Origin of the sequence: Clostridium sp. HMP27, assembly GCF_000765165.1 — a bacterium.
Lineage (GTDB): Bacteria > Bacillota > Clostridia > Clostridiales > Clostridiaceae > Clostridium_AK.
In genome coordinates this window covers 1-57,671 of sequence record NZ_JMFY01000003.1, presented here as the reverse complement: position 1 = coordinate 57,671, position 57,671 = coordinate 1, and the positions used below count along the sequence as shown (strand labels likewise).

The 57,671-nt window shown below is 32.3% G+C and carries 51 protein-coding genes and 2 riboswitches (1 of these 53 running past the window's edge); of the genes, 9 read left to right on the top strand and 42 right to left on the bottom strand.

All coding sequences use genetic code 11. From position 1 onward, the window contains the following. Both DP68_RS02840 and nudC read left to right on the top strand, forming a co-directional pair. Window positions 1–1,433, top strand: the 3' portion of a protein-coding gene (locus DP68_RS02840; RefSeq protein ID WP_035305796.1) for a DUF4163 domain-containing protein. The gene continues 1 nt to the left of window position 1, outside the view; 1,433 of the gene's 1,434 nt are visible here — the last part of the coding sequence; its start codon straddles the left edge of the window (only 2 of its three bases are visible, at window positions 1–2); it ends in the stop codon at window positions 1,431–1,433. Window positions 1,434–1,667: 234 nt separating this feature from the next. Beyond that, window positions 1,668–2,456, top strand: coding sequence for an NAD(+) diphosphatase (gene nudC / locus DP68_RS02835; RefSeq protein WP_035305793.1), 789 nt, complete (start codon window positions 1,668–1,670; stop codon window positions 2,454–2,456). A gap of 105 nt (window positions 2,457–2,561) precedes the next feature. On the opposite strand, the gene DP68_RS02830 is transcribed toward nudC, so the two are convergent. From DP68_RS02830 to DP68_RS02800, 7 genes are all read right to left on the bottom strand, one after another. Beyond that, window positions 2,562–3,221, bottom strand: a complete 660-nt coding sequence (locus tag DP68_RS02830) for a DUF2812 domain-containing protein (RefSeq protein WP_291546969.1) — start codon at window positions 3,219–3,221, stop codon at window positions 2,562–2,564. Then, on the bottom strand, window positions 3,205–3,552 hold the full coding sequence (locus DP68_RS02825; protein WP_035305791.1) for a PadR family transcriptional regulator: 348 nt from the start codon (window positions 3,550–3,552) through the stop codon (window positions 3,205–3,207). Before DP68_RS02825 ends, DP68_RS02830 begins: the two co-directional genes overlap by 17 nt. A 213-nt stretch (window positions 3,553–3,765) precedes the next feature. Continuing rightward, window positions 3,766–4,107, bottom strand: coding sequence for a hypothetical protein (locus tag DP68_RS02820; RefSeq protein ID WP_035305789.1), 342 nt, complete (start codon window positions 4,105–4,107; stop codon window positions 3,766–3,768). A 162-nt stretch (window positions 4,108–4,269) separates the two neighbouring features. Beyond that, the gene (locus tag DP68_RS02815) at window positions 4,270–5,457 is read right to left on the bottom strand and encodes a MalY/PatB family protein (protein WP_035305787.1); all 1,188 of its coding nucleotides are present in this window, start codon (window positions 5,455–5,457) and stop codon (window positions 4,270–4,272) included. 285 nt (window positions 5,458–5,742) lie between these two features. Continuing rightward, window positions 5,743–6,210 (bottom strand): hypothetical protein, encoded by a 468-nt coding sequence (locus tag DP68_RS02810; protein WP_035305785.1) that lies wholly within the window; start codon window positions 6,208–6,210, stop codon window positions 5,743–5,745. Between the two features lie 229 nt (window positions 6,211–6,439). Beyond that, window positions 6,440–7,780 (bottom strand): APC family permease, encoded by a 1,341-nt coding sequence (locus tag DP68_RS02805; RefSeq protein WP_035305782.1) that lies wholly within the window; start codon window positions 7,778–7,780, stop codon window positions 6,440–6,442. A 74-nt stretch (window positions 7,781–7,854) separates the two neighbouring features. Beyond that, the gene (locus DP68_RS02800) at window positions 7,855–9,042 is read right to left on the bottom strand and encodes a MalY/PatB family protein (RefSeq protein WP_035305779.1); all 1,188 of its coding nucleotides are present in this window, start codon (window positions 9,040–9,042) and stop codon (window positions 7,855–7,857) included. A 274-nt stretch (window positions 9,043–9,316) separates the two neighbouring features. Here DP68_RS02800 and DP68_RS02795 point away from each other — a divergent pair, with 274 nt between their 5' ends. Continuing rightward, window positions 9,317–9,859, top strand: coding sequence for a helix-turn-helix domain-containing protein (locus tag DP68_RS02795; RefSeq protein WP_052085609.1), 543 nt, complete (start codon window positions 9,317–9,319; stop codon window positions 9,857–9,859). Between the two features lie 83 nt (window positions 9,860–9,942). Here DP68_RS02795 and DP68_RS02790 read toward each other — a convergent pair whose 3' ends face one another. Together DP68_RS02790 and DP68_RS02785 are read right to left on the bottom strand one after the other, a co-directional pair. Continuing rightward, on the bottom strand, window positions 9,943–10,482 hold the full coding sequence (locus tag DP68_RS02790) for a peroxiredoxin-like family protein (RefSeq protein ID WP_081957067.1): 540 nt from the start codon (window positions 10,480–10,482) through the stop codon (window positions 9,943–9,945). A gap of 101 nt (window positions 10,483–10,583) precedes the next feature. Continuing rightward, window positions 10,584–11,789 carry a DUF401 family protein gene (locus DP68_RS02785; protein ID WP_291546964.1) on the bottom strand — a complete coding sequence of 402 codons (1,206 nt, stop codon included), beginning with the start codon at window positions 11,787–11,789 and terminating at the stop codon, window positions 10,584–10,586. Between the two features lie 362 nt (window positions 11,790–12,151). Between DP68_RS02785 and DP68_RS02780 the strand changes: the two genes are divergently transcribed. Continuing rightward, entirely contained in the window at window positions 12,152–13,504 is a 1,353-nt protein-coding gene (locus DP68_RS02780) for a M14 family metallopeptidase (RefSeq protein WP_035305773.1), read from the top strand. An 82-nt stretch (window positions 13,505–13,586) separates the two neighbouring features. Here DP68_RS02780 and DP68_RS02775 read toward each other — a convergent pair whose 3' ends face one another. Next, window positions 13,587–14,381 carry a site-2 protease family protein gene (locus tag DP68_RS02775; protein WP_035305770.1) on the bottom strand — a complete coding sequence of 265 codons (795 nt, stop codon included), beginning with the start codon at window positions 14,379–14,381 and terminating at the stop codon, window positions 13,587–13,589. Window positions 14,382–14,578: 197 nt separating this feature from the next. On the opposite strand from DP68_RS02775, the gene DP68_RS02770 reads away from it, so the two are divergent. The 3 genes from DP68_RS02770 to DP68_RS02760 all read left to right on the top strand — a co-directional run bounded on the left by DP68_RS02770 (window position 14,579) and on the right by DP68_RS02760 (window position 17,964). After that, on the top strand, window positions 14,579–15,031 hold the full coding sequence (locus DP68_RS02770) for a staygreen family protein (protein WP_035305767.1): 453 nt from the start codon (window positions 14,579–14,581) through the stop codon (window positions 15,029–15,031). A gap of 506 nt (window positions 15,032–15,537) precedes the next feature. Further along, entirely contained in the window at window positions 15,538–16,725 is a 1,188-nt protein-coding gene (locus DP68_RS02765) for a membrane protein (RefSeq protein WP_035305763.1), read from the top strand. 81 nt (window positions 16,726–16,806) lie between these two features. Further along, window positions 16,807–17,964 (top strand): M20 family metallopeptidase, encoded by a 1,158-nt coding sequence (locus DP68_RS02760; RefSeq protein ID WP_035305760.1) that lies wholly within the window; start codon window positions 16,807–16,809, stop codon window positions 17,962–17,964. A 140-nt stretch (window positions 17,965–18,104) separates the two neighbouring features. On the opposite strand, the gene DP68_RS02755 is transcribed toward DP68_RS02760, so the two are convergent. The 11 genes from DP68_RS02755 to DP68_RS02705 all read right to left on the bottom strand — a co-directional run bounded on the left by DP68_RS02755 (window position 18,105) and on the right by DP68_RS02705 (window position 30,786). Further along, window positions 18,105–19,253: a glycoside hydrolase family 5 protein gene (locus DP68_RS02755; RefSeq protein ID WP_052085608.1), complete on the bottom strand. Its 1,149-nt coding sequence runs from the start codon at window positions 19,251–19,253 to the stop codon at window positions 18,105–18,107. After that, a complete protein-coding gene (locus DP68_RS02750; protein WP_291546963.1) occupies window positions 19,201–21,495 on the bottom strand; it encodes a glycosyltransferase family 2 protein in 2,295 nt (764 codons plus the stop codon). Before DP68_RS02750 ends, DP68_RS02755 begins: the two co-directional genes overlap by 53 nt. 110 nt (window positions 21,496–21,605) lie before the next feature. After that, a complete protein-coding gene (locus DP68_RS02745; protein WP_035305758.1) occupies window positions 21,606–22,454 on the bottom strand; it encodes an MBL fold metallo-hydrolase in 849 nt (282 codons plus the stop codon). Window positions 22,455–22,484: 30 nt separating this feature from the next. Then, window positions 22,485–23,717, bottom strand: a complete 1,233-nt coding sequence (locus DP68_RS02740) for a hypothetical protein (RefSeq protein WP_035305755.1) — start codon at window positions 23,715–23,717, stop codon at window positions 22,485–22,487. A gap of 20 nt (window positions 23,718–23,737) precedes the next feature. After that, window positions 23,738–25,180 carry an MBOAT family protein gene (locus DP68_RS02735; RefSeq protein ID WP_035305752.1) on the bottom strand — a complete coding sequence of 481 codons (1,443 nt, stop codon included), beginning with the start codon at window positions 25,178–25,180 and terminating at the stop codon, window positions 23,738–23,740. 28 nt (window positions 25,181–25,208) lie between these two features. Continuing rightward, window positions 25,209–25,436, bottom strand: a complete 228-nt coding sequence (locus DP68_RS02730) for a hypothetical protein (protein ID WP_035305751.1) — start codon at window positions 25,434–25,436, stop codon at window positions 25,209–25,211. A 51-nt stretch (window positions 25,437–25,487) separates the two neighbouring features. Next, entirely contained in the window at window positions 25,488–27,080 is a 1,593-nt protein-coding gene (locus DP68_RS02725) for a CotH kinase family protein (protein ID WP_035305749.1), read from the bottom strand. Between the two features lie 13 nt (window positions 27,081–27,093). Beyond that, window positions 27,094–27,774: a DUF4956 domain-containing protein gene (locus DP68_RS02720; protein WP_035305747.1), complete on the bottom strand. Its 681-nt coding sequence runs from the start codon at window positions 27,772–27,774 to the stop codon at window positions 27,094–27,096. 56 nt (window positions 27,775–27,830) lie between these two features. After that, on the bottom strand, window positions 27,831–28,547 hold the full coding sequence (locus tag DP68_RS02715; protein ID WP_035305745.1) for a polyphosphate polymerase domain-containing protein: 717 nt from the start codon (window positions 28,545–28,547) through the stop codon (window positions 27,831–27,833). Between the two features lie 244 nt (window positions 28,548–28,791). Then, entirely contained in the window at window positions 28,792–29,844 is a 1,053-nt protein-coding gene (locus DP68_RS02710) for an EamA family transporter (RefSeq protein ID WP_052085607.1), read from the bottom strand. A 95-nt stretch (window positions 29,845–29,939) separates the two neighbouring features. Then, window positions 29,940–30,049: riboswitch (glycine riboswitch) on the bottom strand. 112 nt (window positions 30,050–30,161) lie between these two features. Beyond that, a riboswitch (glycine riboswitch) is annotated at window positions 30,162–30,266 on the bottom strand. Between the two features lie 178 nt (window positions 30,267–30,444). Then, window positions 30,445–30,786, bottom strand: coding sequence for a zinc ribbon domain-containing protein YjdM (locus DP68_RS02705; protein ID WP_035305743.1), 342 nt, complete (start codon window positions 30,784–30,786; stop codon window positions 30,445–30,447). A gap of 267 nt (window positions 30,787–31,053) precedes the next feature. On the opposite strand from DP68_RS02705, the gene DP68_RS02700 reads away from it, so the two are divergent. Beyond that, window positions 31,054–31,515 carry a redoxin domain-containing protein gene (locus DP68_RS02700; RefSeq protein ID WP_035305740.1) on the top strand — a complete coding sequence of 154 codons (462 nt, stop codon included), beginning with the start codon at window positions 31,054–31,056 and terminating at the stop codon, window positions 31,513–31,515. 105 nt (window positions 31,516–31,620) lie between these two features. Here the strand turns inward: DP68_RS02700 and DP68_RS02695 are convergent, their stop codons facing one another. The 6 genes from DP68_RS02695 to DP68_RS02670 form a co-directional block, all read right to left on the bottom strand. Continuing rightward, window positions 31,621–32,472, bottom strand: coding sequence for a DegV family protein (locus DP68_RS02695; RefSeq protein WP_035305737.1), 852 nt, complete (start codon window positions 32,470–32,472; stop codon window positions 31,621–31,623). Window positions 32,473–32,507: 35 nt separating this feature from the next. Continuing rightward, the gene (locus DP68_RS02690; RefSeq protein ID WP_035305733.1) at window positions 32,508–33,635 is read right to left on the bottom strand and encodes a GGDEF domain-containing protein; all 1,128 of its coding nucleotides are present in this window, start codon (window positions 33,633–33,635) and stop codon (window positions 32,508–32,510) included. A gap of 262 nt (window positions 33,636–33,897) precedes the next feature. Next, a complete protein-coding gene (locus DP68_RS18810) occupies window positions 33,898–35,889 on the bottom strand; it encodes a PAS domain-containing sensor histidine kinase (protein ID WP_052085606.1) in 1,992 nt (663 codons plus the stop codon). 338 nt (window positions 35,890–36,227) lie between these two features. Beyond that, complete coding sequence (locus DP68_RS02680) at window positions 36,228–37,070, bottom strand: Gmad2 immunoglobulin-like domain-containing protein (RefSeq protein ID WP_035305728.1); 843 nt, start codon at window positions 37,068–37,070, stop codon at window positions 36,228–36,230. A gap of 356 nt (window positions 37,071–37,426) precedes the next feature. Then, the gene (locus tag DP68_RS02675) at window positions 37,427–38,536 is read right to left on the bottom strand and encodes a ribose-phosphate pyrophosphokinase (RefSeq protein WP_035305725.1); all 1,110 of its coding nucleotides are present in this window, start codon (window positions 38,534–38,536) and stop codon (window positions 37,427–37,429) included. Window positions 38,537–38,833: 297 nt separating this feature from the next. Then, entirely contained in the window at window positions 38,834–39,079 is a 246-nt protein-coding gene (locus DP68_RS02670) for a DUF3243 domain-containing protein (protein ID WP_035305722.1), read from the bottom strand. A 315-nt stretch (window positions 39,080–39,394) separates the two neighbouring features. On the opposite strand from DP68_RS02670, the gene sstT reads away from it, so the two are divergent. Further along, window positions 39,395–40,627 (top strand): serine/threonine transporter SstT, encoded by a 1,233-nt coding sequence (gene sstT / locus DP68_RS02665; protein WP_035305719.1) that lies wholly within the window; start codon window positions 39,395–39,397, stop codon window positions 40,625–40,627. 112 nt (window positions 40,628–40,739) lie between these two features. Here the strand turns inward: sstT and pfkA are convergent, their stop codons facing one another. The 15 genes from pfkA to DP68_RS02590 all read right to left on the bottom strand — a co-directional run bounded on the left by pfkA (window position 40,740) and on the right by DP68_RS02590 (window position 57,442). Continuing rightward, window positions 40,740–41,690: a 6-phosphofructokinase gene (pfkA, locus tag DP68_RS02660; protein ID WP_035305717.1), complete on the bottom strand. Its 951-nt coding sequence runs from the start codon at window positions 41,688–41,690 to the stop codon at window positions 40,740–40,742. Between the two features lie 9 nt (window positions 41,691–41,699). Further along, a complete protein-coding gene (larA, locus tag DP68_RS02655) occupies window positions 41,700–42,947 on the bottom strand; it encodes a nickel-dependent lactate racemase (protein ID WP_035305713.1) in 1,248 nt (415 codons plus the stop codon). A 68-nt stretch (window positions 42,948–43,015) separates the two neighbouring features. Continuing rightward, window positions 43,016–43,957 (bottom strand): sugar phosphate isomerase/epimerase, encoded by a 942-nt coding sequence (locus DP68_RS02650; protein ID WP_035305710.1) that lies wholly within the window; start codon window positions 43,955–43,957, stop codon window positions 43,016–43,018. A 14-nt stretch (window positions 43,958–43,971) separates the two neighbouring features. Further along, complete coding sequence (locus DP68_RS02645; RefSeq protein ID WP_035305707.1) at window positions 43,972–44,760, bottom strand: SDR family oxidoreductase; 789 nt, start codon at window positions 44,758–44,760, stop codon at window positions 43,972–43,974. 90 nt (window positions 44,761–44,850) lie between these two features. Beyond that, window positions 44,851–45,876, bottom strand: coding sequence for an inositol 2-dehydrogenase (gene iolG, locus DP68_RS02640; RefSeq protein ID WP_035305705.1), 1,026 nt, complete (start codon window positions 45,874–45,876; stop codon window positions 44,851–44,853). A gap of 17 nt (window positions 45,877–45,893) precedes the next feature. Continuing rightward, on the bottom strand, window positions 45,894–46,790 hold the full coding sequence (gene iolE / locus DP68_RS02635; RefSeq protein ID WP_035305703.1) for a myo-inosose-2 dehydratase: 897 nt from the start codon (window positions 46,788–46,790) through the stop codon (window positions 45,894–45,896). A gap of 64 nt (window positions 46,791–46,854) precedes the next feature. Then, on the bottom strand, window positions 46,855–48,795 hold the full coding sequence (gene iolD / locus DP68_RS02630) for a 3D-(3,5/4)-trihydroxycyclohexane-1,2-dione acylhydrolase (decyclizing) (RefSeq protein ID WP_035305700.1): 1,941 nt from the start codon (window positions 48,793–48,795) through the stop codon (window positions 46,855–46,857). Between the two features lie 16 nt (window positions 48,796–48,811). Next, window positions 48,812–49,606, bottom strand: coding sequence for a 5-deoxy-glucuronate isomerase (locus DP68_RS02625; protein ID WP_052085605.1), 795 nt, complete (start codon window positions 49,604–49,606; stop codon window positions 48,812–48,814). A gap of 27 nt (window positions 49,607–49,633) precedes the next feature. After that, the gene (locus DP68_RS02620) at window positions 49,634–50,605 is read right to left on the bottom strand and encodes a transketolase family protein (RefSeq protein ID WP_035305697.1); all 972 of its coding nucleotides are present in this window, start codon (window positions 50,603–50,605) and stop codon (window positions 49,634–49,636) included. After that, a complete protein-coding gene (locus DP68_RS02615; protein WP_035305694.1) occupies window positions 50,605–51,450 on the bottom strand; it encodes a transketolase in 846 nt (281 codons plus the stop codon). The genes DP68_RS02620 and DP68_RS02615 overlap by 1 nt, the downstream gene beginning before the upstream one ends. 17 nt (window positions 51,451–51,467) lie before the next feature. Further along, window positions 51,468–52,718: a phosphoglycerate kinase gene (locus DP68_RS02610; RefSeq protein WP_035305691.1), complete on the bottom strand. Its 1,251-nt coding sequence runs from the start codon at window positions 52,716–52,718 to the stop codon at window positions 51,468–51,470. Further along, window positions 52,703–53,731: a type II glyceraldehyde-3-phosphate dehydrogenase gene (locus DP68_RS02605; RefSeq protein ID WP_035305689.1), complete on the bottom strand. Its 1,029-nt coding sequence runs from the start codon at window positions 53,729–53,731 to the stop codon at window positions 52,703–52,705. Before DP68_RS02605 ends, DP68_RS02610 begins: the two co-directional genes overlap by 16 nt. Window positions 53,732–53,820: 89 nt before the next feature. Continuing rightward, window positions 53,821–54,840 carry an ABC transporter permease gene (locus DP68_RS02600; RefSeq protein ID WP_035305687.1) on the bottom strand — a complete coding sequence of 340 codons (1,020 nt, stop codon included), beginning with the start codon at window positions 54,838–54,840 and terminating at the stop codon, window positions 53,821–53,823. Between the two features lie 4 nt (window positions 54,841–54,844). Beyond that, window positions 54,845–56,338, bottom strand: coding sequence for a sugar ABC transporter ATP-binding protein (locus DP68_RS02595; RefSeq protein WP_035305685.1), 1,494 nt, complete (start codon window positions 56,336–56,338; stop codon window positions 54,845–54,847). Window positions 56,339–56,449: 111 nt separating this feature from the next. Further along, on the bottom strand, window positions 56,450–57,442 hold the full coding sequence (locus DP68_RS02590) for a sugar ABC transporter substrate-binding protein (protein WP_035305683.1): 993 nt from the start codon (window positions 57,440–57,442) through the stop codon (window positions 56,450–56,452). Window positions 57,443–57,671 lie beyond the last annotated feature (229 nt).

Here is a 57,671-nt window from a genome sequence, read left to right as displayed (position 1 = left end):
TGAAAAAAATACTATGTTTAGGGCTTATTTGTATTTTAGAACTTGGGAATGGATCCTATGCATTAGCTGAGGAAAATCCTACAGCAATTCAATTTAATGATAAGAATACACCTACAGATGTTGAAACTAATATAACTGTTAAAACTAAAGAAATTAAATATAAAAATGACGCAATAGATGTAAATATAAAAATTCCAGTAGTGGATGGAATTCAGGACAAATCTATACAAAAGAAAATAAATGATATGTTAGAAGAGGAAATAATAGCATTTAAACTGGATTTAGAAGAAACATCAAAACTTGCGTTAAAAGATTCTAAAGAATATGAATGGGCAATGCTCCCCTATGCTGCTTTTGTAGATTATAAAGTTCATACTACTCAAAATAACTTATTAAGTATTTCAGTTATTTATTATCAATATACAGGCGGTGCACATGGCTCTACATTACAAAATAATTTTAATATAGATTTAGATACTGGAAATGAAGCTACATTAAAGGATTTTTTCTATGAAGGAGAAAATTATAAGAAAATAATAAGTAGTGAAATAAAAAAGCAGATGGAATCAAAAGAAGCTGGCTATTTTGAAGATGCTCTTAGCGTAGTAAGTTCAATTTCAAATACTCAATCCTTCTACGTTAAAGATAACAATATTGTTATCTGCTATGGACATTATGAAATTGCACCCTATGCAGCAGGCATTCAAGAGTTCAAAATTCCTTTCTCTTCTTTTGAAAAAGGTGTAAAAAAAGATATTGATGTGAAATATCCTCAAGTAAAAGTTAAAGAAAAAACAATAAGAAATACTACATCTGATTTAAGAATTCCAATAGTACACGGACTCAAGGATACAAACTTGCAAAGCAAATTAAATAGCAGCTTTGAAAAAGATATAATGAAATTTAGTGACAAGATAGAGAAAATCGCTAGGGAACGCGAAAAGGAATCAAGGAAAAATGATAATGGAATATATGCCTATACACATTTCAATGCAAATTATAACGATAATGATTTACTAAGTATTTCAGTTAATTATCATGAGTATACAGGTGGCGCTCACGAAAATTATGAAAAGATAACTAAGAATATAAATATTAATACTGGAGAAGAAATAACTTTAAAGGATTTATTTAAAGATGAATCAAAATACAAAGATGTGATAAATAAAGAAATAAATAAACAAATCCAAGATGCTGCGCAGCAAATGAAAAAAGATATAGAACAAAATGGAGGTATATACAAAGAGGAATATGCTAATCATAAAAACTTTAAAAGTATTTCAGATACACAGTCATTTTATATTACCCCTGGCAATATTGTAGTATATTTCCCATTATGTGAAATCGGTACTTACGATGAGGGAATTCCTGAATTTAAAATTCCAATATCTCAAATCAAGGATGATATAAAAACAGAGTTTTTAGAGATTTAATTTTGCTATATAAACTACTTCCTCAGCAATAATAGATACACCTTCTACTTTATATCTTACTATAAAAACTACAGAAATTTATCCTAAGTAAACTTCTGTAGTTTTGTTATTAAACTTAATTTATTATATCTTTTATATCATTATTTTTTCATAAGGAATTGATAATATTTGTTGTAATATTTATACTAGTATTATAATGTTGAATAAATTTAGGATAAGAAAAGGTATTTACTTATGAATAATAAATTATATTTTGTTTTTAATAATGATCAATTACTAGCTAAGATAGAAGATGGACATGTATTAATGCCTACTGATAATGATTTGAAAACCTTAAATATAACTTTAGATAATTTATGTTTTCTAACATCAAAGGATAATAAAGATTTTCTTTTTGGAGAAGTGCATACATCCTTGAGTAATACTTGTGAATTTAAATTTTATAAATTACGTATACTTATAAGCCTAATGGATAACGCCTTTTTTAATTTAGCAGCAAAAGCCTTTCATCTTTTAAAATGGAGTAGTACATATAAGTACTGCAGCAAATGCGGAACCTTAGTAAAGGATAAAGAAGATGAAATAGCAAAAATTTGTCCTAAATGCCGCTTTATTAATTATCCTAGAATATCTCCTGCTATAATAACAGCTGTCACTAAGGATAGTAAGCTACTTCTTGCACATAATACTAATTTTCCTAAAGACATGTACAGCGTAATAGCAGGTTTTATAGAACCTGGTGAAACCTTTGAGGATTGTGTTCGGCGGGAAGTTTTTGAGGAAATAGGCATAAACGTTAAAAATATAAAGTATTTTGGCAGCCAGCCTTGGCCTTTCCCTGACTCCTTAATGGTAGCCTTCACTTGTGAATATGACAGCGGTGAGGTAAAAGTTGATGGTATTGAAATTGATGATGCTTCTTTTTATAGTGTAGACGAATTTCCTAATCTTCCTTTAGGAGGGAGTATTGCTAGAAGGCTTATAGATTGGTTTATAAATTATGTGACCAGACCCTTGGAATAAAATAGTATTAACTATGGAACAAAAACTCCAGAAACCTATTTTTTATAAATTTCTGGAGTTTTCACTTGCCACTTGCCATGTGGGTGGCACTAATCAAAGTCTTTTTTATTCATGAATATTCTCTCTTACCTTTAGTGACTTTATGGATAGAGATAATTGTATTATCCTTATGACAGAGATGATCCCTATTACCCCTGCTAAAATTGATAAAGCTGCATTATCTAGAACAGTGATATTTCTATTACTCCAGTAAGAGATATTAATCAGTGGTCTACTAATATAACTGATATACAACTCCATAAGAAGCATAAAAATAAATAGATAAATATACGGCTTCCTTCTTTCCCTTAAAGATATAATTTTATCGCGTACATTGCTATATATGCCAAAACGCTTCCCGTTATTTCTTTTTTCTAAAATGAGAAGTTCTCTATTAATCATTCCTTGAGATGTTGCCATCTTTCCACCTGGATTTGCGTATGGCCGATACTTAACTCTCCCCACCGAAAATTGTCCAAGGTTCAGCGGTTTTTGAAAATATTTAATTTCCACTTCGCCTAAAAAGTTCTCATATTCTTTACGCTCTGAAATGGTTTTATTTCCAACGTAATCCACTGCATACTGGTATTCCATTGGCTCGCTTTTTTCAAATTTATAAATAAACCAACCTGCCTTTGATAATCTAAATCCTTCTTTGGCTTTTTCATTTAGCCATTTTTCTTGTCCTTCAATTGGATTTATAAAAATCTTAAACTTGTTTATCACTATTCAACCCCTCCACACTTGTAATTTCCATTCCTATATTGTAAATTTCCTTCAACCTCTCTAATTCCATGTTTACTTGCGCTTTGCCTAAATCAGTAATAATATACTCTTTCTTTCGTTCTCCTTTTATCTCAGGGCAAGAAGTAATCCATTTTTTCTTTACTAGATTATTAATAGCACCATATAATGTACCTGGCCCAAAAACAACCCGTCCCTTCGTCTTTTCCTCTATAAATTGCATCACACCATAGCCATGATTGGGTTGGTACATAGATAATAAAACCAGTAACGCTGTCTCCGTCAATGGAGAGTCTTGTATTTTATCTTTCAATTCTTACACCTCCTAAAGTGACTTGATATTTAAGGAATTTCTTATAAAAATAACCCTATCATACATAGATTTATTGCTTCTTAATACTAATCATCTTTCTATTACGCCTTACGTAGTATAAACTCATTATATCGCCATGCGTAGTACGCGTCAAGTAGTAAATAAAAAAATCTAGCAGTATTGTAATCTGCTAGATTAGAAGTTCTATATCTATTAAATAATTTTACTTAATCTATCTTTTAAATTTACTTCCTTTTCAATGAGCCATCCTTCTTCTTCACAGGTATCTCCCCACTGAACAATGTCAGTTATTTCATCCTTAGTTAACTCAACAGATATTTTATCAATAACTCTCAAATTTTCCTCGTAATATCCATTATACATTTTTAAAGCATTGGTTTCTCCTTTTAACCCTAGAGAATATACTGGTATTCCTTTTGCATCTTTATGATGTGCTACAACATAAAGCCTTACTCCATGATTCTTTTTATCCGCTTCTAAGTTAATATGTTCTACCTCAACTAAAGTCCCCAATGGTATTTTATACTTATCCATAGATTTCACACCCTCTCACCATATAATTTCTACATAAAAGCCTTTTCTCCTTTATTTCAGAAACTTCTTTCAACTTTCAATCAAACTATACTCTAGTATAGTTTCTTATTTTAAAAATTCTTAAAAGAAAGCTCTTTATTAGAGTATATATACTATATTTGATTACCTATAGATTTTTTTTAATGCTTTTTCAAGCCTTTCAAGGGCCTTTTCAATTACATGGGTTGGGGCTGCTAAATTTATTCTTTCATATCCACTTCCCTCTTCTCCAAAGATATAGCCTTCATCTAGGAAGAATTCAGCTTCCATATGCATAAACTCTTCTAATAGCTTATTTGTCATTTTAAGTGTCTTAAAGTCAATCCATTGCAAGTAAGTTCCTTCTATCAATGGGGCTTTTATTTTGGGGAAATTACTCTCAAAAAACTTTGTAACAACCTTTTGATTTGTATCGATTAACTCAATTAGTTCTTCAAGCCAGCCTTCACATTTTGTATAACCTATTTCACAAGCTTTATAGCCTAATATGTTCACGGTCCCTCCACGAACAACAGTAATTGCTTTTTTAAACTCTTTTCTTAACTTTTCATTTGATATAATAATATTTGAAATTGCAAGACCTGCTAAATTAAATGTCTTAGATGGTGATGTGCAAGTGATAAGTCTATCATTTAGTTCTTCGCTTATTGTTGCAAATACAGTATGATTATATCCAGGCATGATTAAATCATTCCAAATTTCATCAGATACTACAATCAAATTATTCTTAATAGCTATTTCAGCTAACTTTTCTAATTCTTCCTTATTCCACACCCTTCCAACTGGATTATGCGGACTGCAAAAAATAAGTAATTTATTTTTAGAATCTTTAGCTAGCTCATCAAGTTTATTATAATTAATTGTGTAATAGCCATTGGTGTTAATAAGTGGACAATTAACAAGTTCCCTTTCATTGTCAGCAATAGCCATTGAAAATGGGTAATATACTGGCTTGAATATAATTACGCCATCACCTGGGTTAGTAAAAGCTCTAACTGCCGCATAAAATGCATCTACAACTCCAGGAGTATTTACAATCCATTCTTTCTTTATATCCCAATTATGTTTAGTCTTTTGCCAAGCTATAACCGCATTATAAAATCCATCATACGGCATTGTATACCCAAGAATGGCATTATCTAAAAATTTCTTTAGCCCATTAATTATCTCTGGTGGGCTTTTAAGCTCCATATCTGCCACTGAAAACGGAACTATATCATCTGTAATATGCGGATTCCAAGCATACATTTGTTCCCACTTTTCAGAACCAGTGCCTTTTCTTGGTACCAATGTTTTAAAATCATACTTCATCTCTTTCCCCCTTAAAGATTTTAATTTATATATTAATATATTAAATAAGATACTTTATACTAATGATATTTGTTTTAAAAACATTTTAGTTGTTAAGCACTTTACCAATGTATGTAAGTTTTCAAAATAATCACAAAATCATTTTACCATATATCATTTCCTATTTATATATATTATCCATAAATTGAAAATAATTACATATGAAGCTAGATAATTCTTAATTTAGTATTCATTAATAAATTTTCATCGACTAATGAAAGTACTATTTCAGAGAATTATCAAATTTTATTTTAGAATCTTTTCAAGTGTTATTACAAAGTCAGCTTTATTGCTAATCATATCCGATAAAATCTTATATGTTTTTGTATGTACATCACTAGTATTTTCTGTAAACCTTCCTTGGATATCAATAATTAAAGAATATGTATTTTTTTCTAAGACAAGTGAAAACTCTAAAAAATCTCTAATATTATTAATTTCTGGTTCATATATTTTTTTACTAAATTCATTTATTAAAAAGGAAATTCTATCATAAATTCTTATATCAATTTCCTCAAAACTCTCATCACCTATTTCCTTTTTTAAGGCTTCATAATACTCAATGGTGCTGTTGATTTTCTTTATTAAAATCTTTGGTATTATCTCCATTGATGGGATATTATGTTTTCCTTGCTTTATATTTTCATAAATTTCTCTTTTTCTAATTGAAATGCTTATAGCTTTATTAAGCAAATCAATAATATTATATGCCATATTATCACCTCAAAAACTATTGTTGTTGTAAAATCACGTCTATGCAAATTTAATTAAAAGATTTTTTAATGTAATTTCAAATAAAAACTTTAATAAAATTCGTAGTCTGCATTAAACTTTTTCATCATAATAAAATAATGATAATTATAACATGTAAATATATTATTTGTAAGTAAAAAAGAAGCACCAGAATAATCTAATGCTTCTTTTTTAGTCCTTACTGAAAAGCTTATTCTATTTCATAACTTTTTTCGCACTTAACTTTACCACTAGCATATCTAACTTGAGCAAATATAAATGCAAAAACTACAACTGCAATATTTCCAAGAAGTAATGGTAAAGAAAGACTTGAACCTAGTAAAACAGCTTGAAGTGCATAAATTAAAACTGCAACTGTAACTAACGCTTTAGTCACAGCTCTAGATACTTTTAGAGGTGACTTTTCCCATGCTTGTGGCATTACTTTACTAACGTTTAATAAACATAATGCTACCATTGAGTTAAGTACACTTCCTACGGTAGTTGTAATTTTAGATAAAATACTTATATCTAAGTTAAACACAATTGGTAAAAATCCTATCATAAAAAAGAATGTTAATAAAATTATTGGGGTTTTATATTTTGGATGTAATGTTGCTAACTTATTTGGGAACCAACCATCATTACACGCCTGCATAATTGGTTTTGTTGCTGATGCTAATTGTGAGTTAAGAGTTGATATTAGAGCAAACCAGGCTCCACCTATTATAAAAAATACATAAAGTGACTTAGGCAAAGTTTTACCTGCAACCATTGTTAAAGGCTTATTAGCTACTTGCTCTACTGGTAGCACTCCTGCTGCAATTGTAGCCATGAATGCATACAAAACTGCAACTCCTATTGTGGAGGCAATCATAACTCTTGGAATATCTTTTGTTGGATTTTTAGCCTCTCCAGACAAATTAGCAATAATTGATGCGCCGCCTGTTGCAAAGGTTAGAAGTGCAGATGCTCTGAGTAGTCCAAGCATTCCACCTGTCATAAAAGTTGCTTCATTTAAATAATTAGGTTCTAACTTAGTTATTCCAAATACAGAGAAAGTAGTTAATGCCAAAACTAATGTAACAACTATAACATTTTGAAATTTAGAAAACTTATCTATTCCCTTCATATTTAGCACATACAGTAATACAAGTATTCCCACCGCTAATAACTTTCTAGGTAACATTGGCAAGAACGGCATTGCATAATCTGCAAAGGATAAACAATACATAGATAGGGATACATTGGTAAGTATATATATTATTGTATAAGCTCCGGTCCATTTTTCCCCTAATAAGGATCCTATCACTGAATATGCTCCACCTCTAAATCTAGCAACAGTATTTATCAATGTTAATGGATAATACGAAATTAGCACCATTATTGCTGAAAGTACAAATGCTATAGGAACAGCTCTTCCTGTCATGCCTATGGCTACTCCTGTTAATGACATAATACCTGCCCCAATGATTTGTCCTATAGATGCACCCATTAAATCCCAAAAGCCTAAAGTACGGTTAAGATCTTTAGTCGATGTTTGTTTCGACATCTTTATTTCCCCCCAATATTTATTTTATTAATATAAATTGGTAACTTTTATACAATAGGATTTAAGTTGGTTTGTTATTTATAGACCTTTTTCAATGCTTGTCCAAGTCTCCCTAGGGCTCTTTCAATTACGTCAGTTGGTGCTGCTAAGTTTATTCTTTCATATCCATTTCCCTCTTCCCCAAATATATAGCCTTCATCTAGGAAAAATTCAGCTTCCATATGCATAAATTCTTCTAATTCTTTATTTGTCATGCCTAATGTTCTAAAGTCCATCCATTGTAGATAAGTTCCTTCTACCAATGGTGCCTTTATTTTAGGAAAATTGTCTTCAAAGAACTTTTTAACAATCTTTTGGTTTGTATCAATCAACTCTATTACTTCTTCTAACCATTCACCACATTTTGTATAAGCTAACTCACAGCATTTATATCCTAGTATATTAATTGTTCCTCCATGTACAACATCAACTGATTTTTTAAATGTTTCTCTTAATTTTTCATTTGAAATGATAATATTTGAAGTTCCCATTCCTGCAAGGTTAAAACTCTTGGATGGAGCTGTACAAGTTATAAGCCTGTCATTTAATTCTTCATTTACTGCAGCCATTACAGTGTGCTCATATCCTGGCATAATAAGGTCATTCCAAATTTCATCTGATACAACAATCAAGTCATTTTTAATTGCTATTTCAGCTACCTTTTCTAATTCTTCTCTTTTCCATACCCTTCCTACTGGGTTATGTGGACTGCAGAAAATAAGCAACTTATTTTTTGACTCCCTTGCCAATTCATCAAATTTATCGTAGTCAATTGTGTAATATCCATCTGTATTAATTAATGGACAGTTAATTAATTCTCTTTCATTTTTCTCAATTGCCATAGCAAATGGATAATATACTGGTTTGAAGATGATTACACCGTCTCCAGGGTTTGTAAAGGCTCTAACTGCTGCGAAAAACGCGCTTACAACTCCAGGTGTATTTACAATCCATTCTTTTTTGATATCCCAGTTATGCCTTGTCTTTTGCCAAGCTATAACTGCATCGTAAAATTCGTCATATGCCATTGCATAACCTAAAACAGCATGATTTAAAAATTCTCTCAAGCCCTCAATTACTTCTGGTGGATTTTTAAGTTCCATATCTGCTACTGATAATGGTACTACCCCATCTTTAGCATTAGGATTCCAGCCATACATTTGTTCCCACTTTGCAGCTCCAGTACCCTTTCTTGATACTAATGTTTTAAAATCATACCTCATTCTTTTTCCTCCCTTAAGGATTAAAATTTATACATTAATATCTTAAATTTAAGATATTATATGCTAGTGCTATTTTACTTTTAAAATATTTTAGTTATTAAGCTACTTAATTATTAAGTACTTTATATTATATATATAGTACATGTGGCAATTTTATGAAAATCAGAAAATTATTTTGCAATATATTTAAAATATTTTTTATAGTTTTGGTTGTAATTTGTGAATACTTACATATTATGGTATAATGAGTTTACATATATTTGGAGGTACTGTAATGAAAGAAGCTACTATATCTAAAGAAACTTTAAGTATAAAAGATAATCCAATAAGTACTGAAGATGTTACAGAAGTTAATGAACTTTTTGAAAATCTTAGCAAAAATGCTAATGTATTATACAATTTTGTTTTAGCTTACACGGATTATATTAATACCAAACGAGATTATGGTACTAACGAAGAACTTTCGATGATGGAGGCCCATGTGCTCACTGACATTGCCGATAATCCTGGAATTACAGTAACAGAGTTATCAAGAACTTGGGATAGAACAACTAGTGCTATATCGCAAACAGTTCGAAAATTAATAAAAAAGGATTTGGTTTATAGAGTAAATTCCAAAGAAGACGCTAAAATTTTTCTTCTTTATCCATCTGAAAAAGCAAAAGCTTTTAGTATTGCACATAAGAAGTATGATAATATAAATATAGTTAAAACTAACAAACATTTATTAAAAAAATTCACCGTCCAGGATTTGTGTATTTTTCATGATATTATGAACGAATACACGAAATTATTAAAAGAAAATAAACATAAATAGAATTAAAACGCAACTTCTAAGATTATATATTATACAAATATAGAGGCTGCGTTTTATTATAGAAAAATCTATTATTTTTAGTATTATATCAATTTAAGTAACTCATCTATATCTGGTACATCTCCAGCATCCTGCCCATAATGCACAAATTTGATTATACCTTCTTCATCTATTACAAAAGTAGCTGGAAGCTGAAGTTCATTCCCTTCATATTTACCATGAGTTAGTCCTAGTTTTTTAGCTTCTTCTACTTTTTTAAATAAATTAAAAGAGCCTAGTCCTAACATATTCTTTGCTGCTGAAGTATTATACAACTTATATAATTCTTGTGAAGGATCACAAATAATTGCAAACGGTATGTCTCCTTTACTATCTTGCTCTCTTATAGTTTCAGGCTCACTTTGTAATACCACAAATAATTGTGTATCCTTCTCTTTGAACCTTTCATAGTTTTTAATAAACTTTAAAATTTGCAGTTGACATACCGTGCAGCCATAATATCTTAAAAAAACCAATATACGTCTCTTTCCACTTGTACTATCATAAAAATTATTTTCTAAATTCCATGCCGTCATAAAGTTAAAATCCGGTGCTTTCATACCAATTGATAATTTTTCACTCATTTCCCATTTACCCTCCTGATCAAATTAATTTATATATTAATATCTATAAATAAAGATATAATATTAACTTTTATAGGCAGAAACACTTAGTCTCTCAATGTTTAAAATATACGATATACTAAGTAGCTATATAAAGAACTAATTACAACAAAAGAAAGTACTACAGGCATAGTTTTTTTTACTAAATCTATAAATGAAGTACCATAATGCTCTGTAACTATTGCCAAACATACATGAGATGGAGAAATTTGCATAGCTATATAATTCATACACATAAGACATAACATTAATGCTACTCCCCCATTTGGTATAGTTGCATATGCTAGAGGCAGTGCTAAAGCTATCATAGCTTGAGATCCTGCTACCAATGTTCCAAAGAAAACTATTAATGCGAAAATAACTACTGATGGTATTGGTAATACAGAGAAATAATCTGGTAGTCTTTCAATTACTCCCGTAAAAGTTAAAACCTCTTTAAATATCATAACTACCATAGTGTTAAAGATTAACTTAGTTTCTATTGCTGATATAAACATTGGCTTTATTTCTTTAAAGCTAAATTTATTTAAGATAATGGACAATATAATAACTGGAATCACAGCTATATGAACAGATATCTTTAGTATTAAAATAATTGCTATAGTTAGTGCTATAGTCCAAAGACTAATTACTAAATTCTTAATATCTTGAAGCTTATCATTTGATTTCATAAGTCCAGTATCTTTAGGAATTTTTCTAACATAGAAAAAATACCCTAATAAAAACAATACTGCTACCATAGGAAGCATTCCTAAAACAAATGCAGTCATGTCAACACCAGTGAGGTTTAATGCTAGTAATATAGATGAATAGGTTGGTAGGAATGATTCTGAAATGTGCCTAAAATAGCTGCTTATAAATGTCCTTTCTTCTTTAGTCACATAATTTTCACAAGCATTATCAACAATAGGAGCAGCAATTAGTACCGCACCTGCAGATGGCAATAATCCAATTACAAAAGGTGCAACCATTGCATTTACTCTTCTATTATTAAATAAATTACTTAAAGATCTTTCAGCTAACATTAAATGTCCCCTTTTTTCCAACATTCTTTGCACAAACGTAATTGAATAAAAGGCTAACACAAGATAAATTGTTTGTTTACTAAAAGCCCCCACTGCCATAAGTTTAATAGATTGTAATGGATTTATTTTATAAAGAATAATAGTAGCTGCAATACCTGCTAATATTGATGCATACAAGGGTTTATTAAATTTGATGACTCCAATAATACAGGTAAAAATCAAAATTAACTTTATTATGTCCATGATATCCATTTCCCCCTTTAATCAGTAACTTTGAGGTTAATTATTAAGGTGCTTAATTATTAATTACATTAATATATATAAATATATTTTTAATTTTATGTATATAATATAAATTTTTTCTAACTTAGAAGATTAAAATTTCTCTACTAGTAATGAAAATACCATACGGACCTCGAAACTTAAAACAAGTCTATAGACTATAATATATTTTTAATTTATATTATATCCTTATGTAAATATTTTACAGTTATGTTGAATATAATCTAAATAAAAGTTAATTCAATTAATAAAGTCCTATGCATTAGAAATGGCTCATACTATCACAAAATAATATATAACTTACAATTTTAAGGGGGATAACTATGAAAAAATTGACTTCATTATTTTTAACTGCTCTATTATTAATTGCGCCTTGCGGCCATGTATCTGCCCAAACTAATAAAGATGCAGAGACTAATTTAAAAAGCATTAATTGGAATCAAAGACATACTATGGAGTTTCACGAAAGTCTATTAAAAAACTTATCTGATCAATATCCTAAAATAGCAAAAACTTATCCAATAGGCCATACCTGGAGAGAACGAAAGATAAATGCTATCGAGCTAACCAGCAATGCAAAAAATGAGAAAGATAAAACCGGTATTGCTGTAATTGGAAATATTCATGGAAATGAGCAGGAATCTGCTGAAAGTGCATCTTACACAGCTTGGTGGCTAGCTACTAATTATGATGCTGATAAAAAAGTAAAAAATATCTTAGATAATTATATAATATATATTGTGCCTGTTATGAATCCTGATGGATATGCCCAATCACTTATATATCCAATCAGAGAAAACTTAAGACCTACAGATCGTAATGGAAATAATATAGTATTTAGCGACCCTTACAAAGATACAGATGGAGACGGCATAATAGCTGACATATACGTAGGTGCTAAAAATTCAGCTATAAAAGATAGAAAAAAAATTGGCATGGAGAGCCCTGACTGGGACAAAAATGGGGTATTTGGCGACGATCCAAAACAAAGTAATATCGACCTAAATAGGACATTTGATTATTTATGGAATTACTTAGATGTGGATGCAAACCCAGTACTAGGTGGGAATGCATATACAAGGGCAGGATCTAACCCTGCTACAGAACCTGAAGTAAAAGCTGTTCAAAATTTCTTAATGACAAAGAAAATTCATGCTTTAGCAACTCTTCACACAGGTATACAATGTGTATTGACACCATGGTGTAATACTTCTGAAAAACCAAAAGATGCTCAGTTTATGGAAAAAGTGTCCCTTGATATGAAAAACGCACTTGAAAAAACTACCGGCAGAAAATTTTATGCAAAACAATCCTATGATGATTATCCTACTTCTGCAGAAATGATAGATTGGACATACGGAAGACTTGGCATCCACTCCTACACCATCGAAGTCTATGCTGGTGGAAAATCAAATCCAAATGGTACAATTGATGAACAATGCACATGGGAAAATGAATTACCAGCAGATCAATGGATATACAAGGGTGAATGGAATGGAGTTAAGGATGTATGGTTTAGGAATACTTCAAAAGCTCAAATGGTGGGAGTTGCTCCCCCAGAACAGATTAAAATGGTAGAGGGTGCAAAAGACTCCATACTTACTATGATATACAGCGAGCCCTATGGACCAGGTTCAGAAGTTCCAGATTACCTATTATGGGGAAATGGCTGGTAAAAATTAAATAAATAAAAAGTCATATATTATTTTGTGAAAACCTCTGAATTAATGTTATTCAGAGGTTTTATTTAGGTTACTACTAATACGTTCTTCTCAAAACTTTCCTATAAATATCTGTTTGCTTAAATACTAATATAACCCCTAAAAATAAAATCCCCATTATTATATAAAGAATAAATATAACTTGATTTTTAGACGATAAAAATTTATTAATGAGCAAAGGTAGTAAAAGAAGTATCCAACATATCAAGTAGATAATATTCGCTAATAGATCTATATATTGCTTTGATGTTCCTAATTTATAGCTTAGTCTTCTAATTATACTCATTATTATCTGACCACCGTCTAAAATAGGAATTGGTAATAAATTAGAAATGACTAAAGATAAATTAATGCAAGCTAATATAAAGTATAAGTCATTAAATGACGATAGCTTAGCTATTGAACTTAAAGCGTTATTTAAATTATTATCTAATACAGCATAATCTGAAAAATTAAACATTGCAGACGAAAACGGAAGGAGAATTTTCACAAAAAACATTTTCATCATGTGAAAAATATTCTTATTATAAGCAAGTGATAAAGCAATAATAAACGTTAAAAAATTTATTAAAACTCCTGATAATATAATAATCCATTCCTTAACGATGCTTAGCTTGAATACATCATCGTCAGAATAGCTTATATATCCACCTAGTGGCAAATTCTTAAGATAAAAATTGGTTTCCTTGAGATTAAATCTCCAAAAGATAGATCCTAGTCCAACGCTAAACTCATATACTTTAATATTAAAGATTTTACTTGATATGAAGTGCCCAAGCTCATGTAAAAATACAGAAATATACATCAATACAAAAAATACAAAAATCTCCATTGTTATTACCCCTATTATGTCTAAATTTTAATACTCATTATATAATTTATACTATACCTAAGCTTGTTTTATTCCCCTTACCATAACCATAGCCAACCCTTTAGATGTTCTAAGATTTAATATCCGTAAATTACTAACATAATAACTGTAATCATCATATAATACTCTTATGATAATTATATACAGGAAGGTATTATATGAGTAGATTAAACCCTGAAAAGCTTTCAGTGGAATTTAGAGATGGAATTACTGCTACAACACCCATTATACCTAGGCGCTATACCCTTACTCACTCCGATATAACCGCAGAACTTTTTTTAACTATTGGATTAAGATATGCTTATGACAAAATTAATGCTATGAGGGATGAAGTACTTGGTGAATGGATTAAAAAAGCAGAACGCTACTTTTTTCATGTGTATTTATATGTAGATGGAGAATTTTGCCCAATGGTTACTGCTGTAAGAGATTCCGTGTTCAGACGTGAGTTACCCCTTGCCTTAGAAGCTATCAGATATGGTGATAGGGCATTCTTTGATAAGCATTCTGAATTAGACAATTCTCCAATAATAGTCCACTTTATGTCATCTAATCCTCAGTTTAGTAAAGTAGAAAACTGGGGTACTTTTTCAGAGTATAATATTGAGTAACCTATATGCTAAATATGTTTGTACATTTAAAAGCCCTCAGATGTAAGTAGCTACATCCAGGGCTTTAACTATATAAATACTTCTACTAATATTGCTTATATTTTTTATTTAAAATGAGTTTTTAATAAAAATTAACAATTTGTTCATAACTTTTTTTGCAACTTTTTATTCATTTGTTCTTTAAAATGGCAATTTCCCTTATAATACTAAATACTGAATCTGCTCTCAAAATTCAGATTTGAGTAAAGCTTATCTATAATATGCGGCACTTCTTAATTTTTTTCCTCATGTAAATGTTATCTTTTTTTTAATTATTTATATATAAGAATTATTATATTCAAAATATTAGTTTTATGAATAATTTATTTTTACACACTTAAGATATTGTGGAATTATATTGAATACCATCAATATAATGTATATTTCGCCACGTTGACACACTAATTTGGTATTGGTATAATTTAGCACAATTAACAAACACTTTTAAATTAAAGGGGGCATTTATTATGAATTTCAGCGTAATTGCTGCATTTACTATCATCTTAGTTGTTTTAACCGCTGGTGAAATTGTTTCAACAAAAACAAAGGCCTTCGTTCCTTCAGTTTTTGTATCTGCGGTATTATTTTTAATTGGCTTTTGGACTATTTTCCCAAAAGACATTATTGATAAAGGCTCATTTGCAGCACCAATAGTAAATGTATCTATGTATTTATTATTGGTGCATATGGGGACGTTAATGAACTTTAAAGAATTATTATCTCAATGGAGAACAGTTGTGATATCTCTTGGAGGCATTATAGGAATATGTTTAATGACATTGACTATTGGTAAAGTGCTATTTGGATGGCAAACAGTTGTAGCTGCTACTCCTCCCCTTACTGGTGGTGTCGTGGCTTCAATATTAATGTCTAAGGCTGCAGCTGATAAGGGGCTTCAATCTGTAGCTGTTCTTGCAACTTGCATGTATATAATGCAAGGTTTTATTGGCTATCCAATTTCAGCTTTCTGTCTTAAAAAAGAAGCTAGACGAGTATCCGAAGTTTATAAAAATGGCGGAAAGGAATCAAGGCTTGCTAAAGTAGAAACTGCATGTGAAGAAATATCTCAACCTAGGAAAAAACTTATTCCTGCTCTACCAGAAGAATTTCAAACTCCTTATATGCTTTTATTAAAACTTGGATTTGTTGGATGGATTGCTTCTAAACTTGGTCCTATTGTACACGTTAATAACTTTGTTCTTTGTTTAATATTAGGTGTTATTGCTTGTGAGATAGGCTTTTTAGAAGAGCAAGCATTAAATAAAGCTAATTCCTTTGGATTCCTTATGACAGTACTTATGGCATTTATATTTGCCAACCTTTCCCAAGCTACGCCAGCTATGCTTAAACAAATATCTGGCCCACTATTTGGAATAATTATTTTAGGGGTACTTGGTATGTATGTTATATCCTTAATACTAGGAAAAGCACTAGGTTTCTCAAAGCAAATGGCTTTTGCTTGTACACTTACTGCACTATATGGCTTCCCTGCAGATTATATTTTAACTCATGAGGCCATAAAATCTGTATGTGAAACTAAAGAAGAAAGAGAATATGTAATTGAAGAAATGCTTCCAAAAATGCTTGTCGCTGGTTTTACCACAGTTACAATAGCATCAGTAGTTTTGGCTGGTTTCTTTGTAAAATTATTATAATCTTTATTTAATGATATTTTTCAACTTTTAAAATTAAATGTGAATTTAACTTAATTTATCTGTATAGGGGGACAAAATAATATGACTATAAGAGAATTGACTAAGAAGTATGCTGAAAACATTATTTTTTTAAGAAGAAAGTTTCATGAATATCCTGAAGCTAGCTTAAATGAATTTAATACAAGTAAAATGATTAAGGAAGAATTAGATAAACTAGGCATTGAATATAAAAGTGCGGCTGGTACAGGAGTTATTGCTGAAATTAAAGGCAAAAGCTCTAATAAAATTGTAGCTCTAAGGGCTGATATAGATGGCTTATCTGTCAGCGAATTAAATAATTGTGAGTTTAAATCCAAAAATGAAGGTCTTATGCATGCCTGTGGTCATGATTGTCATGTATCTATGCTTTTAGGTGCTGCTATGGTGTTAAATGATATAAAAGAAGAGCTTAATGGCACAGTAAGACTACTATTCCAACCTGCCGAAGAAGTTGCTAAAGGTGCTAAGATGATGATTGAATCTGGAGCACTAGATGGAGCATCTGGAGTATTTGGTATGCATGTGTGGAGCGATATAGAATGCGGTTCTGTCTGTGTTCAGCCTGGTCCACTAATGGCTTCTGCAGATTTGTTTACTATTAATGTAAAGGGTAAAGGAGGACATGGTTCTGCCCCTCATCAAGGAGTAGATACAGTTGTAGCTTCCTCATCTATAGTTATGAATTTACAAACTATTGTTAGCAGAGAATTGGATCCATTGGAGCCTGCCGTCGTAAGTGTTGGTTCTGTTAGCGCTGGCTCAAGATTTAACGTTATTGCTAGCGAAGGCACTTTAATTGGAACTACAAGATGCTTTAATCCCGAAATAAGAGATAATTTCCCTGAAATTATAAAAAGAGTAGCTGAAGATACTGCTTCTACATTTAGAGCACAAGCAGAGTTAGAATATTCTCCTGGAACTTCTATAGTGATTAATGACGAAGAGTGCTCAAAGCTAGCAGAAACTTCTTTAGAAAAAATCGGTGCAAAATCCGTAGTTATTGAAAAGATTATGGGTGGAGAGGATTTTTCAGAATATCAAAGTAAAGTACCTGGCGTACTTGCATTGGTTGGTGTAAGAAATGAACGTAAAGGGGCATGCTATCCTCAACACCATCCCCATTATACTGTAGACGAAGATGCTCTTGAGATTGGCACATGCCTTTATGTACAGTATGCTCAAGACTTTTTAAATAAATAGCATTAAGTGAACCTTTATTTATATCTAGATGTTAAATTGAATAGTATACTCACCATATAATTCAATGGACCGAGCTTTAGGATTTATATTTCCAAAACTCGGTCCATTTAAGATAACAGAAAATAAATACTGCAGTCTATTCACTTAACTTGTTTAAGCACATCAATAATTTCCGGGTATTTCCATTTTAAATTATATCTATCAAACAACTCATACTTGCCTGTTTTACCTTCACTACTTCCATTATCCCACCAAATACACATAATGTTTTTTTCTGCTGCAGCATGCAAATAATAATTGGTCCACTCGATGCGATCTTCAAGATTGTTTTTATTTGCTGCACCAAACTCGCTAATAATTACTGGTATCCCTTTGCGAATAAAATTATAATAAAGATTATTCACAACTTCATCTATGTCTTTTGTATCTTTTTTATTTTTTTTATTCCATCTATTGGTGCCGTCTTCCTGCATTGCAAATTCATAGGGAACATATTGATGAATTGAAACAATTATACGGTCATCCTTTGGTAATATAAAGTCTCCTAAAGCTTCGTCATCAGCTGAATTGCAGTATGGGCCTATCATTAGGTAACGTTTTTTATTTTCATTTCCAGCTTCCCGTATAGTTTTTACGAAGGCAGCGTTTAAATTGTTTAACACTTCCCTCGATTCTTTATTCCCAGCACTCCACTCAAACTCAGTACCAATTAATCTAGGCTCATTCATAGCTTCAAATATTAAATGTTCATCATAATTTGCAAATCTTTGTGCAATTTGAGCCCATGTTGAGCATAAAATTTTTTTTGCATTATCTTGATTTTCATAAGTTGGCACAAACCATTTGTCATGATGAATATCTATGATTGCATACATATCATTTTCAATAACGTAATCAACAACCTCCTGCACTCTATTCATCCACTTTTCATCAATTACACCTTTCTCATCCATATGTTCATACCATGTAACTGGAATTCTAATTGTATTAAACCCACCAATTTTAATTTCATCAATGATAGCTTTAGTAGTAACTGGATTCCCCCAAAAAGTTTCATAGATTTCCGGATCACCATTTATGATACCCACACCATAGGTATCTAAAGAATTTCCAAGATTCCAACCAACTTTCATATTTCTAATAAATCGAATGCCTGCTGGATTATTGTAAGTATATATACTAAAACAAATTGTAGATAATATAAGAATTACACTAGCGGAAATTATGCAATGTGTTTTAGAGAAAATCCATTTCTTTGAGTTCATTTGTCTTCGATACTTTTGTATCATTTCTTGCCTCCATTTTCTCTAATTTAGTAGCCCTAGTCTCTTCAATCCATTTCTCTAATAATTTTTGTTTTTCATTATTTGTGTGAATTTCGTTGTAATTTTTTATTGCATATAGTTGGATATTTTCTCTTACTGTTCGTTCATATTGACAATCTAGTTCTAATCCATCTACTGGTATCAATAACAGTTTTTCAGGTTGATCTTTTATATTTAATGCAATATATTTATAGTTATAATTTATAACATTAACAAAGTCACCTTTTTCGGTTTTAACATCTACATTCATATTGATTCTAGGAAGTCGTCTATTCTCGTAAAAAGTTTCCTTTGTTCTTTTAGCAACATTTAATCTTAAATCATCAAAGCTGCTAAGAGACTCAGATAAATTTAAAGGTAATGTTGGAACCCTATCATATATTATTTGAAGATATTCCCTATAGGAATTACACATATCAGTTATATAAAATGCGTATTTCCAGCCATCTTTGATTTCTTCAACATGAACTATTCTTGCTTTCATCTTTGCATTGTATCTATCTGTTTTTAATTGAATACTAACATCATGTTCATCGTCAATATTTACAGGGTCATTTAATATAATTGAAATACCTGTTTCAGAAAAATCTTTTGTTTTACATGTACGTCTTATAAATCTATCCTGTATTTCACAATCTATTCTTGCATTAACTCTTTCACTCTTACGCATATACTCTCTTCCTTGTACAAAGAAAAGAGACATAACTAAACAGAATAAATTTGTAGCTAACCAGAACAAAACAACGATTGGATTTAATGATCCACTGTCAAAAATTGTACAGATGCAATTAATAATACCTATGACTGACAATACAATTAGAACTAGGAAAGGAATCATATATCCTATGTTCTTGCCTTTCTCACTTTGGACTTGACCTTTTTTAGTAACTTGAAATTTCTTTAAAGTTATACCAAAAGTCTCGAGGAGAACTGGAAATAACATATACGGAAACATAAGTGTTTCATATATACTAGTCCACTTTGTCGTTCTAATGTTTCCACTAAGCATTTTTAATGAGATATTACTAGTTATATACATGGGTAGCCAAAATATTAAAACTTCTAATAAAGTACACTTTAATACAACATAACCAAATGTAGCAAAAAGAATTGGTGACATGATATATATTAATCGTTTTATTGGTGCATACCAATACCAAATTGAAGCCATATAATTAATTTTTTGACCTACGGTCAAATTAGGAGTAAATATGATGTGCATTTTTCTACCTGTTGCTATTACACCCCTTGCCCAACGCACACGTTGTTGAATTAAACTATTAAGATCCGTTGCTGATAGTCCTGAAGCTAAAACTTCATTAACTGCATAGCAAATATATCCTTTTTTCTGCAATAGAATACCAGTTGCAAAATCTTCCGTAATAGATTGAGTATAGAATCCACCAATATCATCCAACGCAGCCCTTGATAATACTGTATTAGATCCTCCATAGATAACACTATTGCTTTTATTTCTTGAAACTTGAATATCCTTATAAAAGTAATCTTGCTCATTTGGAATTCTATTTTCCGAGAACAAGTTGAACTGAAACAAATCTGGATTATAAAAGCTTTGTGGTGTTTGTACAAATCCGATTTCAATTTTGTCTTCTTCTTTACAATTGGTGTTCTTAATCTTCGCATCAACAAAATAAGGTACAGTCTTCATTAAAAAATCATGTTTTGGAATCATATCAGCATCTAAAGTTACAATCAACGGTGATGATGTCACCAACATAGCATGATTTAAGTTTCCAGCCTTAGCTCCCTTGTTGTCTTCTCTATCTATGTAATTGATACCCATATCCTTTGCAAGTTTACGTACTTCAGGTCTTCTGCTATCGTCACATAAATATATATGAACTTTACTCTTATCAGGGTAGTCCATATACAAGCATCCATTTACAGTTTTCAATAATATATCATTGGCTTCACTGTATGTTGCTATAAATATATCCACATCAGGATACATATCCAAAGGGACACTTGGCAATGGTATGTTTTCAACCTTATGCATATTAAAATAATGCACAGCTGCTTCTAATGCACCTAGCACTTCTACAGTAATTAAAGATATGCCAGCAATTAATGATACTAAGCCATATTCAGTGGGTATAGTGTAAAAAATTCTCCAAAAAAGATAAACACACGTAAGAACACTGTTAAGCACCATCCATACTCTGTTCTTATATTTTCCTAAACTCAACTTCTCCACTCCTTAATACTTATCTTATAACAATGAAAATAAAACTGAAAATATAGTGATTATTTAGTTTTGTAAAACATGAGATATTATACTGATTTTTTCTATCTTATTCACTTGCTTAAGATATGACCAAAATTTAAAACATCTCCATTACTATAAAATACCTTGTCCCCTGATCCTGTATAAAATACTTGAGTATTAATATCTTTACAGGTTTCCTTTATTATTTCATCAGCATTTTTTGAAGTAACTACCGCATAAGCTGGGTTCAGAATTCTAATAAATCGTTCTGAATTAATACTCGCTCGACCGTGATGAGGTATTTTATAAAGGTCAATATTTTGCCAATTAATAAGCATCATTTCCTCAAGCCTTTTTTTCTCCGCATCTCCTGCAAACAGCATATTTACTTTACCATGTTTAATCAAAGTAACTAGTGAATAGTTATTATCCTTTGTATAATATTTTTCTAACGGCGGATATACAAGTACATTCATCTCTCCAATTGAAAACCTGCGAGTTAATGTTGGATATATTACAGGGATACCTTGTATTTTAATTTTTTCATTCAGCTTTTCTAGTTGTCTATTGCCCTTTGGATAATAAGATTGAATAATATTTTTCACTTTAAAATTATCTATAACATCCATTGCACCACCAATATGATCTAAGTCTGGATGTGTTAAAATTAAGTACTCAATACAAGATACATTTTTCTTTTGTAAGTAATTCACAATCTTCTGTGCATCTTGTTTCTCCCCTGTATCAATCAGCACATTGATTTCACCTTGTTGTATGAGAATACAGTCTGCATCTTCTTTGAGCTCTAAAAATGAAACTTCAACTGGTGTGCCTTGCGCAATTTTCTCTTCATTTTGCAGATGAACACTCCAGTATCCATAAAAAATAATTGATAAAAGAATAATCCAGCCAAAAATATTTATCATTTTTTTGTACATCCGTAAACCTTCCACTTCTTAGTATTATTTTTATTCTTTCTTTTCACTTTTAAAATAAGGAAAGGCTTCCTCTTTAATGTTATGCGGGTATAATTCTATAAATACATAGTCAAATTTATATTTCTCTATATACTTTTCAACATCTACCCTATTTGAAGTTGCCAATGGCCAAATCATATGTATTTGGCTACATAATGGTGCCAAGAAAGAAAGAGTTGGTGAAAAATAAGAATCTCGTATACACAATATTTTTAGACCATGTGGATTATTATTATTTGTAATTTTATCCCATGGATTAATAGCTTCAATGTATGTATCGTACTTAGAAACAGAATAAATTTCAGATGAAGATAAAAGATCTAATTGTAATATGGACTCTTCAAAACTACCTTCTTTATGCTTTTTATCCCCATCAACATCTTCAGCTTCCCAAAGTAAATTTGTTTTAAATTTAGGTGTAATAAGTGTAAAATCATCTAAGCCACTATAATTAATTCCTGAATTTCGTCCCATAGAACCAAGCATGCTTTGATTATAATAGTATTTATTATAATTATTTAAATTACGATAAAATCCCTTTGGATCAAGTTTTACATCATATCTACTTTCCATGTCAGCTACTAAGGCCCGAAACGCAAGAAAAGCTGCTTCCACCGTCCAATGGTGGTCTGTTTTATAGAAAAGTTTTTCATAAGGTAGTCCTGATTCTAATATTGTTTTGCGTAAATCTAATGTTTCCACACCATTATTATGAAGATAAAGCAAAAATTCATCTTGAATTTTATTTGTATCATTAATTGGAAAACCTTTATCAAATACTGAGATATTTGGTACATACTTTTCCGGTGGATTAATAAATAAAACTTTAGTACCTTTGCTTTCAACACTTTGCTTTAATCTTCGAATTCGTTTTGCATATTCTTTTAAATTAGGATCATCTTCTCTATAAAAGCTTGCATAATTTAAATAACCTTTCTTATCTTTTCCATAGGTAAAATTATCTATTTCACTTTTGCCCAACAACTTTTGAATATAACCGTAAGTTTCAATAAAATTGATTTTACATAACAATTCCTCATTGGCCGTTTCTTCTACTTTACTAATTAAGTTTTTTATATCCCTTTGATTAGCTACTTTGCCATACTTTTTAAAAGTTTCATTCATCTCATCAAACTGATATATAAAATTGGCAATGCCGAAGGCAAATAATATAAAAATAAGTATTCCTGCAAATATATACTTTTTCATAAAAAACTGTTTCATTTCTATGCCTCCTTTGCAACTTAAAAATTAAAGTAGATAAACGGATTATATGTACCTCTTGCTAAGTAAACAACGCATATAATAAATAGACCAATCATTACAATTGGATAAGCAATAGTATATACAGTCCCAATCACAGGCATCTTTCGTTCTGCTAGTAGCAAATTCATCTTTCTTGCAATTGGTGTAGATAACAAAACTCCTAAAGTCAGCCATAAAGCATTTTCCTTGATAAATACAAGTGCTAAATCACTATGATATCCATTATTATTAAGCCCAAACATGTTAAGATAATATCTCCCAGCCTGGTATAAATCATTTGCTTTAAAAGCTACCCAACCAAATGTTACTATAATCATTGTATATACGCTCATTAAAATTGGATGCTGATTATTTTCATGATATCGTAAAAAACGTTCTGCTAATATGAAGATAAAATTCCACATTCCCCAAAATACGAATGTCCAATTTGCTCCATGCCAAATACCTGTTAATAGCCATACAACAAATAGATTACGTACCATTTTATCTTTACTTTTAACTCTTGAACCACCCAGTGGAAAATATACATATTCTCTGAACCAAGTTGACAATGAAATATGCCATCTTCGCCAAAATTCTGTGATAGACCTTGAAATATAAGGATAATTAAAGTTTTCCTCAAACTTAAATCCAAACATTAAGCCTAATCCAATTGCCATATCGGAATATGCAGAGAAGTCAAAAAATATTTGCAATGTATAGGCAATTGCCCCCAGCCAAGCAAGCATCACCGGAACTTCATATGATTGTTGACCAATTGTTGACCAGTTAAAAATGTTATCTGCCATTGCAGCAAAATTATTGGCTAGCAACATTTTTTTTCCTAATCCTGTCACAAACCGGCATGATCCCACTGAAAACTTTCTCCAAGTAGAAGTACGATTTCTAATTTGATCGGCAATATCATTATATTGAATAATAGGCCCTGCAATTAACTGTGGGAAGAATGCTATATATAACCCAACATAAAATGGATTTTTTTCTACTTTTGTTTTTCCTGTATAAACATCAATAACATATGATAATGCTTGGAAAGTAAAAAATGAAATCCCTATAGGCAACGCTATTGTTGTAGTCGGCAGTAACTGACGCCCAGATATGTCATTAATATTTTCTATCATAAAATTCAAGTACTTGAATACAAATAATATACCGATATTTATACAACAAGCCGCAACAACTAATATTTTCGCTCTTTTCTCATTTTCCCAACTTTTTTCAATAAAAATTCCAAATAATGAGTTTAATAAAATTGAAAATAACATAATCAGCACATAAATGGGCTCACCCCATGCATAAAAGAAAATACTAGAAATAAAAAGCCAAATATTCTGTGCTAATCTTGAAATGCTTAACGAATAGTAAACCAGTATTACAACTGGTAAAAAATAAAATAAAAATATTATACTTGAAAATAACATTTACCTTCTCCTACACAACAAATACTTTTCAGTTTTTTTTATTTTCATAATAAAAAAAACTTATTATTATACTTAATAAACAAACACAAAAGCATATTCTAAAGAACCATATCCAAAAAGGTGTATCTACCACTTGCAAGAAGTATTTAACTTTCTCAAGCTTTTTGGGTATATCTGCTGCAAAAACACTGTGGGTATGAAAGGAAATAATTAATGAAAAAAAGAATACTATATTGATAATTATAAATTTATTCATAGTTATAAACCTCCTCCTTGTCCTATTTATTAATAGGTTCATACTACGATATTAGCTCCTAGATACATAAATTATTGGAACACAGAACAATGCAATAACCAATAACAACATTACATTCTTTCGACTGCTCCAATTTGTTTCCCATATTGTACTCCCTTCTAAAATTTCTAACCTTTCGAGAATTACATTCCCATGTTTTCTTAAAATTGTTTTTAGCTTATATATCTCTTGATCATAATTAGAAGTTTTACGATAAATCACGTCATTGTCTGCATCTACATAGGATTTTAATTCATAACTATTTTGCTTTTTCCTAATATCATTCCAACGAAACCACTCACGTTCCTTAGCTGGGCCAATATATGCTTGAATTTGTTCAATAGTGCTCATAATATTTTCTTCAGAAAGATATTTTCTTCTAAGTTCTGAATAGCGTTTTTCAAGTTTTAATACAAATGCTTTGTCTGTTATAAGTCTATCAAACCATGGTGATGTTTGAAAAGCCATCACTTCGATATGCATAGGTTGTTCGGTATAATTGTCTACAGCACCATCATAGTCCCATACCGGCCCAATACAAAGCTTTCCTCCTAATTCCTTGTACATATAAGTAGAATTATTACCTGCATCATAATTTCCAAAAAACTCATTGACCAGAAAATAATCAATAAAAGAGTCAACGTTGATATATTTAGGATAAGTAGAAAATTCCGAAAAACTATTTGAATATAGTATTCTCTCTATTTTGCTTATATCCTTTTCAATGTAATCTATCATTTCTGGAGTTACACTGTGTTTACTAGGATAACGTAATCCGAGATAACCTTTACTAAGCTTCTTTTCAGTAGCATATGTGTTAAGCATAATAGATTCCTCATCATATCTGTCTCTGCGAACCATATAACTATTATAATGTTCTGTAGGCTTATATTTAGAAATATTTACTCTGTCTGGACCTTGTTTAACGCTTTCTTCTAAAAGATAAACTCCCTGATAGGTATAGGTACCCTTTTCTTTTGTCACCACTTCGCAATACTTGCTATCTTGTGTGTACGGCATAAACTGTGATGCAATACGATAAGATAAATAATTACGCATCATGCTTTTATCAGTCATAGTACCATTGATAATCCACTCATTATCTTCACCCATACCTAGTAATGGTAGTTCATTATCTTGTCCTGTTTCTGTTATTAACTTTACTAAATATTGAGGCTTAGCATATTGCATTGATGTATTGCCACGTCGTTTTATTTTTATTTTACTCCCAACTGATGCCTTATCGGTTAAATGGTTCCTTTTTCCATTATCTATCACTTGTATAGTACCATTTACATAGGCCTCAATGCCTTTAATTGGTTCGAAAAGGAGTGTTTTAGGATTAAATTTTGTATTTATCGGTGGTTCTATGCCTTTAGTATCAATAATGACTATTGGTAAATGAGAAGAGAAATCTTTTTTCAATGTAAAATCCTTATTCAAAGATGCAAGTGCATTATCTTCCTGTTCAGCACTAATTAATGGTTGATTATAAGAATTAGTACTTTTTATCTCTACTTTTTTATTATTATAAATAGTCACACTAAAAACGATAATAAGACTTGCAATAATTATTATTAAACTGATAATGCGTTTATTTGTCATTTTGAACCATCCTTTATCGATTTATCTCATCATTTTGGCATACAACATTCACATTAGCAATACCTTCATCTTTATATAACTTGTCCGTAATAGATTCTTCATTTTTATTTGCAGCATTAATTATTACTTGAGACAGCTCGTATATGTATTCTACTGTTTCAGGTGAAGTGTTCTTTACTCTTAAACGTGCTTTGCCTTTATATTGAGCATTCACAATTTTTTCGATATATTCTTCGCATTTACGTTGTCCGCGAATAACAAGTAAATAGCGGTCATTAGTTTTAACCATTCCAAACGCTAACAGAAATAAAAATATTACTGATGATCCAACTCCAGCAATCATAAATTCTGAAACACCACAGCATATTCCAACAGCAATGCACCAAAATATATAGGCTGTATCTCTTGGATCCTTGATAGCTGTACGAAAACGTACAATAGATAGAGCACCAACCATGCCTAATGATAGGGCTATATTATTTCCAATTACGTTCATAACCAAAGTTGTGATTAGTGTAAGCATAACTAAAGACACATTAAAACGTGCACTATATAATGCACCGGAATGTGAAAAACGGTAAGATATGTATATAACAGCACTTAGCACAACTGCCATTAAAAAATTAAACAAAACGCCTTCTAATGTTAATGCTCCGGTATTTGTAACTAAGTAATCAAATAATTGTTCTTTCATAGTTTCCTCCATACTTAAATTCATAAATTATTATATTATTAACTTAAGAACCATTTTTACGTAAATAATCCACCGTTACATTGGCTAACACTTCTAGCTAGGCAATATTTGCTGTTTGAAGTGGATATTTTATTACATGTTGACAATAGATCTCTCACATAACTTAATAAAAATCCATTATATTTTACTTCTAATGTTACATCATCGAAATGACTAACTGGATACAAATTTATATTTGTATTAAATAGGTTAAAATTATTTTCAGTTGCTTCAATACGAGCGTCAAGGGTAATACGGATATCATTTTCCGGCACGTGAAATGCAGTTCTATTATATTGCACAATGCATTTTGGCATATATAGCTGCTGCGCCATAAGAAAATACATTTCTTCTGCAAAAGGACTTTTATAAGCTAATAAGCATTCATATCTTCCTGCTATTAACATCAATGCATCTTCCTTTGAAATTATAAGCGACCGTTTGCGCTGGCTATCTCCCATTTTCTCCTTTAATTCTAGCTTAGCACTATTTTGACTTGGGGAATAGATACGCAGCCGAACCTTTTTTCGATATTCGTATCCCTCCTCTTTTTCTATATAATCAGTATCATCTATTGTATCAAAATATAATGACCTTACCATATACCCTCCATTGGAAGAATTATGTACGTCTTCATGTAAAACCTGCGAAAGTAAGTGATACAATTTACTAGATGTTATTTGTGATATAATATATTTCTTTTCCTTTCTAAATACATCTATCATTTCCTTCATTTTCTCAACGCATCCTTCCTATATATACATTGGGAGTTATGGGATTAGCATCTTATTCTCAAAACAAATATACCGGTAGCATCCTAATATTTGACTTTTTAATATTTACTAATAGTCATCTACTATTGTTATATATCTCTTTATTCACCACACTATAATATAACACATTTTGACTATTTTGTCGATTAAAAACATTCTCCGAATTCATGTAAAAAAAGAAAAGAATGAGGAGGTGCTAGCTCTCTCATTCTCTATTAAATACTATTTGACCTTTGAATTTTTCACTTGGTCTTTTTAATTTTACCTTAGTATTACAATTATCTTTTATTTCATTATTCATATCCTCAATCAACTCATCACTTATAGTATTGCTTATACCAGAAGGCATCTTTTCTTCTTCAATATTTTGTACTTTCTCCTTTAGCTGAATTAGAATTATTGAAGACATAATCAAGACTATACCTATTAACTGAGGAACTTCGAATAATTCTCCAAATATCATAAATGCTAATATCGAGGCTATTACAGGTTCTACACTTGCTACAATACTTGCTTTACCTGATTCAATATATTGAAGTGATTTTACAATTGAACAATTTGGTACAAGAGTAGCCACAACTCCAAGTCCAATAATGTTAACTAATGAAGATGTATCCTTAACCGATGTTACTAATGTCCATGGTGGTGCAAAGAACCATAAAAATATTGCTCCAAATAAAAATGAATATATTAAATGCGTTTTATATGAATATTTTTTTATACCTATTTTACCTAAAATATTTTGAAGTGCAACTGCAAAGCCAGAAGTTACTCCCCATATAATACCTATTAAATTTACTTTAAAAGCACTACTATCATATGCTTTTACTACTAAGCAGCACCCTACTATAGCTAATATTAAAGCTATAAATTTTTTAACTGTGAATTTTTCCTTGAATATAAAGTAGGATAAAACTACTACAATAATAGGGTTAATAAACAATAAAACTGAAGCAGTAGCAACCCCTGTATACTTAACTGCATAAGTAGAAGATATAAACATTCCATCTAAGGCAAATACACCGTAAATAGCAAATAGCAATAGTCCTTTCAAATCTGTTTTAAAACACTTTGGATCTTTTATTAAGTTGATAATAATATAAGCTATTACCGCAACAGTGGGTCTAAAAGACGATATAGTCATAGAATCAAACCCAAGATTAGCTAAATTCTTTACAAAAATCCCCATAGCCCCCCAAGAAGCTCCTGCAAGTAATGCATAAAAATAACCTTTTTTAATATTATTAGAATCCCCCATAAGATATCTCCTCTCTGTGAATCTTTTAATGTATTTAAGAAAAAAATAAAGAGAGAACAAACCCCAAGTTTGCTCTCTCTGTTTAGTCCAGAGTCTATCCAGATATAATCCCTTTGCCTGAGAATTTCACTTTATTTCATTGGGATAAAATAAAGTTTGTCCCTTCGGCGGCTTAAAACTTTAAGCTCTCTCTTATACCCTTCACCTAGTATAGTGTATATTTAGTTTTATATATTGGAATAGCTATTCTCGTAAAAAATAAAAAAATAAAGAGAGAACAAACCCCAAGTTTGCTCTCTCTGTTTAAGTCCAGAGTCTATCCAGATATAATTCTTTTGCCTGAGAATTTCACTTTATTTCATTGGGATAAAATAAAGTTTGTCCCTTCGGCCACCTTTAAAGTCGTCTCTTATATCCTTCAACTAGTAAATTATTCACTTTATACATCGTTTACATTGTAAAACAAAAACATATGATTGTCAACAATGTTTGCATGTTCTTCATTATATTTACATTTGATTTTCAAGCTTTTACTCTTTTTATCGCTAGATTAGTTAAAATTTATAAAAATGGATTATCATTACTTAGTATATAGTTTTTTTATATTTTTTTAACAAATTCAGATTTTAATTTCATAGCTCCAAATCCATCAATTTTACAATCTATATCATGATCTCCATCAACTAATCTTATGTTTTTTACTTTTGTACCCATCTTTATGGATGATGAGCTTCCTTTTACCTTTAGGTCTTTGATTACTGTTACGGAATCACCATCATTTAAGATATTTCCATTTGAATCTTTGACAATCTTTTTATCTTCACTATTTTCATTTCCTGATTCTGAAGTCCATTCATGAGCACATTCTGGACAAACTAAAACATTTCCATTTTCATAAGTATATTCTGAGTTACATTTTGGACAATTTGGTAAATTAATCATATTTCCGTTTCCTCCGCTTATTGTTAGTTTTAATATATAAGAATTATTTTCCCATTTTACTACTTAATATAAATATTAAGTAGTAAACCTGAAATTTACAAAAAAATATATAAGGGGTTCCTTATATGCCATCATATAGTATCATATTTTTCTCATATTGACAAATCTCACTCCAAGCCATCCATAAAGTTCCATACCCTGCATAAATTTCACTTGCTCAGAGCATCCTAATATTAATACATGTATCATTGAAAGGAGACTATTATAATGAAACTTATTGAAGTGGGTAATGTTGCACCAGACTTCAGCGTAAAAGATAATAAAGATCAAACCATAAATTTATCAGACTATCGAGGAAAAAAGGTACTGCTCTCTTGGCATCCCATTGCTTGGACACCAGTATGTACTGATCAAATGAGAACACTAGAAAATAACTGGCAAACCTTTCAAAAACTCAATACAGTTCCTCTTGGATTCAGTGTTGACCCTACACCTTGTAAAAAGGCATGGGCAGCAGCAATCTTAATTAATAATGTAAGTCTTCCTTCAGACTTTTGGCCTCATGGAAAAGTTGCAAAAGACTATGGAATATTTAATGAGGAACATGGAGTATCCGAACGAGCAAACATTATAATAGATGAAAGCGGTAAAGTTAAATGGACGAAGGTATATTACTCTCAAGAATTACCTGATATAAATGAGGTTATACAGGTTTTATCCAATATGTAGATAACAATTTTCTATAATTTTATCTATCTTTATAAATTATAAGAGGTAAGCACAAGCTCACCTCTTATTTTGTATTTTTATATTTTTTTCAAACTAAATTTAGCACTAAACTTCAAACCCTGCTATTCCGATAGCTCCTGGCCCACTATGGGTTGAGATTACGCATCCCGTTTGAGTCCATATGATTTTTTTAAAGCCTCTTTCTTTTGCGATTTGTTCCATATTATGTTTTATATGTTCCTCAAGTCCTAATGAATATAAAAAGCAGATTTGCTCTTTGTCAAAATTGTATCTGTCAAAACATTCATTTAAATATTTCTGAGCAACACGGCTCATTATACCGCGATACTTTTTTGTTGCAACCAATTTGCCGTCTACAATTTCAATTAATGGTTTCAGCTGAAGTATAGACGCACCTAAATATGCGGCATTGGACAAACGCCCTCCAGCCTTAAGATATTCGAGGTTTCCAGGAATAAATGATACCCTTGCCCTATCCACAAAAGATTCAATTTTCTTAACTAAGTCTTCTGGCGAAATCTCTGGATACTTTTGGGCAAGCTCAGCTGCTTTAAGTATAATTGCTGCTTCTCCACCTGAAACACTTAAAGAATCAACATGATAAACATTTGTCATGCCATCAGAAGCGATCAAAGCATTTTGATAGGTACAGGAAGCCTTAGATGAATAGCTGATATGGATAATGCTGCACTCAGGATTTTCTTCGGTTAGTTTTTCAAACATATGCTGATATTCATTAGGATTTATTGCTGATGTTGTTGGTATCTTTTTAGTTCTCTTATAATAATCGTATACTTTTGTTACAGGTATAGAACCATCCAAATAATCTATATCATCCATGATTACATGCATTGGAAGCACGCAAATTTGGTGTAAGTTTACTAGGTCTAAAGGCACATCTGCTCCACTTTCTGTTAATATAATGAACTTTTTCATAAGTTCTCCTTTCTAAATGTACTACATACTTTAACTTATAACTTATTCTTTCTAGTTTGCTTTTGCTCATACATCAATTTATCTGTATATTCTAGAAGTTCACAAATATTCTCATAATCATTTGTATAGCACGCCATGCCATAACTAAATCTAAGCTTATATGGTTTTCCCCCTCTATTATACGCCTCAACATTTTCAATTAAGTTCCGAATATAAGCTAAAACCTTCTCTTCCTGTTTCACTTTCAGTAAAACTAAAAACTCATCTCCTCCTAAACGTATTAGTTTATTTTGTCCTTTTAGAAAACTTTCAACAAGTAAATTAGCAAATGCCTTAATTGCTTCATCTCCCTCACAATGTCCATATTGGTCGTTAATGCTCTTAAAATCATCTATATCTATATACACTATATAAAGTTTATTATGCTTTTTATGATCTATATTTTGAGCATAATGTTCATAGGCTAAACGATTTTCTAGCCCTGTCAAACTATCCCGATATGCCTGATCATTAAGTAAAAAAATATAAGTAATAACTATAATTATTGCTGCACTATTCCAAGTGGCTAAATAAATAGACTGTTTTAGTTGAATAGCTGTAAATATGGCAGGTACAATATAAAATAAACTAAATATAATAAGTTCTGACCGAGTAAACTTTTTACGATGCTTATAAATAAAATATAAATTATATAAAAAGTATATATAACTTACGCAGGGTAAAATAAAAAACAAGGATCCTCTTTCATATATATTCTCACTAGTAATGTAAAAACATCCATTTCCATTATAACTTATCAAAGTTGCTATAACATTAATAAACAATGGCAATAGTAGAATAGTATTTAGTCTTATTTTTTCTTTCTGATATCTATTAACCCATTCTTTAATAAATATATATCCAAGGAGTGGAATAATTGGAGTCACTATAAATCCAATTATATTAACTAGCTTATGCAATATCATAAATTGCTTTAAATTGGGATTGTTTAATGCAATACTAAATATCTCTAATATTAAAGTAACTCCTGTCAATCCCATTATCCACATAAATAACCTATTAGTTACTTTTTTCCTACTTATATTAAAATAAGCATGTCCAAATAAAATAACTAACAAAATAGATAAAACAATATTTATTTGGACTTGTAATAAAACCATCATTTTGAATATACTCCATTTCTATATTGTTTCTATAAAGTGATTTTCTAATCACTGATTATAATTCCCTTTAAAACCATATTTTTCACAAAAGATTATGAGATAATTATAACGAATAATATTGAGAAAATAAAGATAATTCGTGCTAACATAGGAAAATCAACATAATTTATCCAAGTAAATTAGTAACAATATAAAAGGCATCTGTAACCTACAGACTACAGATGCCTCTTATATTATTAACTGAAATTCAATTTTATATAGATTATTTGTATATGTCAGAAAATTCAATATCTAGTACTTCCGCATAATTTTGTTTATTGTCTATGATATTATAATCTTTGCCATATTCCTCCGATAGAATATTTACTGGAAATTCTATTATAAATTCGCTCCCCAGACCTACCTCACTTAGTACATTAATTGTACCACCTTGTATTTCAACGAAAGACTTAACAATAGAAAGGCCAATGCCACTTCCTTCATTATTTCTTACCATTGTATTCTCCACTTGAATAAATCTATCAAATATTACATTTATTTTATCCAGTGGTATACCAATACCGGTATCTTTTACTGAAATTACCACACTTGTCCCTCTATCGTAGATATTTACAAAGATCTTGCCATTTTTACTTGTAAACTTAATAGCATTAGAAAGTAAATTTAGAAATATTCTTTCCAATTTGTCCGGATCTAAAGGCATTATTTTTTCTTCAACTTCAGTATCAAACTGTATATATATATCCTTCACTTTTGCATATTCCCCAACCGAAAGGGTTATCTCTTCTATTATACTTACTACATTTACATTTTTAAGCTGCAACTCCATAAAACCTGCACCTATCTTTGTTATATCAATAAGATTGTTTATAAGTCTCAATAATCTATGGCAATTTTGCTTCATTGCTTTCAAATGCTTATCGCAATTTAGTGAATTAGTATCTGAACTTTTCTTGAAATATAACTCAAAAAGTTGAATTGCACTAAAAATAACATTTACTGGAGTTCTTAATTCATGAGACATATTAGCTAAGAATTCACTTTTTAAAACATTTGCTTCCTCTGCTGCTGATTTTTGTCTTTCTAATTCTGCTTCTCTCATCTTACGTTCATTAATATCTCTAGCAGTTACAAAGACTCCTTCCACTTGTCCACATTCATCTTTATAAACTGAAGCATTACATATGACTGTAGTAGTGTGTCCATCCTTATGTTTAAGTTCAAGCTCACAGTCCTCAATAATACCATCCCTAAAAACTTGATTGTGTGCATTCCTCAACTTTTCAGGATTAGTAAAATAGTTGAAAATATGTGTCCCAATAAGTTCTTCACGTGAGTATCCAGTTGCTTTTTCTGTTGTTGAATTTACATCTCTAATGCTGCCCTGTGAATCAACTGTCATAAGAACATCCAGGCTAGTTTCTATCAAACTTCTGTTATAGGAATTTATCAATCTTATTGCATCTTCAGCCTGTTTTCTCTCGGTCATATCTATAAATGTAATAAAATTCATATCACCAACTACAGTAGCATGTACACAAACTTGTTTTATAGAACCATCTTTGATAGTTATATTAACTTCCATAGGTTCAATTTTAGACTGATTTTTGATTGCTTCAGATAATCTAGCATTCCATTCTTCAAATACCGATTCACGATACCCTGGATCTGGATACGCCATACTCCACCACTCTGTTATATCACAAGATTCCTGAAAAGCATGACCAAAGAATTCTATGAATAATTGATTTTGATACAGCATGCTTTGCTCTATTCCTAAAGAAACTATTACTGCCACCGGTAAGTGTTCCAGCATTTTGCGATAATCCACTTCAGCTCTTGTTAGTTCTTTTTCTGTGTTGTTTTTTTGAACTTTAATATTTTTATCTTCTAAAACATCTAATATTGTCATGTTAAAATATATCTTTTCATTTATGCACATTTTCGAAAATATTACCTTAGCATCTTCTTCCGAGCCATTTTCTAATTTATGTGTTAAATATATTTCAGCACTTTTACAATTTAAAGGCTGGTTAAATACATGTCCTATTTCTTCTAAATTCTTAGCCTTACTTATATTGTATATTTTAAATTTTTTTATTTTTTCCTTAGGATATCCATAAAATTCACACGCTCTTTTATTAGCATTTACAATTTGTCCATTCTCACCATCTACTATGACTTGTATGTCATTACTATTTTCAAATAGCTGTTCATAAAAAGAATCTGCAGTAGCATTATTCATATCCGCCATAACTTTCTAACACCTTCTGTACTATCGAAATTATTGTATAACATCTTGCAGTTTGTTAATATATTAGACATTAATTTGTTTATTTTTTCTATTTATTACATTTAGTTTAATATCCTGCAAATTATATGTCAAAACAAATTATGTGACATAATTCTACAACAAATATATTAAGAACCCCATTTGGATTGTAACTAATTTCTTTTATTAATTGTATTCTTCTCTATGTCTAAATAGCTTCCCAAATAAAAAAACTACAGAAATTTGTGCTGATGAAAAATCTCTGTAATTTCTATACTTATTCTATTTCCTAGTTTTAAGATAGCTATTTATTAATATTACTACCACTTAATTGGAATAACCACCATATTTATTGGGCTTCCATCCTTCATACTTTCCTCGAATACCTCCAGTTGTCCCTTTCCTGCAGAAGATGGTATGAAGTTAAGTTCTATTTCAAAATCTCCACGTTCTGGAGCACCTGCCGTAGCCCTAGTTGAGCCTTTTGCTAAAATATTGCCACGAGCATCTTTTAGGGAAAAACTTACAAAAGCTTCAAATACCCTGGCATTTCCTTTGATTTTAAAAGTATTTTTTACTGTTTGATTTGCTATAGGTGAAGTAACCCAGATAGCAGGCTCATGAACAAAACTGAGATTTCGCTTAAAAGGCTGCTGATAAAGGCCCATATGTCCCCACCAATCCATAGCGTTACTATCTTTTCCCTCAACTGTAAACTTTACTTTTTGGATAGTTGGAAACTCTGTAAGCGTATTTACTATGCTAGCAATACCCAGCATTTCGCCACTAGAGCCAACATTAGCCTTAAGCACTTCTTTAGAGAAATCCACTGTTGCTAGTCCATTTTCAATTTTAATTCCTAAAATCTTCGTATCTTTCGGTAATACCTTAAAAGCTCCTGGGGTAACTGGCTCACCTAGAATCAATTCATTCAAAGATGCCCTAGCAACGCCACTGCTTTTCGGAACCTTGTGTACCTCTCGTACAAGATACATTTCATTATTATTGTCCTTCAAGTAGTATACAGCCATATCCATTGTCTCCACAGATGTAGGAGCAGATATCCCAGCTTCCATCACGGGCTGTTTCTGTACTTGACATCCAGTAACCCCTGTCAGTGCCAACATTATTATAAATGAGGCAACTCTCCTAAAAAACTTCACGTTTATAACCTCCTTTAAAGATTATTTTGAAAAGATTCCCTTTTGCTTACTATTTAAATTTTATACCTTTTGCATGTTATTAATACATATGATATTAATAATAGTTTTGATTATTAATTTATAATTAATATTATAATATACGGAAACTATTTTTATGGTCATTGAATAACTTAATTTAATAAAGCTTTAAAAAACTTAGGTATAGTTTCTGGATAAAGAGGTGTAAACCTAGAAACACACTACTTTTCTATGCCTAAGACAAGAAAAGTAAAAGTCAATGCTTAATAACATTAAACATTGACTTTTAATCTTTATATATGTAATTAATAGACTCATTAATTATTATAAGGCTGCTGTTACTCTTTATTCAATAATTCCTTAATAACATTAGTTGCATCTAAATATGAAGCTATAGATTGATCATAATTTAATTTATTTAAAATCGTTGAAATAAAGAATGACATATCTACTTCTCTAAACCATTCTGCTTCTTTTACATGCTGCGGAATATAAGTTAGGTTTGTTGAATAAACTCTCTTTATAATACCTTCATCATAGAATTTCTGAAATTTTTCTATTCCTTCAGTAAAAAATGCAAAAGTAGCTGCTACATAAACATTTTTTACATTACGTTTTTTAAGCTCTATTGCAATATCAAATACAGATTCTCCTGAAGCTATCATATCATCAACAATTAAAACATCACAGCCTGATACATCTCTCCCCATGTATTCATGCTCTACAATAGGATTTTTACCATTTACAATTGTTGAATGATCTCTTCTCTTATAAAATAATCCTACATCAACGCCTAATACACTAGAATAGTAAATTGCCCTATCCATAGCACCTGTATCAGGACTTATAACTATTAAATTATCTTTATTTATTTCTAATTCTTCCTCATTTGTAATAAATGATTTCACTATATCAAAAGTAGGATATAAATTTTCAAAAGAAGTTAATGTAATAGCATTTTGAACATTAGGGTCATGGGCATCAAAAGTTATTATCTCATGCACTCCTAATCTTTCCAATTCCTGTAATGCCATTGCACAGTCAAGGGATTCTCTTCCTTTTCTTCTATGTTGTCTTGATGCATATAATAAGGGCATTATTACAGTAATTCTAGATGCTTTTCCCCTGATTGCAGAAATCGTTCTCTTAATATCTTGAAAATGCTCATCTGGTCCCATGTGATTCATAAAACCAAACATTTTATATTGGATGCTGTAATTACCAACATCACAAAGTATGTAAACATCTTTTCCTCTTATAGAATCTCCTAGTTTTACTTTTCCTTCTCCATTAGAAAACCTTATATCCTCAGTTTCTATTAGATAGGATCTTTCTTCATTTCTTTTTTCTTTAATATGATAATTTATTTTCTCTCCAAGTTCTTTACAGCTTTGCAATGCAATTATTCCTAATTCTCCATTAAATAACGTATTTTCAATATCCTTCATCATTCATCCTCTTTTCTTATGAAACTCCTATTACTATGTTATATTATAAGTTGTTTTGACGATATTTGTCTACAGTAATCTCAGATTATAATAATCCTCAATTGTAATGATGTTTATTCGATTATCTGAAAGATTATCTAAATTCTAGACCAATTTCAGTTTTAATATTCCCTAAAAGTGATTTATCCAACTATTTTATACAAATGTTTTTAGCTCTTTTATATAAAAAGATCCAGCAGTTCAAAATGAAACCACTGGATTAATTTATATATTAGTAGAAGAATTCCATATAGATATTTATTTATCACTAATTTTTACAACAAGTTTAGCTAAAACCTGTCTCTCGTTTTCACTTGCTGCATCCCACATCTCCTTAAGAAGCCTCTCCTGATCATTATGTGGATCTACATTATTTGAAAGGTAGGTTCCAACTTTCTCAGCTATATTAGTTATGATTTTATCAGACATTCCTACTGTTTCACCAAGGTCAACAGCCTTGCCAAGAGTTTTCTTCCAATCATTCCAATTATCCATTATTTCCATATGTATCTCTCCTTTTTATAGTATATGTATATATTATTTTGTTTTTATCTGAATTTATGTAAGAGTTTAATGAAGCTCCTTTTTGAGCACTATAAATTGGTTGATTCATCTGCTATAAAGCCTTAAAAAAATCATTAAAATTATCAAAGAAAAATTGGTTGAAATATCCATAAACCTTATTATTGACAAGCTAGTCGAAAGATGATAATATTTATCGTATTCAGAGAGTGTACAAGTGTTTATTTGTTAAAAACACTAACAAAATTATATATAAACAAATATTCTTGATAGATTAAATATTAAGGGGGAAAAATTATGAAAGACCTAATAAAAAAGTGGAATAATTTAAGCCTTGTAAAACGAATAATTATAGGTTTAGTTATTGGTATTCTTTTAGCTAGATTTATTCCAGAAACAGCAAAACCAATCGTTATTTTCGGTTCTTTATTTGTAGGTGCTTTAAAAGCCATTGCACCTATATTAGTACTCTTCTTGGTAATGTCAGCCATCTCTCAACACAAGGCTGGTCATCAAACAAACATGAAATCTATTATAGTACTTTATCTTGTAGGAACATTTTTAGCTGGACTTGTGGCAGTTGTGGCAAGCTTCCTTTTCCCAGTAAATTTAATACTTGCAGGTGGAGCTGAGAACGTGACTCCTCCTGGGGGTGTAACAGAGGTCCTTAAAGCATTACTTATGAACCTTGTTGATAATCCAGTAAAAGCACTTTTCAATGCTAACTATATTGGCATATTAGCCTGGGCGGTACTTCTTGGCTTAGCTTTAAAAAATGCACCTGATACTACAAAAACAATGATTTCTAATTTTTCAGATGCACTATCCCAAATGGTTATATGGGTTATAAACTTTGCTCCACTAGGAATTATGGGACTTGTATTTGATAGTATTGTTACAAGTGGATTCGAATCATTACTTAGCTATGGAAAATTAATTATACTTTTAGTTGGTTGTATGATATTTGTAGCTATTGTTGTGAACCCAATCATAGTATACTTATGTATTCGTCAAAATCCATTTCCACTTGTACTTAAATGTTTAAGAGAAAGTGGTCTTACAGCATTCTTTACACGTAGCTCTGCTGCAAACATTCCTGTAAATATGAGCTTATGTAAAAAGCTTGGTTTGGATAAGGATACTTATTCAGTATCTATTCCATTAGGTGCTACTATTAATATGGCTGGTGCAGCTGTTACTATTGCTGTTTTAGCCCTTGCAGCAGTCCACACTCTAGGCATTGAAGTAGATATAGCTACTGCATTAATTCTCAGCATATTATCAGCTGTAAGTGCCTGCGGTGCTTCAGGAGTAGCTGGTGGTTCATTATTACTTATTCCTCTTGCATGCAGTCTTTTTGGAATTTCAAATGATGTTGCTATGCAGGTAGTTGGTGTAGGCTTTATCGTAGGAGTTATACAGGATTCTTGCGAAACAGCACTTAACTCATCAACAGACGTACTTTTCACAGCAGCAGCTGAATTTGCTGAGTGGCGTAAAGAAGGAAAAGAAATTGCTATCACTAAATAGAAAATAATTAATTATATAACACAGCGAAGGCGGAAATAAATTCCGCCTTCGCTATTTTTGTATCTGCTCTATTTTACATTCAAACTTGCCACTTGCCACGTGGGTGGCACTTTTACAAAAGCTCGTTTAGCAAACCATATTCCTTTTGTTTATTGTCATTTATATTGTTTATATCATTAAAGTCTACATCTATGATTTTATTATCTCTAATTCCTACAAATCTTCCAGTAGAGCCCTTCATTAATAATTCTACAGCTTTAATGCCCATTTTACCTGCTAAAACTCTATCAAAAGCTGACGGGTTTCCTCCTCTTTGAACAAATCCCAGCACTGTACTTCTTATGCTGATATTTAGCTTTTTCTCTAAGTATTTTTGAAGCTCTTCTATATCATACATTCTTTCAGTTATTATAATTATATTATCATTTTTTCCTTTACCTATGTTTTCACTTAGTTTTGTACATATAGTATGAAAATCTAGTTTCATTTCAGGAGTAGATATTATTTCGCCTCCACCAGCTAAGGCAGAATATAGAGCTAAATCACCACAGTATCTTCCCATTACCTCTACAATAGTTGTTTTTTCATGGGAGGAATCCGTATCTTTTATTTTAGCAATACACTCTAGCACTGTGTTTAAAGTTGTATCAAATCCTATGCAGTAATCAGTGTAGGCTAAATCATTATCTATAGTTCCTGGTAGCCCTATAACCTTTACTCCAAGCTTTCCAAGCTTTTCTGCTCCTTGAAATGAACCGTCTCCTCCAATTACAACTAGTCCATCTATTTCAAACTTTTTCAATGTTTCTATGGCCTTTTTTCTTCCTTGTTCCTCCAGGAACTCTGGACATCTAGCTGTTTTTAATATAGTTCCACCCTTTTCTGAAATTCCATCCACATCAGAGCTGACTAATGATACTAATTCCTCATTAATTAACCCTTTGTACCCATGTTTTATTCCCATAACTTCTATACCATTATGGATTGCCGACTTTACTACTGCCCTTATTGCAGCATTCATTCCTGGAGCATCTCCTCCACTTGTCAAAATTCCTATCTTCATCTATTTCACCTACTTTATATATGGTAATATGGAACCTCCATGAGGAATTAAAATAACCTTTGCATCTTCACCTATGATTTTTAGGGCATTGTCATAAGCACTTTGTACATCCTGATAGGGTTCTAGGAATATATTTTTTACAAAATCACCTTCAAGTTCTGATACCAAGAAAACCCTTGCCTTCTGAAGTACCATAGCTATAGCTGCTGCCTTATGCCCCCCAAGCTCGAACTTTGTCTTAACTCTATCTATAAGATCCTGGGGTTTTTCAGCTGCCATAATCCAATCTTCAAAGACCTTTTCTCCAAGTCCTTCCCTGCAGGAAGCTACAAGTATTATTATCCCACCATCTTTTACAGCATGCTTAGCATTATCAAGAGCCTTTTGTGCCTGATACAAATTTATATCCTTAGGAAATCCACCTATAGACGATATTACCACATCAGCTTTTTCTCTTAAAGGTGTTTTATATAAATTATCAAGGAATTTACATCCTTCTCTATGAGCATCTATATAGTGACCTGCCACAGCCTTGATTATTTCTTTGTTCTCATTTAGCACTACATTTAATATAAAATCTATAGGAACAAACTTTATTGTATCTTCTATATCTATTCTTACAGGGTTTGTTTTTAAATTACCTGCATGTGCCTTTTCATCTACCATTCTACTGTGATTTGCTTGTATAGCTGCTCTAGTAGAAACCCCTGGCATAATAGCTTTAGCCCCTCCGCTGTAGCCTGCAAAATAATGAAACTCAATATTTCCTAGACATATTCTCCTATCAGCTTCTGCCACAGGTTTAAAAATATCTATAGGAGTATTATTTTTAGTGTATCCAAAGTGAACAAAGTCCTTTGAATCGCTGTCAATACATTTTATCCTATTGTAAATTTCTTCACCTACTAAATACTTCTTTTCTTCTTCAGTATGTTTTCTATGACTGCCTAATGCAAATACAATTGTTATATCATCGTTCTCCGTACCTGCCTTTTTTAGCTCTTCAAGAATGTATGGCAATACAAGCTTACTGGGCATAGGTCTTGTTATATCACTTGTTACTATTGCAACCTTTTCCCCTGGTTTAACTATTTCGTGTAGTCCTCTTGAACTTATTGGATTATAAAGGGCTCTTTTTACTTCTTCCCCTCCAGTTAAGCCTACTTCTACCTCATTTGCATGCAGTATTCCTAAAAGATTCTTATCATGGATTTCAACTTCCATAGTTGTTTTAGCAATTTCTACACTATACTTCATTTATATCCCCCTATATAACAAAGCAGGGCATAACTGGAGTTAAGCCCTACTTTGAAAAATTATTTTTATTAAAATTCTCTAGGAAGTGCTTCCTTCAGTACCTTCACAGATTTCTTGACTCCAGCTAGCTGATCCATAGTCATATCCTCCATCTCAAGACTAACTGCACCGTCATAACCAGTCATGCTTACAACAGAAAAGAATTCCTTCCACCATCCTATGCTGTGGCCATGTCCTACTGCTACATAATTCCATGAACGAGTATAAAATGAACTTATAGGTTTTGTATCAAGCACCCCACTGACGCCTGCCATTCCTCTCTCAATTCTCACATCCTTTGCATGAACATGATAAATTGAATCTCCTAATGCTCTTGCTGCTAAAATAGGATCTCCTCCCATCCAAAACAAATGACTTGGATCAAGATTCATTCCTATCATAGGTCCAACATGGTTTCTCAACTTAAACAAAGTTTCAGTATTGTAAACCAACTGGCATCCATGGTTCTCCAAAGCAATCTTTTCAATCCCATGATTCTTAGCAAGCTTTACAATGTCTTGCCAATAGGGCAGTGCCACCTCATTCCACTGCCAGTCAAGAATTTCATTATTTCTTGGCGGCCAGCTTGTAGTTATCCAGTTTGGCGTTGTATCTGTAGGTGCTCCCCCTGGAAGTCCTGACATCATTACTATAGTTTTAATGCAAAGTAGCTCTGCAAGCTTGAAGGTTTTTTGAACTACCAGATCATGTGCTTTCCCTTCCTCATTTGGAGCCAGCTGATTACCGGAACAATTTAAGGCTTCTATTTTAAGTCCTCTGCTCTCTATAGCATTTATAAAAGCTTCACGTTTTTGAGCGTCCCCAAGTAATTTATCTAAATTTAAATGGGGTGATTTTGACCAATTACCAGTGGCAAACTCAAGAGACTCAAAGCCTAATTTTGATGCAGTGTCAAGCATCTCCTCAAAGGGCATATATCCTAAAGCATCTGTCATAATGCAAAGCCTCATAGTAAATCCCCTCTCTAAATAAGCGTTTTTCCTCCAGCAATAGTATGAGATATTCCAGTAATATAATTTGCCTTTTCACTGCTTAAGAAAAGCATAAACTCTGCTATTTCTTCAGGCTCGGCCATTCTTTTCATTGGAACATAGCTTGTTAAAAGCCCTTCATATTCCTTTGGAGTCATTCCTTCAATTGGCCCTCTCTTCTCAAAAACTGACTGCATCATCTCAGTATTAACATAGCCAGGACAAACTGCATTAACTGTAATACCATACTCAGCTAGTTCTAATCCAAGGACCTGGGTAAGCAAGTTTACTCCTGCCTTTGACGCACAATAAGCTCCATTTCCCAGCTCCCCAATCTTTGACGCTTGAGAAGATATTGAAACTATTTTCCCATTTTGGACTTTGTTTTTTATCATATTTTTAGCTGTGCGCCTGCACATCAAATAAATGGACTTTAAGTTAATATTAAATACTCTATCCCACTCTTCTTCCTCAACATCAAGAATTAATCTTGAGGTTGAAATTCCAGCACAGTTTGCTAAAATATCTATCTTTTCAAATTCAGCTTCAACCTTATCCATAGCTTCATTAATTTCTTTTGATGAAGCCATATTAACTACAAGGGGCAGTGCATGAGCGCCTAGGTGTTCTACTTCAATGGCTGCTTTTTCAAGGCCTTCTTTATTTATATCCATTAAGACTACATCTGCCCCGTGCTCCGCATATTTAAGAGCTAAAGCTTTCCCCATGCCTCTTGCTGCTCCTGTAACAATGCATAGCTTTCCTTGTAACAGTTTTTCCATTTTCTCTATCTCCCTATAATGGATTTTCTAAAACTACATTATTATATTTAAACCTTATCTAACTAAAATGTATTTTTAAAACTAAAATCTTTAAATTTCAAATTCATCCATCTTAACTGGTCTTCCTTCTAAGTAGGACTTCTTTGCAGCCATGCCTAATAATACTGGCTTTAAGCCGTCTATGCCTGATACTACAGTATCTGTATCATTTATTATTGCACTAAAGAATTCCTTCATTTCTTCAGCAAAAGATTCCATATATCTTTCAAGGAAGAAGTATAATGGCTTTTCGGATTGAACTCCATCCTTTGTACTTAACACAACAGTTGAAGGGGTATCGTTGGATGCTTCAGCAGATCCCTTTGAACCAAAAACTTCAACTCTTTGATCATAGCCATAAACTGCTTTTCTGCTGTTATCTATAATTCCTATTGCTCCATTTTTAAACTTTAATGATATTAATGCTGTATCCACATCTCCTGCTTCCCCTATGGCTGGGTCCACAAGAACAGCTGCATTTGTGTAAACTTCTTCTACTTCACTTCCGCTTAGATATCTAGCCATATCAAAATCATGGATAGTCATATCAAGGAACATTCCTCCAGATACCTTTGCATATTCTGCTGAAGGAGGTTCTGGGTCCCTTGCAGTAACCTTTACTATATGAACATCTCCAATTTTACCTTCAGAAACAAGTTCTCTAACCTTTTTAAAGTTATGGTCAAAACGTCTGTTAAATCCAACTTGGAACTTAACTCCTGCTTTTTTAACTGCCTCTAGTGCTCCAGAAATCTTTTCTAAATCATAATCAATTGGCTTTTCGCAAAATATATGTTTTCCAGCCTCCGCTGCTTCAACGGTTATTTTTGAGTGAGTATTTGTGGATGAGCAAATTATTACTGCATCTATAGATGGATCATCTATTATTTTCTTATAATCAGCATATATATTTTCTACTCCTAAGCCTTTAGCCCACTCCCTTATGCTGTCATTCATAAATATATCGGCTATGGCTACAAGCTCTGCCTGGGTTCCAAATCTCTTTGCTATATTTTCAGCATGAATTTTTCCTATTCTTCCTGCCCCAATGACACCTACTCTTATTTTTTCACTCATTATTATGTCCCCCTATCCTATAATCCAGTTTTTTCGTTTATAAATTTTCTAGCCTTTATTGCATACTCCAGTGGATTTGCAAGTGCAGGATCTTGTTCTGCTTCTACAATAAACCAACCTTCATAATTATTTTCCTCAAGTACTTTAAATAATGGATCAAAATTAATCATTCCATCTCCTGGAACTGTAAACACTCCAGACTTAACACCCTTTAAGAAGCTTAGCTTTTCTTCTTTAACCCTATCTAAAACTTCTTTTCTTATATCCTTAAGATGAACATGTTTAATTCTATTTACATACTTCTTAAGAATTTCTTCTGGATCTTCTCCTGAAAATGTGAAATGTCCTGTATCAAATAATAAGTAAACCAAGTTTTCGTCAGTCATACTCATAAGCTTATCAACTTCTTCAGTGGTTTGAACTCCAGTACCCATATGATGGTGATATACTATTTTCATATCCCTTTCTTTTGCCAGTCTTCCAAGTTCTTCAAGACCTCTAGCAAGTTTTTCCCACTCTTCTTCAGTGAACTTAGGCTTCCCATCAAATACTGGTGTTTCCATTTGACCCTGAACACTGTGTCCCTGCTCAGCCACAACTATAACCTTAGCTCCCATTTCATGAAGAAAATCTCTATGTTTTATGAAAGCTTCAACGGTTTCTTCTAAGGGTTTAGTTGTTAAAAATGAGCTGAACCAAGCACTTGCTATGTTTATTCCTCTAAGCTCAAGAGCCTTTTTAAGTACATTTGTGTCTCTAGGATATTTATTTCCAACTTCGCTGCCAGTAAATCCTGCTAGAGCCATTTCACTTACGCACTGCTCAAAGGTATTTTCTCCGCCTAATTCTGGCATATCATCATTGGTCCAAGCTATTGGTGCAATACCAAGCTTTACTTTTTTATTGTCAAACATAATGTTTCCCCCTCCATCTTATATAAGGCTTAGTGGCACAGCCTAAGTTATGCCACCCTGCCTGTTAATATTGTCTAGCCTTATCAATGTTTTCTCTTAATTTTTTATATGTCTCTTGTATCTTTTCTTTATCGGATACTTCTGCCACGCCTACTCTCCACCAAGATCCATATCCATGAACCATGGTCTTAGGAAGTACTTTTACATCTATTAATGTAGAAACTTTCTGCTTTTTAGAATCAATTATAGCTTCCTTTAATTCTTCTATAGTTTTAACAGTATAGGTCTTGCATCCATAAGCCGCTGCATTCATAGCAAAATCTATAGGAACAAATCCTCCATCAAGCTTTCCTGTTTCATCGTTTCTAAATCTAAATTCTGTTCCAAAGCTTCCCATTCCATTTCCTATTTGAAGATTATTTATGCAGCCAAAAGTCATGTTATCAAATACAACTACATTTATCTTTTTTCTTTCCTGAATAGAAGTTATTAGCTCTGAATGAAGCATCATGTAGGACCCATCTCCAAGAAGTGTATATACTTCCTTATCAGGTTCAGCTATTTTTACGCCTAAACTTGCATTTACTTCATATCCCATGCAGGAATAGCCATATTCCATATGATATGTGTTAGCTCCCTTTGCCCTCCAAACTCTCTGTAAATCTCCTGGAAGGCTTCCTGATGCTCCAACGACTATATCCTTATCTGTGAGCATTTCATTAAGTACACCTAATACTCTTGACTGAGTAATGCTGGAACCAGTTATCTTTTTAAACTCTTCAAATACAGCCTTTTGATCCAGGTCATCATTTACTTCAGGGACAAAGTCTTCACCACTGTATTCCACGCTGTAAACTCTATCCACTTCTGCATTTAACGCATCTTTAGCAGTTCTTATCTCAGTTGTATATGCTGATTTATATTCTACTTTTTCAAGTTCAACTCTCAAGTCTTCTAAAGCAGCTTTAGCATCAGCTGTAACCCTTACACCGTCTAACTTATATGAATCGAAGGCTGCTATATTGATGTTTAAGAAGCTTACATCAGGATTTTGGAATATCCATTTTGATGATGTCGTAAAATCCGTATATCTAGTACCCACACCAATGATAAGGTCTGCCTCCTTAGCAATAGTGTTAGCAGCTAGGCTTCCTGTTTCTCCTATGCCGCCCATGTTTAATTCGTGATTCCATACTATTGCGCTTTTTCCTGCCTGAGTTTCCCCAAAGGGTATGTTGAATTTTTCAGCAAAGGTTTTAAATGCTTCTGCCGCTTCCGAGTATCTAACTCCGCCGCCGCATATAAGCATTGGTTTCTTTTTCTTTGTGATAAGACTTACTGCATCCGCGATCATTTCCTTTGTAGCAGGTGTCCTTTCTATTCTGTGAACTCTCTTTTGAAAGAAGTATTCAGGATAATCATAGGCTTCTCCCTGCACATCTTGAGGAAGGGCTAATGTAACAGCACCAGTATCTGCAGGACTTGTAAGTACTCTCATAGCATTTATACATGCAGTCATAAGCTGCTCTGGTCTTGATATTCTATCCCAGTACTTACTTACTGCCTTAAAGGCATCATTTGTACTGATGTTTAAGTTATAAAATTGTTCTACCTGTTGAAGAACTGGATCAGGCTGTCTTGTTGCATACACATCTCCTGGCAAAAACAATACAGGAATTCTATTTGCAGTTGCAGTTGCCGCTGCAGTTACCATATTTGCTGCACCTGGACCAACAGATGAAGTACAAGCATAAATTTGCTTTCTATGCTTTTGCTTTGCAAATCCCATAGCTGCATGAGCCATTCCCTGCTCATTTCTTCCTTGATGAACTATCAGGTTCCCCGGATCCTGTTCTAATGCCTGCCCAAGACCCAATACATTTCCATGTCCAAATACCGTAAATATACCTTTTACAAATTTATTTTCTATTCCATCAAACTCTACATACTGATTATCTAAAAACTTAATAAGAGCTTGTGCCATTGTAAGCCTTATAGTCTTCATATTTTCACCTCTATTTTTATTTATCTGGCCAAATTTCAGCATCCTTATCTGTAAGCCATAAATGCTCTGGAACAAATACTGGAGTTATATATGGATTTCCATCTATGTGTCTTATTACCCATATATAGTACATTGCATATCCTGGTGCACTTACCTGTGGATGAGTTACATCATCTAATATCTTTACTGCATCATTGTGTTTTAATTTAACCACGTCTTCACCTAGCTCTGAGAACCCATATCCATTTTCGGGATTAAATTTATAAAAATATATTTCTGGCTGTGGATGATGATGTGGTGGGTAACTTGACCACTTACCTGGATAATCTATATCTTCTCCTATAACCAAGTTTGAATAAGGAGCATTTGAATAATCAAAAACTGTTCTCACTATTCTTGTACAAGCTTCCTTCATTGTACCTGCGCCGCGATTTTCACTTCTGCATTCTTTATTTGTATAAAATTTTGATTCAAATATAGTATCATTGGTGGTTTTAGTAACGCAGATTTCTGTATCCTCTGAAATTCCAGTAATCTTTACTTCTACACCTTTAGGTACATGAAGTACCCAAGGATCTTCATCAAAACATGAATTTCTAAGTGCTGTTTCTTTTTTATCCTCGTACTCAAAAATCACTTCCCCTGTAATTAAAAGAAACACTCTTTCCTTTTCATCTTTATCTATATGAGCTTCACCTTTCCCAAGTCTTAATATTCCAAAGTCCATCATAGTATTATCTTCTGTTTCATCCATAGTAGTTATTGGATTGTATCCAAATTTAAAACCCTCATTCTGTCTAATTCTAAGCATGACTTTTCACCTCTTATTTATATTTATTCACTTGTCTTTTCTCTCTATTGCTCTCTTAACCTTTGCCATAATGTCCTTATAGGTCAGGTTATATTCCTCTTTTAAATAGTCCACAGGACCAACTTGACCAAATCTATCCTGGACTCCAACTCTTTCCAAAGGTACTGGCATATTTTCTGCTATAACTTCTGCAACAGCAGAGCGAAGACCATTTATAATGCTGTGATTTTCACAAGTTACTATTGCTCCTGTTTCTTCTGCACACTTTACTATAGCTTCCTTATCTATTGGTTTTATTGTGAACATATTTAAAACTCTTGCGGAAATTCCTTCTTTTTCTAATTCTTCAGCTGCTTTTAATGCTTCATCTACCATTATTCCTGTGGCAAATATTGTTACATCTTTTCCATCCCTTAAAGGTACTGCCTTTCCTATTTCAAAGGTTGAACCTTCCTCATATATCTTTACAGGATTTTTTCTTAAGAGCCTTGTATAAAAAACTCCATACTTATCTGAAATCTGTTCTAAAATATCCTTAAGCATAGCATTGTCTACAGGTTCTATTATTGTTAAGCCAGGAATGTTTCTGAGTATCCCCATATCTTCGAAGGGCATATGGGTTCCTCCATTATAGGCTGCAGTAACTCCAGGGTCGCTGCCGGTTATTTTTACATTAAGCTTTGCATAGGCACAGGATATGAAAATTTGATCAAAACATCTTCTTGTTGCAAAGGGTGCAAAGCTGTGTGCAAAAGGTACTATCCCCACAGCAGACATGCCTGCTGCCACTCCAACCATATTTGCTTCCTGAATCCCTACATCAAAAGTTCTTTCTGGATAAGCCTTTTGAAAAGGCATCATTCCCATGGAATTCATTAAATCAGCGTCAAGTGCAACTATATTTTCATTTTTAGAAGCAAGCTCCATAAGAGTTTTACAATACATATCTCTCATTGCCACTTCTTCAATTATTCTTTTTTCAGCTAACTTTACGCCCATTATTTCATCACCTCTTCAAGTTCTTTTTCCAGTACCTTTAAAGATTCTTCCATCTGCTCTTTGCTTACATTCATATGGTGGTTATTTAGTACCCCTTCAGCAAATCCGCATCCTTTTCCCTTTATGGTGTCTAATACTATTACTGATGGCTTTCCATTATTTTCTTTTGCTTCTTTAATAGCACTGTAAATTTCATCAACACTGTGTCCATCAATGGTTTGCTCATGCCACCCAAAACTTTCAAATTTACTGCCTATATCACCTAAATCATTTATGTTCCTTGTGTAGCCATCAAGCTGCTGCTTATTACAATCAACAAAGGTTATAAGGTTATCTACCTTTTGATGTGCAGCACACATTACTGCTTCCCACACCTGACCTTCCTGTATTTCTCCATCTCCAAGTATTAAGTAGGTATAACTATCTTTTCCTTTTAAGCGATTTCCAAGGGCTACTCCCAGTGCTGTAGAAGCACCTTGTGCAAGGGATCCTGTGGTCATATCAATACCTGTAGTTAAATTTCTATCGCAATGACTTGGGAAATGAGTGCCAGGCTTATTTAGTGTTAATAATTCTTCTTTATTAAAATATCCCCTTAGTGCTAGTGCTGAATATATAGCTGGACCAGCATGCCCCTTTGAGCATACCAGCCAGTCTCTATCTTCCCATCTTGGATTTTTAGGATCTATGTTCATAGTTCCACCGTAAAGTACTGCTATGGCATCTGCTATGGACATAGCACCTCCAAGGTGTCCAAATCCTAATGTCCCAATGGCTTTTAATGTTTCTATTCTTATATTTAAGGCAAAGGCCTTTAATTCTTTTATCTTTTCTTCACTTATCATGCTGCACCTCCTGCTACTTATTTAGCATTTTTCATTGCCTCTATTAAAGGAAGCTTTACTCCTGAAAGGAATCTAACCATGGCGCCTCCAGCAGTACATACATAATTTATTTTGCTGGTATCAATGAAGCGTTGTGCTGCGCTTACAGTGTCTCCTCCTCCTATAACGGAGTAACCTTTTGCTTCTGCTATAGCATTCCATATAGCCTTAGTTCCATCTTCAAACATCTTATTTTCATACACTCCTGCAGGTCCATTGACGAAAATTGTACCTGCTTTAGATAATTCTTCTTCAAATATTTCTATAGTTTTGTGGCCTATATCCATAAAGGATTTATCGCTTGGTAAACCTTGTATACTTATTTCTTTTCTTGAACCATTTTCTTCATAAGCCAAATCCACAGGATATACTATCTTTTCTTCATAGTTTTCTAAATATTCTTTAGCTGGTTTTATAAACACATCTAATTTTCTATCCTTAATGAATTTTTCATTAGCTTTTCCTAAATCATAGCCCTTTGCCATAAGCATGATATGTCCTGTTATGCCAGAGCATAGTATCTTATCAGCACTACCATTTTCTAAAACCTGTTTCATCATTCCAAAGGCATCAGATATTTTAAGTCCCCCAAGAACAAATACTGAAGGTTTCTCTGGGGTCTCCATAACCTTTGTAAGTGCGCTTATCTCTTTGAACATCAAGTCCCCTGCTGCACTAGGAAGTATTTCCTGAAAGGCTACCATGGAAGGCGCATTTCTATGAGCTGCTGCAAAGGCATCATTAATATAACAATCTACAATAGGTGCTAAACTTCTAACTAAATAGGTATTTACCATATCCTTTGGCTCAAGCTTTACAGCATCTTCAAAGGTTGATATTTCCTCTGACAAGTATCTTAGGTTTCCTAGTAAAATCAGCTCTCCAGGTTTTAAATTTTTTACTGCCTCCTGTGCTGCTGGGCCGCAAACGTCATCGATATATCTAACTTCTCTTCCCAGTTTTTCTGTTAGTCTTTCTGCGTGTTCTTTCATAGATATTAAATTTTGATAGTCTAATGTATCTCCTTGATGGGCTATTATGGCAATTTTAGCTCCCTGATCTATAAGATAATTTAGTGTAGGTATGCTTTTCTTTATCCTGTTTTCACTTACTATCTTCTTTGTATCAGTGTCAATTGGGGAGTTTATATCAAGTCTTAAAAGCACAGTTTTATTTTTATAATTAAATTCCCTCATTGATCTTATTTTAGTTCCTACTTTTCCATCCATTTTCCCAACTCCAAATATTTATTTGTTTCGTGAACTCCTTCTGCCCCGTCAGTTTGCATTTCCATAGCCGCTCTTATAGCATCCATATTTTCTGGTATAACTACAGCTTCCTGTGGAATGTTTATTGCAAACATTATATCTTTACCTGATTTAACTACAGATTCTTCAAATAACGCTATTTCATACATATCTCCTCTTGGATTTCCTAAATCTCTTGCATATCTAAATAATGAAGCATTTCCTTGGAATCCATCTGCAAGTCTTACCACTCTTATTCTTGGATGTTTGCTAAAAGCTTCTAATAGTTCTTCCTTTGATATATCCTTCTTAGGGGTAGCAACTACAGTAATTATGTGTCCATGGGTTACTGGTGTATGAACTAATATTCCAGTAGCTTCAACATGGGGCATTATTGTCATAAGATCTAGTGCTTGATGACTTGGTGCTTTTTCTACTTGAAGCGCATTTGTAAGTCCTCTGTGATAATCACCTGGGTCAGCCACACGTCTTATAATTGTAATTGCAACTTTTTCAACACCAACTAGTTTGTCTAAGCAATCAACTGCTCTTATAAGTCCAGTTGTATTACAGGATGTTAATTTTAAAAATTGTTTTCCAACACCCTTCTCATAGTTTGCATAACCATGGAAGAATACATCAGCAACGCTGTTTTTTTCTCCCCCCTGAAATATTGCCTTTTTGTTGTATTTTGTATAAATCTCTTTATTCTTTGCTCCAATTCCTGCACTGGTTGCATCAAGCATTATATCTACCTTTTGAACTAAATCCTCAAGTGTTCCACTTATCTTTACTCCAGCCTCATCAAATAACTTTTGATTATCTGGAAGTGAGTTATATAAATCATATGGCATTCCTTTTTCCTTTAATGCTCTTACAGATAGTGTAGGTGCAACATCTGCAACTCCTACAAGCTCCATGTCCTTTTGCATAGCAACCCCATCTGCTAGTCTTTGTCCAATAACTCCATATCCTGCAACTCCAACTTTAATCATATTACATAACCTCCTAAAATTTATATTTATTTACAACCACCTATTCGGGTGTGATATCTATTTTTCTAGCAGCCCAATTTTAACTAATACTATGCTGCCTGAGTTTTTGCTTTCTTTTCTGCTTGTCTTCTTAATACGTCTACATAAACTGCTCCAATGATAACTACACCAATAGCTATTGCCTGAACATCTGCAGATACTCCAAGAAGATTAAGCCCGTTTCTTAATACTGCCATTATCATAGCTCCAATTAAAGTTCCCCATACTGTACCTGAACCTCCCATAAAGGATGCTCCACCTATGATACATGCTGCTATTGCATCTAGTTCATAATCCAGACCTGCCAGTGGGAAAGTTGCATTAACTCTACCTGTAAGTACTATTCCAGCTATAGCTGACATAGCTCCACAAAGTACATAAACAAGAACTAAAGTTTTATCTACATTTATACCTGAAAGCTTTGCAGCATCAAGATTTCCACCAACTGCATATATATATCTGCCTTGTGCAGTTTTGTTTAAGAAAATTGAGAAGCCTACAAACACAATTATTACTAAAATAAAGCTTATTGGTATTGGTCCAATGAAGCCATTTCCTAAAAATTGAACTGACTTTGGAAAGCCTGATAGTGGTGATGCTCCTGTTAAAATAAGCGCAAGTCCCCTTGCCACGTTTTTTGTTCCAAGGGTTGATATAAATGGATGTGGGAGTCTAAGTTTAGTAAGTAAAATCCCATTTAAGTATCCCAGCCCCGTTCCAGCTGCTAGGCATAATACCATAGCTAGATATGGATTCATATGCCACTTAATTATTGCAACTCCCATGAGACAAGTTGAAAGAGCAACATTTGATCCAACTGAGTTATCAATACCTGCTGTTAATATTACTAAAAGCATACCTACTGATATCAAACTATTAATAGCTGATTGCCTGGCAATATTCATAATATTTGTCAGTGTAAAAAATTGCTCTGATGCAATTGTAAGACCAATACATAAAAGAATTAATCCAAGAAGGGACCCAAACTTGCTAATTCTATCTTTTACTGACTTTTTATCAGAACTTTGAAATCTTTCTCTTTTTTCATTTTGTAATCCCGTATTATTCATACACCTATACCTCCCCCGATGCTGCTCGCATTATATTTTCCTGGTTTGCATCTTTTCTATTTATTTCAGCTGTTATTTCTCCCTCATGCATAACATAAACTCTATCACTCATCCCAAGTATCTCAGGAAGCTCTGAAGAAATTATGATTACTGCACAGTTTTGCTCTACAAGTGAATTTAAAACATTATAAACCTCAACCTTTGCTCCAACATCAATTCCTCTTGTAGGCTCATCAAATATAAAAATATTAGCTTTAGTATTAAGCCACTTTGCTATTACAACCTTCTGCTGATTTCCTCCGCTTAACTGTCTAACAATAAAATTTTCTGAAGGAGGATTTATGTTTAGCTTCTTTATATTTTCTCTAGTTAATTCTTTGAGCTTTTTAATATTAAGAAGCAAACCAGATGAACTTTTATCATAGGAAGCTATATTTGAATTAAAATCTATCGTATTATCAAGTACCAACCCTTGTCCTTTTCTATCCTCAGTCAAAAATGCAATCCCATTTTTCATTGCATCCTTTGGGCAGGTTATCTTAACTTTCTTACCATTTATATATATCTCTCCCGAGTCATACTCATCTGCTCCAAATATGGCTCTCATAACCTCTGTTCTTCCTGCACCTACAAGGCCTGAAAAGCCAACAATTTCTCCTCTTTTAACGTTAAAAGATATGTTTTTAAATACACCTCTTCTATTTAAATTTTCAACTCTTAATGCCTCTTCATTGGCATTAGATTCTACTTTGGGATACTGCTGTTCTAGATTACGTCCAACCATCAGTCTTATAAGTCCATTTATATCTACCTTATCTATATCTAAAGTATCTATCTTTCTTCCATCTCTCATTACTGTAACTCTGTCGCATATTTCCATTACCTCATCCAGTCTATGAGATATATAAATAACTGCTATTCCCTTATTTTTTAATTCTTTAACTGTTTTTAATAATTCCTTAACTTCTCTTTCTGCAAGGCTTGAAGTAGGTTCATCCATAATTAAAAGCTTAGTTTTAACACTTAGTGCCTTAGCAATTTCCACCATCTGCTGCTGCCCGATACCAAGCTTTGCAACATTAATTTTTGTATCAATCTTCTGACCCAGTTCTTCTAAAAGCTCCTCTGCTTTTTTTCTCATTACACTTATATCTAAAAGTCCTTTATTTCCGTTCTTCTTAATTTCTCTGCCTAGAAATACATTTTCTGCTACGGAAAGCTGCTTTACTATATTAAGTTCTTGATAAATAGCTGTTATTCCATAATTCATGGCATCTCTTGGTCCCTTGATGTTTGATTCTTTGCCCTCGATAATTATTTGTCCCGTTTCGTTTTTATGAGCACCAGTAAGTATCTTTATTAAGGTTGACTTACCTGCTCCATTTTCACCTACAAGTCCATGTACTTCTCCGGGATATATTTCTAAGTCAACTGAATCCAGTGCTCTAACTCCAGGGAAAACTTTAGATACACCCTTTAATTCCAAAAATGGCTGCATATAACCTAACACCCCATTCATTTATTATTTAAATAATTGAATCCAAGTTGTTAAAGCTTGGATTCAATCTAGTTAAATTCCCCAATTATTTTTCTGTTAAAGTACCCAAAACTATTTTCCTAATATTTTGTCAAGCTCAGCTTGAACCTTATCAACATTTTCACTTGTAACCATTGATGTTCCTGTGTCTATTCTCTTATCTATGCTTTCTCCCTTAACTACTTTAGCTGCTGCTTCAACACCAAATTTTCCAATATTATATGCACTTTGAGCAACTGAACCTGTAAGTTCTCCAGCCTTTATTGCCTTTAACGCATCTGGTGATCCGTCAAATCCTACAACTACAACGCCCTTCTTTCCTGCCTGGCTTAAAGCTCTAGTAGCACCAAGAGCCATTTCATCATTTGAACAGAACACACCTTTAATATTTGGGTTAGTTTGAATTAAGTTTTCCATAACTGACATACCCATATTTCTATCGCTATTTGCTGGCTGAACAGCTACAACTTTCAAGCCGGCATCTTCCATAGCTTTTTTAGCTCCATTAGTACGATCGTCATGAGTTTTATCTCCTAAAGCTCCTCTTAAAACTACAACCTGGTCACCCTTTTGAAGCTTTCCTGCTATATACTTACCGCCAACTTCTCCACCTGCAAGATTACCAGTACCTATAAAGGATTTTTTCTTATCCCAGTCAGCATCTGAGTCTATTAAAAGTACTGGAATTTTTGCTGAATCAGCCTTATCAAAGGTAGCTACCGCTGCACTTGGCTGAGATGGAGCTACTACTAAAGCAGATGCCTTATTAACTATTTGATCTTCCATAATAGAAGTTTGTCCTGCTATATCAGTTTCAGCATTTGGTCCAAGTACATCTACTTTTATTCCAAGTGCCTTACCTGCATCATCAGCCCCTGCCTTAACTTGCTTCCAATAATCACTGTTTACTGCCTTTAAAACCACTGCTATTCTTGTTTCAGTTTTTGCTGTGCCTTCTTTTCCATTTGTAGTGGTTTCCTTTGACTTACCACAACCTGCTAATGAACCCATTATGACTGTAGTCACCGCTGCAAGGCTAAGTACCTTTAATAAGTTTTTTCTCATTTTAATATATCCCCCTTATTTAATTGAATGTTTTACACATTTGTTACTTCTCCTGCCGTCTTTATAATCATAAAACGTTTTCAAAAATTAACATAGTTCAAATGTTTATAAAAGATTTAATTTTCTAACTATTTTTGTTGTTTAAAATTTGATTATTTGTTTAAAAATTAAAGCATTGTTAAATAATTACCAAAACAACCCTGAAAAGTTAGATATAAAGAAAGACTTA

Bases quoted from the DNA above. Each gene is read 5' to 3' on its own strand.
- nudC (WP_035305793.1), top strand. From the start codon at position 1,668: ATGAATAATAAATTATATTTTGTTTTTAATAATGATCAATTACTAGCT.
- DP68_RS02820 (WP_035305789.1), bottom strand. From the start codon at position 4,107: ATGGATAAGTATAAAATACCATTGGGGACTTTAGTTGAGGTAGAACAT.
- DP68_RS02815 (WP_035305787.1), bottom strand. From the start codon at position 5,457: ATGAAGTATGATTTTAAAACATTGGTACCAAGAAAAGGCACTGGTTCT.
- DP68_RS02810 (WP_035305785.1), bottom strand. From the start codon at position 6,210: ATGGCATATAATATTATTGATTTGCTTAATAAAGCTATAAGCATTTCA.
- DP68_RS02805 (WP_035305782.1), bottom strand. From the start codon at position 7,780: ATGTCGAAACAAACATCGACTAAAGATCTTAACCGTACTTTAGGCTTT.
- DP68_RS02800 (WP_035305779.1), bottom strand. From the start codon at position 9,042: ATGAGGTATGATTTTAAAACATTAGTATCAAGAAAGGGTACTGGAGCT.
- DP68_RS02795 (WP_052085609.1), top strand. From the start codon at position 9,317: ATGAAAGAAGCTACTATATCTAAAGAAACTTTAAGTATAAAAGATAAT.
- DP68_RS02790 (WP_081957067.1), bottom strand. From the start codon at position 10,482: ATGAGTGAAAAATTATCAATTGGTATGAAAGCACCGGATTTTAACTTT.
- DP68_RS02785 (WP_291546964.1), bottom strand. From the start codon at position 11,789: ATGGACATAATAAAGTTAATTTTGATTTTTACCTGTATTATTGGAGTC.
- DP68_RS02780 (WP_035305773.1), top strand. From the start codon at position 12,152: ATGAAAAAATTGACTTCATTATTTTTAACTGCTCTATTATTAATTGCG.
- DP68_RS02775 (WP_035305770.1), bottom strand. From the start codon at position 14,381: ATGGAGATTTTTGTATTTTTTGTATTGATGTATATTTCTGTATTTTTA.
- DP68_RS02770 (WP_035305767.1), top strand. From the start codon at position 14,579: ATGAGTAGATTAAACCCTGAAAAGCTTTCAGTGGAATTTAGAGATGGA.
- DP68_RS02765 (WP_035305763.1), top strand. From the start codon at position 15,538: ATGAATTTCAGCGTAATTGCTGCATTTACTATCATCTTAGTTGTTTTA.
- DP68_RS02760 (WP_035305760.1), top strand. From the start codon at position 16,807: ATGACTATAAGAGAATTGACTAAGAAGTATGCTGAAAACATTATTTTT.
- DP68_RS02755 (WP_052085608.1), bottom strand. From the start codon at position 19,253: ATGATACAAAAGTATCGAAGACAAATGAACTCAAAGAAATGGATTTTC.
- DP68_RS02745 (WP_035305758.1), bottom strand. From the start codon at position 22,454: ATGTACAAAAAAATGATAAATATTTTTGGCTGGATTATTCTTTTATCA.
- DP68_RS02740 (WP_035305755.1), bottom strand. From the start codon at position 23,717: ATGAAACAGTTTTTTATGAAAAAGTATATATTTGCAGGAATACTTATT.
- DP68_RS02735 (WP_035305752.1), bottom strand. From the start codon at position 25,180: ATGTTATTTTCAAGTATAATATTTTTATTTTATTTTTTACCAGTTGTA.
- DP68_RS02730 (WP_035305751.1), bottom strand. From the start codon at position 25,436: ATGAATAAATTTATAATTATCAATATAGTATTCTTTTTTTCATTAATT.
- DP68_RS02725 (WP_035305749.1), bottom strand. From the start codon at position 27,080: ATGACAAATAAACGCATTATCAGTTTAATAATAATTATTGCAAGTCTT.
- DP68_RS02720 (WP_035305747.1), bottom strand. From the start codon at position 27,774: ATGAAAGAACAATTATTTGATTACTTAGTTACAAATACCGGAGCATTA.
- DP68_RS02715 (WP_035305745.1), bottom strand. From the start codon at position 28,547: ATGAAGGAAATGATAGATGTATTTAGAAAGGAAAAGAAATATATTATA.
- DP68_RS02710 (WP_052085607.1), bottom strand. From the start codon at position 29,844: ATGGGGGATTCTAATAATATTAAAAAAGGTTATTTTTATGCATTACTT.
- DP68_RS02705 (WP_035305743.1), bottom strand. From the start codon at position 30,786: ATGATTAATTTACCAAATTGTCCAAAATGTAACTCAGAATATACTTAT.
- DP68_RS02700 (WP_035305740.1), top strand. From the start codon at position 31,054: ATGAAACTTATTGAAGTGGGTAATGTTGCACCAGACTTCAGCGTAAAA.
- DP68_RS02695 (WP_035305737.1), bottom strand. From the start codon at position 32,472: ATGAAAAAGTTCATTATATTAACAGAAAGTGGAGCAGATGTGCCTTTA.
- DP68_RS02690 (WP_035305733.1), bottom strand. From the start codon at position 33,635: ATGATGGTTTTATTACAAGTCCAAATAAATATTGTTTTATCTATTTTG.
- DP68_RS18810 (WP_052085606.1), bottom strand. From the start codon at position 35,889: ATGGCGGATATGAATAATGCTACTGCAGATTCTTTTTATGAACAGCTA.
- DP68_RS02675 (WP_035305725.1), bottom strand. From the start codon at position 38,536: ATGAAGGATATTGAAAATACGTTATTTAATGGAGAATTAGGAATAATT.
- DP68_RS02670 (WP_035305722.1), bottom strand. From the start codon at position 39,079: ATGGAAATAATGGATAATTGGAATGATTGGAAGAAAACTCTTGGCAAG.
- sstT (WP_035305719.1), top strand. From the start codon at position 39,395: ATGAAAGACCTAATAAAAAAGTGGAATAATTTAAGCCTTGTAAAACGA.
- pfkA (WP_035305717.1), bottom strand. From the start codon at position 41,690: ATGAAGATAGGAATTTTGACAAGTGGAGGAGATGCTCCAGGAATGAAT.
- larA (WP_035305713.1), bottom strand. From the start codon at position 42,947: ATGAAGTATAGTGTAGAAATTGCTAAAACAACTATGGAAGTTGAAATC.
- DP68_RS02650 (WP_035305710.1), bottom strand. From the start codon at position 43,957: ATGAGGCTTTGCATTATGACAGATGCTTTAGGATATATGCCCTTTGAG.
- DP68_RS02645 (WP_035305707.1), bottom strand. From the start codon at position 44,760: ATGGAAAAACTGTTACAAGGAAAGCTATGCATTGTTACAGGAGCAGCA.
- iolG (WP_035305705.1), bottom strand. From the start codon at position 45,876: ATGAGTGAAAAAATAAGAGTAGGTGTCATTGGGGCAGGAAGAATAGGA.
- iolE (WP_035305703.1), bottom strand. From the start codon at position 46,790: ATGTTTGACAATAAAAAAGTAAAGCTTGGTATTGCACCAATAGCTTGG.
- iolD (WP_035305700.1), bottom strand. From the start codon at position 48,795: ATGAAGACTATAAGGCTTACAATGGCACAAGCTCTTATTAAGTTTTTA.
- DP68_RS02625 (WP_052085605.1), bottom strand. From the start codon at position 49,606: ATGCTTAGAATTAGACAGAATGAGGGTTTTAAATTTGGATACAATCCA.
- DP68_RS02620 (WP_035305697.1), bottom strand. From the start codon at position 50,605: ATGGGCGTAAAGTTAGCTGAAAAAAGAATAATTGAAGAAGTGGCAATG.
- DP68_RS02615 (WP_035305694.1), bottom strand. From the start codon at position 51,450: ATGATAAGTGAAGAAAAGATAAAAGAATTAAAGGCCTTTGCCTTAAAT.
- DP68_RS02610 (WP_035305691.1), bottom strand. From the start codon at position 52,718: ATGGATGGAAAAGTAGGAACTAAAATAAGATCAATGAGGGAATTTAAT.
- DP68_RS02605 (WP_035305689.1), bottom strand. From the start codon at position 53,731: ATGATTAAAGTTGGAGTTGCAGGATATGGAGTTATTGGACAAAGACTA.
- DP68_RS02600 (WP_035305687.1), bottom strand. From the start codon at position 54,840: ATGAATAATACGGGATTACAAAATGAAAAAAGAGAAAGATTTCAAAGT.
- DP68_RS02595 (WP_035305685.1), bottom strand. From the start codon at position 56,338: ATGCAGCCATTTTTGGAATTAAAGGGTGTATCTAAAGTTTTCCCTGGA.
- DP68_RS02590 (WP_035305683.1), bottom strand. From the start codon at position 57,442: ATGAGAAAAAACTTATTAAAGGTACTTAGCCTTGCAGCGGTGACTACA.